Genomic DNA, 56863 nt, shown 5'->3' with positions numbered 1-56863 from the left:
CCACAGGATTTTGATAACTGTTCGTTGTGTGTTGTCGTGCGTCACCGGCATTCGGTCACGCCAGCCTTCTGTGGTAGGCTTTGTCGGTTTGCACAGTGGGCGGTTGGAACCCGAATCTGCGGGTCGGCGTTTCCCGTCTCATTTGTTCGCCTCAGGAGTCCCCATGCGTTTGATCCAGATGTTCACCGCCGCCGCCATTGCGTTGGCCAGTACCTTTGCCATCGCCGACGACGCGGCCGACAAGGCTATCCGCAAAAGCCTGGAAAACCTTCAGCTCGACGTGCCGATCGACACCATTTCGGCCAGTCCCATGGCCGGCCTGTATGAGGTCAAGCTCAAGGGCAGCCGCGTGCTTTATGCCAGCGCCGACGGCCAATACATCGTCCAGGGCAACCTGTTCGAGCTCAAGGACGGCAAGCCGGTCAACCTCACCGAGCTGACCGAGCGCCAAGGCATTTCCAAGTTGATCAACGGCATTCCGGTCGCTGAAACCGTGGTTTATCCGGCCATCGGCGAAACCAAGTCCCACATCACCGTGTTTACCGACACCACCTGCCCGTATTGCCACAAGCTGCACGCAGAAGTGCCGGAACTGAACAAGCGCGGCATCGAAGTGCGTTATGTGGCATTCCCGCGCCAGGGCCTGGGCTCGCCGGGTGATGAGCAGTTGCAGGCGGTCTGGTGCTCCAAGGACAAGAAAGCGGCCATGGACAAGATGGTCGACGGCAAGGAAATCAAGGCCGCCCAGTGCGAGAATCCGGTTTCCAAGCAGTTTGCCCTCGGACAGTCAATAGGCGTGAACGGTACGCCGGCGATTGTTTTGGCCGATGGTCAGGTAATTCCGGGCTACCAGCCAGCGCCACAAGTGGCCAAACTGGCCCTCGGCGCGAAATGATCATGGGCGATCCGCTTTTGAAGATCACGGCTCGGCGAAAACGTTCGTCGGGCCGTTAAACACAGAGTCGCGTTGCTGCGCGGCTGTATTTCACGGCCGACCTTGCGTCGGCCGTTTCATGGGGAGTCAAGAGTGAATCCGGTCAAAGTAGGCATCTGTGGGTTAGGTACCGTCGGTGGCGGCACCTTCAACGTACTTCAGCGCAACGCCGAGGAAATTTCTCGTCGTGCCGGGCGTGGGATCGAAGTGGCACAAATTGCCATGCGCACGCCAAAGCCTCAGTTCCAGACGACCGGTATTGCGATTACCAACGATGTGTTCGAAGTGGCCACGAACCCTGAGATCGACATCGTCATAGAGCTGGTGGGCGGCTACACCGTTGCCCGCGAGTTGGTACTCAAGGCCATCGAGAATGGCAAGCATGTGGTCACCGCGAACAAGGCGCTTATCGCTGTTCACGGTAATGAGATTTTCGCCAAGGCCCGCGAGAAGGGTGTGATCGTGGCGTTCGAAGCCGCCGTGGCCGGTGGCATCCCGGTGATCAAGGCGATCCGCGAAGGCCTGTCGGCCAACCGTATCAACTGGGTCGCGGGGATCATCAACGGCACCGGCAACTTCATCCTCACCGAGATGCGCGAGAAGGGTCGCACCTTCGAAGACGTGCTCGCCGAAGCCCAGGCCCTGGGCTACGCAGAGGCTGATCCGACGTTCGACGTGGAAGGCATCGACGCCGCGCACAAGCTGACGATCCTGGCGTCCATTGCGTTCGGTATTCCGTTGCAGTTCGACAAGGCCTACACCGAGGGCATCACCAAGCTGACCACCGCGGACGTGAACTACGCCGAAGCCCTGGGCTATCGCATCAAACACCTGGGCGTGGCGCGCAGCACCGCCAGCGGCATCGAGCTGCGCGTGCACCCGACGCTGATCCCGGCCGACCGCCTGATCGCCAACGTCAACGGCGTGATGAACGCGGTGATGGTCAACGGCGATGCCTCTGGCTCGACGTTGTTCTACGGCGCTGGCGCGGGCATGGAACCGACGGCTTCTTCGGTCATTGCCGACCTGGTGGACGTGGTTCGCGCCATGACCTCCGACCCGGAAAATCGCGTGCCGCACCTGGCCTTCCAGCCAGACTCGTTGTCGGCTCACCCGATTCTTCCGATCGAGGCGTGCGAAAGCTCCTACTACCTGCGCATCCAGGCCAAGGACCATCCGGGCGTGCTGGCCCAAGTGGCGAGTATCCTCTCGGAACGCGGCATCAACATCGAGTCGATCATGCAGAAGGAAGTCGAGGAACACGACGGCCTGGTGCCGATGATCCTGCTGACCCACCGTGTGGTCGAGCAGAACATCAACGACGCGATCGCGGCGCTGGAAGCGCTCCAGGGTGTCGTTGGGCCGGTGGTCCGTATCCGCGTTGAACATTTGAACTAAGCAGCTACAAGCTGCAAGCTGCAAGCTCCAAGTAAAAGCAGATCCGCTTTTACTTGCAGCTTGTAGCTCACAGCTCGCAGCTCAAACCGAAGGTTTGCCCCTATGCGCTATATCAGCACCCGCGGCCAGGCACCGGCCCTGAATTTCGAAGATGTCCTCCTGGCTGGCCTGGCCACGGACGGCGGTCTCTATGTGCCGGAAAACCTGCCGCGTTTCACCCAGGAAGAAATCGCTTCCTGGGCCGGCCTGCCGTATCACGAGCTGGCGTTCCGGGTCATGCGCCCGTTTGTCACCGGCAGCATCCCGGACGCCGATTTCAAGAAAATCCTGGAAGAGACCTATGGCGTCTTTTCCCACAACGCCATCGCACCGCTGCGTCAGCTCAACGGTAACGAATGGGTCATGGAGCTGTTCCACGGCCCGACCCTGGCGTTCAAGGACTTCGCCCTGCAACTGCTCGGTCGCCTGCTGGACTACGTGCTGCAAAAGCGTGGCGAGCGCGTGGTGATCGTCGGTGCCACCTCTGGCGACACCGGTTCGGCGGCCATCGAAGGCTGCAAGCATTGCGAGAATGTCGACATTTTCATCCTGCACCCGCACAACCGGGTCTCGGAAGTACAGCGTCGGCAGATGACGACCATTTTTGGCGATAACATCCACAACATCGCCATCGAAGGCAACTTCGATGACTGCCAGGAAATGGTCAAGGCCAGCTTCGCCGACCAGAGCTTCCTCAAGGGAACGCGGCTGGTGGCGGTGAACTCGATCAACTGGGCGCGGATCATGGCCCAGATCGTCTATTACTTCCATGCGGCCCTGCAGCTGGGCGGTCCGGCCCGTTCCGTATCGTTCTCGGTGCCGACCGGCAACTTTGGCGATATCTTCGCCGGGTACCTGGCGCGCAACATGGGGCTGCCGATCAACCAGTTGATCGTCGCCACCAACCGCAACGACATCCTGCACCGCTTCATGAGCGGCAACCAGTACGTCAAGGAAACCCTGCACGCCACGCTGTCGCCTTCGATGGACATCATGGTGTCGTCGAACTTCGAACGCCTGCTGTTCGACCTGCACGGTCGCAACGGCGCGGCGATCGCCGGCCTGATGGACAGCTTCCGGCAGGGCGGCGGTTTCAGCGTCGAGCCTGAGCGCTGGACCGAAGCCCGCAAGTTGTTCGACTCCCTGGCCGTGGACGATGAGCAGACCTGCGAAACCATCGCCGAGGTGTTCGAGCAGAGCGGTGAGTTGCTCGATCCGCACACGGCCATCGGTGTCAGGGCCGCTCGTGAGTGCCGTCGCAGCCTGGACACCCCGATGGTGATCCTGGGCACGGCTCACCCGGTCAAGTTCCCGGAAGCGGTGGAGAAAGCTGGCGTAGGAAAAGCGCTCGAACTGCCTGCGCATCTTTCTGATTTGTTTGAGCGAGATGAGCGATGCACCGTGTTGCCCAACGACTTGAAAGCCGTGCAGGCCTTTGTCAGCCTGCATGGCAATCGCGGCAAGCCACTCTGACCGCTTGAATCTGTCACATTTTGAAGCCCGTCTCCTGACGGGCTTTCTTGTTTCTGCATGCCAAACTGGCCGGGTTTTCGCCCTTGGAGGGATGGGCGAGTCATCTCGAAGGAAATGCAGATGTCGTTTTTTATCAAAGGCAAGCCAGCCCTGGGCTGGGTAATGGTCCTGGCCCTGATGTACTGGACGCAGGGAGGCAACTCGGCGGCGTTGGCGGCTTTCGAAGCGCCACCGCTCAACTCTGGCGAACGGCTGGTGCTGGACGCGCAAGAGTTGAAGTGGGTCAAGGAGAACCCCCGGGTCATCGTGGCCACGATGCAGTTTCCGTTGTACTTGTTCAAGAATGAGCAGGGACAGTGGAATGGGTTGAACCACGATATTCTCCAGCGCATTACGCACATGACCGGCCTTGAGTTTGTCCATCGGGAGTCGTTCTCTCCCGGTGAGTTGCTGACGATGCTGGGAAACGGCGAAGCCGACATGACCACCCTTCTGGCGATGAATGAAGAGCGCCGGGATTTCCTCAGTTTCAGCCACGCATTCGGCGGTTTCGGCTGGGTATTCGTCGGCCGTGACGGGGAATCGTCTCTCCATTCGTTGGAGCAACTCGAAGGGAAGGTCCTGGCATTGCCGGCACGGCATGCATTGGAAGCGGAAATCCGGCGCGATTACCCGGCGATCAAATTGCACACGACCAAGACCTATGCCGAGGCACGTGCGCTGGTAGAGAGCCGGGAAGCCTATGCCACCATCGAAAATGAAACCGGGATGCATCTCTATCCGGCCGGGCAGTTGCAGGTCGGCAGCGGCCTGGAGGGCAGGTGGGAACCGGACTACCTGGCGGTGCGCAAGGACTTGACGGTGCTATTGAGTATCTTGAATAAGGCCCTGGAAGCTTTCCCTGCCGAGGACATGCGTGCGCTGCGTTCGAAATGGATGGCCGGCACGACCCCAGCCCAGGCGCCTACGATCTGGGCGCGGATATCCAGTTGGGGTTACTGGTGTGTGACCGTGGTCGTGGTCTTTGGACTCTTGTCCCTGCTGTGGAACCGTCGCCTGCAGATACAGATCGACCAGCGCCTCAAGGCCGAAGCGGTCCTCAAGGATCAGTTGATGCTCCAGCGGGCCTTGATGGATGCCATTCCCGACCCGATTTTCATCCGTGATCTGGAAGGGCGCCTGATCATGTGCAACAAAAGCTATGAAGAGCAGTTCGCGACCCGCTTCGAAAAACTGCGGGGCACGCGGCTCACCGACTCGGCATCATTCCCGCCGGCCACCGCCGAGCTGCTGCATGGGGAAGTGATGGAGCAATTGCGCACCGGCCAGTCTCGGTTCGTCGACCGGCAATTGATGTTCAGCGGCGTATTGCGGGAAATCTATCATTGGTCGGTGCCGTTCTATGGGGCCGATGGGCACTTGCGCGGGATTCTGGGGGGCTGGACCGATGTCGGGCGCCGGTGGCGCCGTTGCGACAGGGGCTTGGCTGTGCCGGCCGTCAGCCCCTGACGGCTCCCGGAGAAGGCTGTTGTTTGACTGTCATATTGGACGCGCATGCTCGGTTGAACAGGTTGAGGCGTATCGGTTCGGTGCGCTGACGAACTTTCTGCTGCGGCCCACGGTCATTGACTGTGTACATGCAGTTGTTTCGGACTATTGAAGGGTGAGCGAATGGAAAGTATCAGCCTATTGCTGAATGAAGCCTTGAGCCCGTATCAGGTCTCGCTGACTCCCTCCGGTGCCAAGGGCGAATGCCGGGTCACGCTGAGGAATGCCAGCGGGAGCATCATGGTCGAGCGAGTGTTCAATCAGGCCCAATTGACCGACAAGCGTCAGTTGACCGACGTGGTCGATGGCCTGCATCGCGATGTGCTGATTGCCGAGGGTCGCCTGGAGCCCTGTGTGATTGCGGCATTGCGCAATCTGGCGCGCGACAAGGTCATGGTCCCAGCGAATTGACCGGGTTTTTGTGGGAACCTTCCTACGTCCTGATGAGTCAGACCTTTTACCAGCAAGAGCAAGCATTGTGCTCCGGTGCTTGTCGCTTGTTGTACTAACCATGATTGGTTACGTTTAACCCCGAGTCGTCTCCCCACTTCTCGGGGTTTCTTTTTGCCTGGCTTTTGTGTTTTTAGCGTGGTTTGTCAGGCATTGGCGCCGTTGTGGGAGCAAAGCTTGCTCGCGAGGCGGCCTTATAGCCGATCTGGCTCTCCCAGTCGTACTCCCATCCAATTGTGGGAGCGAGCTTGCTCGCGATTGCGGTGTGCCAGCCAACATAAAGTCGACTGAACGGACGCCATCGCGAGCAAGCTCGCTCCCACAGTTTGATTGAGTGGTTGCCCTCCTGCGGTGCGTCAAATGGCGCCATCACTCCGCAGCTTGGCGATCTGCTGCGCGTCGTAGCCCAGTTCGCCGAGCACCTGGGCATTGTGTTCACCCAATGCCGGCCCGACCCACTCGGAGGTGCCCGGGGTGTCGGAGAGTTTCGGTACGATCCCTGGCATCTTGAACGCCTTGCCGTCTGGCAGCTTGGCTTGCAGGAACATTTCACGGGCCAGGAATTGCGGGTCGCTGAACATGTCTTCGGCGCTGAAGATCCGGCTGGCCGGTACCCCGGCCTGGTTCAGTTGGTCGATAACGCTGTCGAGCGGCAGCCCGTTGACCCAGCGATCGATGACGCCGTAGAGTTCATCGCGCCGGCTGTCACGGCCATCATTGCTGGCCAGTTGCGGGTCGTTGGCCAGGTCGTCACGGCCGATGATCTGCATGAAGCGCTTGAAGATCGCATCGCCGTTGGCGCCAATCTGCACGTGCTTGCCGTCGGCGCTGGTGTGGATGGACGAGGGGGTGATGCCGGGCATGATGTTGCCGGTTCGCTCGCGGATGAAGCCGAACACGTCGAACTCCGGCACCATGCTTTCCATCATGGCGAAAATCGCCTCGTACAAAGCCACGTCCACCACTTGCCCGGTTCCGCCGTTGATCTCGCGGTGACGCAGGGCCATCAATGCGCCAATCACGCCCCACAGGGCGGCGATGGAGTCGCCGATGGAGATCCCGGTACGCACCGGCGGGCGATCTTCGAAGCCGGTGATGTAGCGCAGGCCGCCCATGGATTCGCCCACCGCGCCAAACCCCGGCTGGTCTTTCATCGGCCCGGTCTGGCCGAAGCCCGAAAGCCGTACCATCACCAGCTTCGGGTTTAGTGCATGCAGCACATCCCAGCCCAGGCCGAGCTTTTCCAACACGCCGGGGCGAAAATTCTCGATCAGGATGTCGGCTTCTCCGATCAGTTTCTTCAGGATCGCCAGGCCTTCGGGGTGCTTGAGGTTCAAGGTCAGGGACTTCTTGTTGCGTGCCTGGACGAACCACCACAAGGATGTGCCTTCGTACAGCTTGCGCCATTTGCGCAGCGGATCACCGCCATCGGGGGATTCGACCTTGATGACGTCGGCACCGAATTCGCCGCAGATTCGCGAGGCGAAGGGCCCGGCGATCAAAGTGCCGAGTTCGATGACTTTGACGCCGGCAAGGGGTTTGGCAGTAAGCGACATGACGGATCCTGTAGGACAAAGCAGAACGGATAGAGCGTTTTATCATAGGCCAGGGCCGGTCGCCGCAGGTTGATGGTCGGCAATTCGTGGATTGCCCGCGTCATCGGTTAGACTTGCCGCCTTTCCTCGTATCAAGAAGCCCGTTCATGGCCCAGCCGTCCACGACCTACAAGTTTGAACTGAACCTCACCGACCTCGACCGCAATGTGTACGAGAATGTGAAGCAGACCATCGCCCGCCACCCTTCGGAAACCGAAGAGCGCATGACCGTGCGCCTGCTGGCCTACGCGTTCTGGTACAACGAGCTGCTGGCATTTGGTCGTGGTCTGTCAGACGTCGATGAGCCTGCGCTGTGGGAAAAAAGCCTGGATGACCGGGTGCTGCACTGGATCGAAGTCGGTCAGCCGGATGCCGATCGCCTGACCTGGTGCTCGCGCCGGACCGAGCGCACCAGCCTGCTGGCCTACGGCAGCCTGCGGGTGTGGGAAGGCAAGGTGATCCCGGCGGTGAAGAACCTGAAGAACGTCAACATTGCCGCCGTGCCCCAGGAAGTGCTCGAAACCCTGGCCAAGGACATGCCCCGGGTGATCAAGTGGGATGTGATGATCAGCGAAGGCACGATTTTCGTGACCGACGACCGTGGCCAGCATGAAGTCCAGCTGCAATGGTTGCTGGGCGAACGTGGTTGAGCCATTGACCCGGCATTGAGCGAGCTCATTGTGGGAGCGAGCTTGCTCGCGATGACGGCAGATCAGTTTGCATTGATGTTGAATGCGCCGCCGTATTCGTGAGCAAGCTCCCACCCAGGCTCTCCTTGCCACAATCTTCATGATTTCCAGAGAAAACTTTGTCCCCCCATGCGCATAGAACCCCGCCAACTGCCCGACACCCTACCGTTCCTCGGTGACCTGCCGCCCCTGTTGACCCGCCTGTACGCAGCACGCGGCGTGCAGTCCGAGGCCGAACTGGACAAGAGCCTGGCGCGCTTGATTCCATTCCAGCAGCTCAAGGGGATCGACGCCGCGGTGGACCTGCTGGTGACGGCGCTGGAGCAACGCCAGCGGATCCTGATCGTCGGGGATTTCGATGCCGATGGCGCGACGGCCAGTACCGTGGGCATGTTGGGCTTGCGCCTGCTGGGTGCGGCCCATGTCGATTACCTGGTGCCCAATCGCTTCGAATATGGCTATGGGCTGACCCCGGAAATCGTCGAGGTCGCCCTGGCCCGCGAACCGCAATTGCTGATCACCGTGGATAACGGCATTTCCAGTGTGGAAGGCGTGGCGGCGGCGAAAGCGGCGGGGCTTCGGGTGCTGGTCACCGATCACCACTTGCCGGGCCTCGAATTGCCGGCGGCCGATGCCATCGTCAATCCGAACCAGCCGGGCTGCGAGTTCCCGAGCAAGGCCCTGGCCGGTGTCGGGGTGATTTTTTATGTGCTGATGGCGCTGCGGGCGCGTCTGCGCAGCCTGGGCTGGTACACCAGCACCCCTCAGCCGAACATTGGCGAATTGCTCGACCTGGTGGCCCTGGGCAGCGTGGCCGACGTGGTACCGCTGGACGCGAATAACCGGATCCTCGTGCACCAGGGCCTGGAACGGATTCGCGCCGGACGCGCCCGGCCCGGCATCAAGGCGATCCTGGAAGTGGCCAAGCGCGACGCAGCGCGGATTACTTCCACTGACCTCGGATTTATCCTCGGGCCGCGTCTGAATGCGGCCGGGCGCCTGGACGACATGAGCCTGGGCATCGAATGCCTGCTCACCGACGACCCGGCCCTGGCGCGGGAAATGGCGGCGCAACTGGACGGCATGAACCAGGACCGCAAATCCATCGAGCAAGGCATGCAGCGTGAAGCCCTGGCCCAGCTCAAGGACCTGCCGGTGGAGTCGATGCCATTCGGCTTGTGCCTGTTCGATCCGCAGTGGCACCAAGGGGTGATCGGCATCCTCGCTTCGCGGATGAAAGAACGTTATTTCCGGCCGACCATCGCCTTTGCCGACGCCGGGGACGGCTTGCTCAAGGGCTCAGGTCGCTCGGTGCCGGGCTTTCACATTCGCGATGCGCTGAGCGTGGTGGCGGCGCAGCATCCGACCCTGATCAGCAAGTATGGCGGTCACGCCATGGCGGCGGGGCTGACGCTGCCGGAAGCGAATTTTCCATTGTTCGCCGAAGCGTTCGACGCGGAAGTGCGCCGGCAATTGCGCGAAGAAGACCTGACCGGCCGGCTGTTGTCGGATGGCGCCCTGGCGGTGGAGGAGTTCCATCTGGAACTGGCCCGGGCGCTGCGCCATGCCGGTCCCTGGGGCCAGCATTTCCCGGAGCCGATGTTCCATGGCGTGTTCCAGTTGGTCGAGCAACGCGTGGTGGGCGAACGGCACCTGAAGGTCATCCTCAAGAGCGAGTGCGGCTCGGTGAAGCTCGACGGCATTGCCTTCGGCATCGACCGCGAGATCTGGCCCAACCCTACCGTGCGCTGGGTGGAGCTGGCCTACAAGCTCGACCTCAACGAGTTCCGCGGCCAGGAAACGGTGCAGTTGATGATTGCCCATATCGAGCCGCGGTAGGCGATACGCCGATCGGCCTTTGTGGCGAGGGAGCTTGCTCCCGCTGGACGCGACAGCGTCCCCTTGCAATGTGATGGCTGAAATTCAGGGGGGCCGCTTCGCAGCCCAGCGGGAGCAAGCTCCCTCGCCACGAGATGCAAGCAGCCTTGAGCGAACGGCGTTGCGTCACACCGTCGGTTTTTAAGTTCTGAACCCTCCGTCCTCGCGGGTTGTCGACTAGGCTCTAAGCACTGCTTGATAGCCCTTGTGACGTCTTGTCGAATTTTTTGCCCGCGGGGGCGGGTGTTGTACCTTTTGTCACTCGTCGACTGTTCAAACAGAACCCTGGAGCCTGCCCACTGATTCGAGAGGTGCCCCATGAGTCTGCTGCTGGAACCCTATACCCTTCGCCAATTGACCCTGCCCAATCGCATCGCGGTATCGCCGATGTGCCAGTATTCGAGCACCGATGGCCTGGCCAACGATTGGCACCTGGTGCACTTGGGCAGCCGCGCCGTGGGCGGTGCCGGCCTGGTGTTCACCGAAGCCACCGCCGTGACCGCCGACGGTCGCATCACCGCCCAGGACCTGGGGCTGTGGAACGATGAACAGATCGAACCCCTGCAACGCATCACCCGGTTCATCACCGCCCAAGGCGCCGTGCCGGGCATCCAACTGGCCCATGCCGGACGCAAGGCCAGCACCTGGCGACCCTGGCTGGGCAAGCACGGCAGCGTCAAACCGGCGGACGGCGGCTGGGTGCCGGTCGGCCCGTCGCCGATTGCCTTCGATCCGCAACACACCCAGCCGGTGCAGTTGGACGAAGGGCAGATCGCCGATCTGATCCAGGCCTTCGTGGAGGCGGCCAAGCGCGCCCTCACGGCCGGCTTCAAGGTGGTCGAGGTCCACGCGGCCCATGGTTATCTGCTGCATCAATTCCTGTCGCCGTTGAGCAATCAGCGGCGCGATCAATACGGCGGCTCGTTCGAAAACCGTATCCGGCTGGTGCTGCAAGTCACCGAAGCGATCCGGGCGGTATGGCCTGAAGAGCTGCCGGTCTTCGTCCGCGTCTCCGCCACCGATTGGGTCGAGGACGGTTGGAACCCGGATGAGACCGTGGAGCTGGCGCGGCGCTTCAGGGCGCTGGGGGTGGACCTGATCGATGTGTCATCGGGCGGCACGGCCGCCAATGCGGAAATTCCCACCGGCCCGGGTTACCAGACACGCTTTGCCGAGCGGGTGCGCAAGGAGTCGGAAATCGCCACCGGCACCGTCGGTATGATCACCGAACCGGCCCAGGCCGAGCACATCCTGCGCACTTGCCAGGCCGACATCATTTTCCTGGCCCGGGAATTGTTGCGCGATCCTTACTGGGCCCTCCATGCCGATGATGACCTGGGCGGCCGCAAGGCCACGTGGCCGGCGCAATACCAGCGGGCCACCCATCGGGACCAGCCGATTCATGAGTCGGATTTGCGGGACTGAGGGCCTGATAAAACAGAAAGCCCCGGTCGATTGGCCGGGGCTTTTGTTTGTCTAGCTGGATTATTTGATGGCGGTACCGGCCTCATCGCGAGCAAGCTCGCTCCCACAGGGTTGGGTGTGGATTACAGGTTATGTGAACAACACCAATCCACTGTGGGAGCGAGCTTGCTCGCGATAGGGCCAGCCCAGACAACCGATTCCTATCAGGGGTACTTGCGCTTATCCGGCGCCGGCGGGAAGTACTGGTACAACCAGGTCTCGCTCAAGGTCCGGTCCTTGGTGCGAATGAACAGGCGCATCTGTACCGGGTCCACGCGGTCGTCGGTCGGGTACCAATCGAAGGTGATGCGATAGCCCTTGATCGCATCCAGCACCAACACGTTGAAGTCCTTCACTTCGCCGTGGGAGCAGGTCACCACCGGTTCGATGCCGGTGCCCGGCGGCAGTTGGTCGAGGCCACCGCCGCTGAAGTCCACGGCGAAACGGCGTGCCCAGACGGTCGGGTAATGCTCGCCCGGTGCCCAACCTTCGATGAAGCCGCCCATGCCTGAACGGGTGGCGTCGACATGGGCCAGGTCGGTGCTGACCGGCGGCAGGGCGCTCCAGTAGAGCTTGTAGCCATAGTTCAGCGAGTCACCGGCGGCTACCGGTTTTTTCGGCGTCCAGAACGCGACGATGTTGTCCAGGGTTTCGCCGGTAGTCGGAATCTCCAGCAGGTCTACCGAGCCTTCGCCCCAGGCCGTCGTCGGTTCGACCCACAGGCTCGGACGCTTGCTGTACCAGTCCACGGTGTCCTGGTAGCTGGCAAAGTCGTGATCGGTCTGCACCAGGCCGAAGCCTTTTGGGTCCTTGTCGGCGAACGCATTGAATTGCAGGGTGGCGGGGTTGTTCAACGGACGGCAGACCCACTCGCCGTTGCCGCGCCACATGGCCAGACGGTCGGAGTCGTGGATTTGCGGGTGAATGGTGTCGCACATGCGCCGCTCGACGGTGCCGCAGCTGAACATGCTGGTCATGGGGGCGATACCCAGTTGCTCGATGGCGGTACGGGCGTTGACGTGGGCGTCGATCTCCATCACCACCCGGGTCGGCTGGCAATCGATGTCGAATCGATAGGCACCGGTGGCACTGGGGGAGTCGAGCAGGGCGTAGACCACGAAGCGGGTGCTGTTCTTGTCCGGGGTTTCGAACCAGAACTTGGTGAAGTCCGGGAATTCCTCGCGCTTCTTGGCGTAGGTGTCGATGGCCAGGCCGCGGGCGGACAGCCCGTACTGGCCACTGGCATCCACCGCGCGGAAATAGCTGGCCCCCAGGAACGAAACGATGTCGTGCCGATCCAGCTCCGGCGCCTTGAAGACGCGAAAGCCGGCGAAGCCCAGGTCACCTGTCAGTTGCGAGGTGTTGACCGTGGTTTTCTCATAGTTGAACAGCTCCGGACGGAAGTGCACCTCACGGGCCATACGTGTCTTCGGGTCGACACTGTACATGCGCACCGGCTGCTTGAAGCCCATGCCCACGTGGAAGAACTGTGCATCCAGTTGCCGCCCGTCCAGATCATTCCATAACGAATGGTTGGCGTCGTACTGGATGGCGTTGAACTGCAGTGGCGACATCTGGGCCAGGGTCGGTGGCAGGACTTGCTTGGTGTCGACGTAGCGGCTCTCGGCCAGCCGCTTGGCCTGTTCCTTCAAACCGTTGAAATCGAAGGGACGGGCTTCGCCGTCGGCAGTCTGTTCGGCGGCCCAGGCGCGTGCGGCCATGAGCCCGGAGGCCGATAGCCCGGTGTAGGCGGCGAAGGCCATGGAGGCCTTGAGCAGATTCCTGCGGTGCATAAATACAACCTTTCTCGAAACAGCCCCGAGCCGATCCTGGCCACAGCGACTGATAAAGGAGTTCGGACATGCCTTTGGCCAAACGCGACGAACGTTAGAACAGATGCCTGAGAGCTGGATCGGTTCACCGAGGCGCAAAATCATAGGGGAAATACAGGCTTGGAGAGACAGGAAAGCGTGGCCTGGTTAAATTTTCTTACAGTTATTTCTTTTTTTATGCCGATTCCCTGATTTTTTGACTAATTACTCTAAAACTCCCTTTTCACGCTTTGAATCCTCCCTATTCTTTAGCGTGACAGACGATCCAACCCGGGTTTCAGACGGCGCTATCAGGTCAACCTCGACGTTAAGAAGGACAACTCATGACAAAAATACAGGGCATCACCGAAATGCTGGGGATCTTTCCATGCCTGACCCACCGGCGCAGGACACGCCGGCTCAGCCTGGAAGAATTGAGACTGGTCGAGCGCTATCGGGAGTTGTCGGAAAACGACCGCATCGCCATGCGCTACCTGGTGGATGCGATGCGCAGTGTTTCGCGGTTTTGACCAGAGACCCTGCAGCCTTTAAACGGCCTCGCAATTTTCCTACCAACGAGTGGGAATTTTCAAACGAGGCCAAGCACATCGGCCTACCGTCAGCGGCGGTTGCAGGTCTGAGCGTGAAGTATTACTTTTCTATGCGAAGTAATACTTTGAGGAGAATACAGTGCCGACGACTATGACCAGCAAAGGACAAGTCACCATTCCCAAACCCATTCGCGACGCGCTGCACTTGATTCCTGGCTGTGCGGTAGAGTTCAGCATCAATGCACAGGGCGAGGTAGTGCTGCATGCAGGTAAGCCCGGAACAACCGAGGCAGCTATCGGTGATCGCTTTGAAGCTGTCCGTGGCAGGGCGGATATCAAATGGCGCACAGACGATCTAATGGCCCTGTTGCGTGGTGAAGACTGATGATATTGGTCGATACCAACGTCTTGATCGATGTGCTGGAAGATGATCCGGTTTGGGCTGATTGGTCCATCGAGCAGATGCGTGCCCAATCCAAAATTCACAATTTGGTAATCAATCCAGTTATTTATGCTGAACTGTCCCAGACATTTTCTACCTTCGAAGCGTTGGATGAGGTTGTCGAAGAGATGGGGCTGCTAATGCAGGAGGTACCTCGCCCAGCGTTGTTTTTGTCAGGGAAGGCTTTTGTGCGTTATCGAAAGATGGGCGGTGGCAAAAATAATGTGCTCGCCGACTTTTTCATCGGTGCCCATGCAGCTGTCAAGCGTCTTCCTTTGCTTACACGTGATGCGAAGCGTTACCGAAGTTATTTTCCTTCGGTGCAGTTGGTGGTGCCATCGTGAGGTGCGCTTCACCACGACCAATATCGTCCCCTTGGTCGTGGTGTAATCGCAATTAGCATTGGCTCAATGCTTGAACATCACATGCCGCACCACCGTGTAGTCCTCCAGCCCATACATGGACATGTCCTTGCCATAGCCGGAACGTTTCTGACCGCCATGGGGCATTTCGCTGACGAGCATGAAGTGGGTGTTCACCCAGGTGCAGCCGTATTGCAGGCGTGCCGACAGGCGATGGGCACGGCCGATGTCGGCGGTCCATACCGATGAGGCCAGGCCGTAGTCCGAATCGTTGGCCCAGGCCAGCACTTGCGCTTCGTCGAGGAACGGCGTGACGGACACCACCGGCCCGAAGACTTCCCGGCGGACAATTTCGTCATCCTGCTGGGCGTCGGCCAGCACCGTCGGTTCGAAGAAGAACCCGTTGCCGTCCACGGCCTTGCCACCGGTGATCAGGCGGATATGCGGTTGGGCGATGGCCCGTTCGACAAAAGCGGCCACGCGGTCGCGGTGCTGGGCGGTGATCAGTGGGCCCATCTCGGTGTCTGGTGCGGTTTGCAGGCCGTATTTGATGCTCTTCACCGCGGCGCCGAGTTTCTCGACGAACCGGTCGTAGATACCTTGCTGGGCATAGATGCGGCAGGCGGCGGTGCAGTCCTGGCCGGCGTTGTAGAAACCGAAGGTGCGGATGCCTTCCACGGCCGCGTCAATGTCGGCGTCGTCGAAGATGATCACCGGGGCTTTACCGCCCAGTTCCATGTGCATGCGCTTGACGCTGTCGGAGGTGCTGGAAATGATGTTCGAGCCGGTGGCGATGGAGCCGGTGAGCGACACCATGCGCACTTTCGGGTGAGTGACCAGCGGGTTGCCGACGGTTTGCCCGCGGCCGAAGATCACGTTAAGCACGCCGGCCGGGAAAATCTCCGACGCCAGTTCCGCCAGGCGCAACGCCGTCAATGGGGTCTGTTCCGACGGCTTGAGCACCACGGTATTGCCGGCGGCCAGGGCCGGGGCGATTTTCCAGGCGACCATCATCAGCGGGTAGTTCCACGGCGCGATGGAGGCGATGACCCCCACCGGGTCGCGACGGATCATCGAGGTGTGCCCGGGCAGGTATTCGCCGCCCGCCGAACCGCTCATGCAGCGACTGGCGCCGGCAAAGAAACGGAACACGTCGGCAATCGCCGGGATCTCGTCGTTCAGGGCGGCGCTGAAGGGTTTGCCGCAGTTATCCGACTCCAGCTTCGCCAGTTCCTCGCCGTGGGCTTCGATGGCATCGGCCAGCTTGAGCAGCAACAAGGAGCGGTCCTTTGGCGGCACTTGCGACCAGGCTTCGAAGGCGCTGTCGGCGGCACGCACGGCGGCATCGACCTGGGCTTCGCTGGCTTCATTGATTTCCACCAGCACCCGGCCCAGCGCCGGGTTGAACACCGCCTGGCCAGGGCCTTCGCCGTTCACCAGATGGCCGTTGATCAGCAGTTTGGTTTGCATGTCCATGTCCTCTTGAAGGTTTCCAAAATCCCCTGTGGGAGCGAGCTCGCTCGCGATGAGGCCGACACATTCAACATCACCGTTTCAGACACACCGCCATCGCGAGCAAGCTCGCTCCCACAGGATTGCGGTTCCTGCAGTGAGCGATCACCGTTGATTATTTCCCGCCACTCCCCGCCACGCTCTCACCCCCACGGGTCAGGTAATACGCGCCCAGTATCGGCAGCATCGTGACCATCATCACCAGCATCGCCACCACGTTGGTCACCGGCACGTCGCGTGGGCGACTGAGCTGGTTGAGCAGCCACAGCGGTAGGGTGCGTTCGTGGCCGGCGGTGAAGGTGGTGACGATGATCTCGTCGAACGACAGCGCAAACGCCAGCATCCCACCGGCCAGCAGGGCCGATCCCAGATTAGGCAAGATGATGTAGCGAAAGGTCTGCCAGCCGTCGGCGCCCAGGTCCATCGAGGCCTCGATCAGGCTGTGGGAAGTACGGCGCAGGCGGGCGATGACGTTGTTGTAGACGATCACCACGCAGAAGGTTGCATGGCCGACGACGATGGTGAACATCCCCGGTTCGATGCCCAGGGTCTTGAAGGTCGCCAGCAGTGCTATGCCGGTGATGATCCCCGGCAAGGCAATTGGCAGGATCAGCATCAGCGAAATGCCCTGTTTGCCGAAGAAATCGCGGCGGTACAGCGCCGCCGAGGCCAGGGTGCCCAGCACCATGGCGATCAGCGTGGCGATGGCCGCGATCTGCAACGACAGCTTGATCGCCTCCAGCACGTCCGGGCGTGAGAAGGCGACGCTGAACCACTTCAGGGTCAGGCCCTTGGGCGGAAAGCTGAACGCCGCATCCTCAGTGTTGAAGGCGTAGAGGAAGATGATCAGGATCGGAAAGTGCAGGAACACCAATCCGCCCCACGCCGCGATGCGCAAGCCCCACGAGGCTCGGTCTTGAGAGTCAGAGTGCATCGAAAGCCCCCAGTCGCTTGACGACGGATAGATAGATCGCGATCAGCACGATGGGTACCAGGGTGAACGCCGCGGCCATGGGCATGTTGCCGATGGCGCCTTGCTGGGCGTAGACCATGCTGCCGACGAAGTAGCCCGGTGGGCCTACCAGTTGCGGCACGATGAAGTCCCCCAGGGTCAGCGAGAAAGTGAAGATCGAGCCGGCGGCAATGCCGGGGATCGACAGTGGCAGGATCACTTGCATGAACGTCTGGCGCGGCCTGGCGCCCAAGTCCGCCGAGGCTTGCAGCAGCGACGGCGGCAGACGCTCCAGGGACGCCTGGATCGGCAGGATCATGAACGGCAGCCAGATGTAGACGAACACCAGGAAACGCCCCAGGTGGGAGGTGGACAAGGTGCTGCCGCCCACGCCCGGGATCCCCAGCACGAACTGCAACACCGGCCCCAGGCCCAGGTGCTGGACGAACCACTGCGCCACGCCGCCCTTGGCCAGCAGCAGCGTCCAGGCATAGGCCTTGACGATGTAGCTGGCCCACATGGGCAGCATCACCGCGATGTAGAAAAACGCCTTGGTCTTGCCGCGGGTGTAGCGCGCCATGTAGTAAGCGATCGGGAACGCGACGATGGCGCTGGCGATGGACACCGCAATGGCCATGCTCAGGGTGCGCCAGATGATGTCGAAATTCGACGGCTGGAACAGCGCCGTGAAGTTCGCCAGGGTCAGGTCCGGCGTCACCGCCATGGTGAAGTCATCGAAGGTGTAGAAACCCTGCCACAGCAAGGTCAGCAGCGAGCCAAGGTAGATCGCGCCGAACCACAGCAGCGGCGGCACCAGCAACAGCGACAGGTACAGGTTGGGCCGTCGGTACAGCAGGTTGGAAAAACGCCGCAGCGGCGAACCGGGCGCAGGCGTTGGGGTGATGGCCAGCGTGTTCATCTCACACCTCGCCACTGACGGCGTCGTGCAGCGTGACCATCGCCTCACGGGCCCAGCGAACGCTCAGCTGTTGGCCGGCCTGGTGCGGGGCGGCGTTGTCCTGCCACTGGGTGTTGGCCTGGCTGAGGTTCAGGGTCTGGCCGTTGGCAAGTTTCAGCTCATAGCGTGTGGCGCTGCCCTGGTACTGGATGTCGTGCAGCAGGCCGTGGACTTCGACCTCACCGCTGGCCAACGGGCCCTCGGCGAAACGCAGGTGTTCCGGACGGATCGAGAACGGCTGTGGATAACCGCTCAGTTCCCGCGCCAATTCGCCACGAATCACGTTGGAGGTGCCGACGAATTCGGCGACGAAGGTGGTCGCCGGTTTCATGTACAGGTTGCGCGGCGTATCGACTTGTTCGATGCGGCCTTTGTTGAACACTGCCACGCGGTCGGACATCGACAGCGCTTCGGTCTGGTCGTGGGTAACGAAAATGAAGGTGATGCCCAACTGGCGTTGCAGCTTCTTCAACTCTCCCTGCATCTGTTCACGCAGCTTCAGGTCCAGGGCGCCCAAGGGCTCATCGAGCAACAACACCCGCGGGCGATTGACTAGCGCACGGGCCAGGGCCACCCGTTGGCGCTGGCCGCCGGAGAGCTGCACCGGCTTGCGTTCGCCGTAGCCGCCCAGGGCGACCATCTCCAGGGCCTCGTTGGCGCGCCGGATGCGCTCGGCCTTGGCGACGCCTTTGACCTTTAAGCCGTAGGCAACGTTGTCGCGCACGTTCATGTGGGGGAAGAGGGCGTAATCCTGGAACACCGTGTTGACGTCCCGCTGATACGGCGCAAGCCCCGTGGCTTCCTCGCCATGGATACGGATCGAGCCGGCAGTGGGTTGTTCGAACCCGGCGATCAGTCGCAGGCAGGTGGTCTTGCCCGAGCCGGACGGGCCCAGCATGGAAAAGAACTCGCCGTCCTGGATGTCGATGGAGACCCGGTCAACGGCCTTTACATCGCCGAACTGCCGGGATACCTGGGTGAATTGGACTGCAAGCGTCATGGTGCGGGGCTCCAGAAAGCGGGGCGGGTATGAAATCTCAACGATTGGCAGGCGATCCCGTGGCGAGGGAGCTTGCTCCCGCTGGGTGGCGCAGCCGCCCCAAAACCAGGCGATGCGGTGTGTCAGCTAATACCGCGTCGGTCCGTTTTGGGCGTGCTTCGCACACCAGCGGGAGCAAGCTCCCTCGCCACAGGGGCCGCTCCCATTTATGTGCTGGGGGTTAACGCCCACCCATGATCGCAATGTAATCCTGGGTCCAGCGGCTGTACGGCACGAACTTGCCGCCCTCGGCCTGTGGGGTTTTCCAGAAGGCGATCTTGTCGAATTGATCGAAGCCGTTGGTCTTGCAGCCTTCGGCGCCCAGCAGCTCGCTGCCCTTGCACGCCGCCGGCACCGCTGGCAAGGAGCCGAACCACGCGGCCACGTCACCCTGGACTTTCGGTTGCAGTGACCAGTCCATCCACTTGTACGCGCAGTTGGGGTGCTTGGCCTCGGCGTGGAGCATCGTCGTGTCGGCCCAGCCAGTGGCGCCTTCTTTCGGAATGGTCGAGGCGATGGGTTGCTTCTCGTTCATCAGGCCGTTGACCTGATAGGGCCAGGCGCCGGACGCCACCACGCCTTCGTTCTTGAAATCGCTCATCTGCACCGTGGTGTCGTGCCAGTAGCGGTGGATCAACGGCTGCTGGGCCCGAAGCAGTTCCAGCACGGCCTTGTACTGGGCTTCGTCGAGTTGGTACGGGTCCTTGATGCCCAGTTCAGGCTTGGCGGTCTTGAGGTACAACGCCGCGTCGGCGATGTAGATCGGGCCATCGTAGGCTTGCACGCGCCCTTTGTTCGGCTTGCCGTCGGGCAACTCCTGGGCATTGAACAGTACGCTCCAACTGGTGGGCGCTTGCTTGAACACGTCGGTGTTGTACATCAGCACATTGGGACCCCATTGGTACGGGGTGCCGTAGGTCTGCTGGTTGACCACGTACCACGGCGCATCTTTCAGGCGCGGGTCGAGGTTTTTCCAGTTGGCGATCAGCGCGGTGTTGATCGGCTGCACGCGCTTGCCGGCAATCAGCCGCAACGAGGCGTCGCCCGAGGCGGTGACCAGGTCGTAGCCGCCCTTGGTCATCAGGCTGACCATTTCATCGGACGTGGCGGCGGTTTTCACATTGACCTTGCAGCCGGTTTCCTTCTCGAACCCCGTGACCCAGTCGTAGGCCTTGTCGCTTTCGCCGCGTTCGATGTAACCCGGCCAGGCGACGATATCCAGTTGGCCCTCGCCGGCACCGACGGCCTTGAGCGGCTCGGCGGCCTGGAGACTGACGCTGGTCAGCAGCGCCGTGGTGAGTGCACTGAGCAATGCGGTCTTGTGCGCGTACATGGAAATCCCTCTTGCTTTAATTATGGTCGGGGCAGTGTTCGAACAGGTGAAACGCCATGGCTGGCCTGTTATTAGAGTAGTGCTGTTATCTATAGATGCTGGCCGTGGCGGGCCATGATGTGGCGCACCACGCTGTAGTCCTGGAGCGAATCGCTGGACAGGTCCTTACCGTAGCCGGAACGTTTCAGGCCGCCGTGGGGCATTTCGCTGACCAGCATGAAATGGCTGTTGATCCAGGTGCAGCCGTATTGCAAGCGCGCCGCCACCTGCATGGCCTTGTCCAGGTTCTGGGTCCATACCGAGGACGCCAGGCCGTATTCCGAATCATTGGCCCATTCCACCGCCTGGCTGAGTTCGTCGAAGCGGGTCACGGTGACGACCGGGCCGAACACCTCGCGCTGGACGATTTCATCGCTTTGCTTGCAGCCGGCCAGCAGGGTGGGTTGATAATAGAAGCCAGCACCGGAATGCACCGCCGCACCGGTGATGCGCTCGATGTGCGGCTGGCCGAGGGCGCGCTCGACAAAACTGGCCACGCGGTCGCGCTGGCGGGTACTGATCAGCGGGCCAATCTCATTGTCGGCGTCGCGCTTGCCGGCAAAGCGCAAGCTGCTGACCGCCGCGCCGAGCTCGGCCACCAGCCGGTCGTGAATTCCGCCCTGGGCGTAGATCCGGCACGCTGCCGTGCAATCCTGCCCGGCGTTGTAATAGCCGTAGGTGCGCACGCCTTCGACCACCGCCTGGATGTCGGCGTCGTCGCACACGATCACTGGCGCCTTGCCGCCCAGTTCCAGGTGTGTGCGCTTGAGGGTTTTTGCCGCCGCCTGGAGGATTTTCTGCCCGGTGACGATATCGCCCGTCAGCGAAACCATGCGCACTTTCGGATGGCTGACCAGATGGCTGCCCACCCCTTCGCCACCGCCGCAGAGGATATTGATCACGCCCCGCGGCAGGAGCCGGGCCAGCATCGGCGCCAAGGCCAGGATCGACAACGGCGTGTGCTCCGATGGCTTGAACACCAACGTGTTGCCGGCGGCCAGGGCCGGGGCGATTTTCCAGGCGGCCATCATGATCGGGTAGTTCCACGGCGCGATGGACGCCACGACGCCGATCGGGTCGCGGCGCACCATGCTGGTATAGCCGGGCAGGTATTCGCCACTGAGCTGGCCGGTCTGGCAGCGCACGGCGCCGGCGAAGAAACGAAAGACATCCACCGTGGCGCTCAGGTCATCCTGGCGCGCCAGGTGCAGCGGCTTGCCGCAGTTCAGGGCTTCGAGGCGGGCCAGCTCATCGGCGTTCTGTTCGATGGCGCTGGCGATGTCCAGCAGCAGGTTCGAGCGTTGTTGCGGCGTGGTGCGGGACCAGCCGTCGAAGGCGCAGTGGGCAGCGAGGATCGCGGCTTCCACCTGCTCGGTACTGGCCTCGGCGATGTGAGCCACGACTTCGCCGGTGGCCGGGTTGAGGATCGGCTCGACAACGCCTTCACCGGGAACGAGTTCCCCGTCGATCAGCAACGCGGTGCACAACGGGGTTTGCGTGCCAGCCATTTTTATAGGTCTCAGTTGAAACAAAGAACCTGTGGGAGCGAGCTTGCTCGCGAGGGCGGTGTATCAGTCGAATCGATGTCGCCTGTCACGCCGCTATCGCGAGCAAGCTTGCTCCCACAATGGATTGTTCTCCCACAATGGATTGTGGCGATGCAGCAAGACTAGTGCCCGGCCTCATGCCCGACAAATTCGAAATACTCAAGGCTGCATTCGATTAAATAGATGGCTTGCGTCCGCCATGAGGCTGTTCCCGGGCCACCGCCAGGAACGGGTCGACCGACGCCGGTCGCGCCGTGCCCCGGCGCCAGGCCAGGCCGACGTCGAGGGTCTGGTTGAGGTCGGCAATCGGTCGCGCTTCGATGATGTCGCCTTCCAGCGACCAGGGGCGGTAGGTCATGTCCGGCTGGATCGATACGCCCAGCCCCGCGGCCACCAGGCTGCGCACTGCTTCGGTCGAGGCGGTGCGCAGGGTGACCCGGGGTTGCAGGCCGGCGCCGCGCCACAGGCGCTGGGCGTTGCGGTCCATTTCGTCGACGTTCAGTTGGATCAGCGGCTCGCGGGCCACATCGGCCAGGTGGATGCTGTCGTGCTCCAGCAAGGGATGCTGCGCCGGTAGCCACAAACGGTGCGGCGAATGCGTCAGGACTTCGGTCTGCAGGGCGTGGCGATCCTCCAGGTTGGACAGGATCAGCACCCCGACGTCGATTTCGCCGCTGACCAGCAAATGTTCGATGTACGGCCGCTCGTCCTCCATCACGCGGATCTCCACGTTGGGGTAGGCGCGCTGGAAGCGGGTCAGCAAGTCCGCCAGGTAATAACCGGCGACCAGGCTGGTGACGCCAATGGTGACTTGGCCAGCCACCTGGTCGGTGCTTTGTTGCAGGCTGCGCTTGGCGTTGTCGACCGTGGCCAGGATCAGGTGGGCCTGGCGCAGGAATTGATGGCCCTGGTGGGTCAGGGTCATGCCCTTGGCGTGGCGGTTGAACAGGCTGACGCCGATGTCTTGCTCCAGTTGCTGGATGGCCAGGGTCAAGGTGGACTGGGAAATGAACGCCGTTTGCGCCGCGGCGGAGATGGAGCCGGTTTCGGCCACGGCGATGAAATGGCGGATCTGACGCAGAGTCATCATGGGCGCGTACCGGTGGGCGGATTTATCGATGTACTGAAGTGTATATCGTTTTTTTAGAAGGGAAGGAACGTGCACCGCTGGCGGCGCTAGGCAACATCTGGAAGCAATCTCGCCAACGGCGTCGGGCACTTTCGATCTAGGCTGGGGGCCTTACGTTGACCCGAACATCTGGAGGCAACAAATGAACACCCGTGGATTGCTCGATCAGCTTCTCAAGTCCGGCCAGGAAATGTTGCAGAACAAGGCTGGCGGTTCACAGGGCAAGTCGTCCGGTGGCCTGGGCGGTTTGCTCGGCGGCTCCGGCAACCTGGGCGGGATGCTTTCCGGCGCGGGCGGCGGGGCACTGGCCGCCGGGGCCATGGGCCTGTTGCTGGGCAACAAGAAAGCCCGCAACTTTGGCGGCAAGGCCCTGGCCTATGGCGGCCTGGCGGCCTTGGGCGTGATCGCCTACAAGGCCTATGGCAACTGGCAGGCCCAGCAGGGCAACGCGCCGAAGACCGAACCGCAGACCCTCGATCGCGTGCCTCCGGCGCAGGTCGAGCAGCACAGCCAGGCGATCCTCAAGGCGCTGGTGGCGGCGGCCAAGGCCGACGGCCATGTGGACGAGCGCGAGCGGCAATTGATCGAAGGCGAGTTCACCAAGCTCGACAACGACCAGGAGTTGCAACACTGGCTGCATGCTGAACTCAACAAACCCTTGGACCCCACCGACGTCGCCCGTGCCGCCAGCACCCCGGAAATGGCCGCGGAAATGTACATCGCCAGCGTGATGCTGGTGGACGAGGAAAACTTCATGGAGAAGTCCTACCTCGATGAACTGGCGCGCCAACTCAAGCTGGAGCCAGGGTTGAAGGCGGAACTGGAAAAACAGGTGCGCCAGGCGACTGTATAAAGCAGCATCAACGCTATTCCTTGTGGGAGCGAGCCTGCTCGCGATGGCGTCCGGTCAGTGACAGTATTCTTGACTGATACACCGCTATCGCGAGCAAGCCCGCTCCCACAGTGGTTTTGTGGTGTCTGGCAATCTTGTATCCAACGCTATTCCCTGTGGGAGCGAGCCTGCTCGCGAAGGCGCTCGGTCAGTCTCAGCATGGTTGACTGATACACCGCTATCGCGAGCAAGCCCGCTCCCACAGTGGTTTTGTGGTGTTTGGCAATAACATGTATCCAACGCTATTCCTTGTGGGAGCGAGCTTGCTCGCGATGGCGCCCGGTCAGTCGCAGCATGGTTGACTGACACACCGCTATCGCGAGCAAGCTCGCTCCCACAGTGGTTTTGTGGTGTTTGGCAATAACATGTATCCAACGCTATTTCCTGTGGGAGCGAGCTTGCTCGCGAAGGCGTCCGGTCAGTCGCAGCATGGTTGACTGACACTGCGCTTTCGCGAGCAGGCTCGCTCCCACAGTGGTTTTGTGGTGTTTGGCAATAACATGTATCCAACGCTATTCCTTGTGGGAGCGAGCTTGCTCGCGATGGCGCCCGGTCAGTGACAGTATTTTTAACTGATACACCGCTTTCGCGAGCAGGCTCGCTCCCACAGGGGCGGGTTCCATTCTTCAAGTACCGGTGAGCCTCGGCTCAATCAAAATCCTCCCACGCCGCCATACAGACGCCGCGCCGCCCTCGGCTATACTCCCCAGCATTTTCAAGTGCCTGAGGTTTTACTGTGAAGAATTGGACATTGCGCCAACGCATCCTGGCGAGTTTTGCGGTGATCATCGCCATTATGCTGCTGATGGTGGTTGTCTCGTATTCACGGTTGCTGAAAATCCAGGACAGCGGAGAAAAGGTCCGGGCCGATGCGGTTCCGGGGGTGTATTTCAGCTCGATGATCCGCGGCGGCTGGGTCGACAGCTACGTCCTGACCCAGCAAATCGTCGGCCTTTCCGGGGATCGGGAAATCACCGCCGAGGACAAGGCTCGCTACCAGGGTTTCGAGCGGCACTTGCGCGAAGAAATACAGAACTATCAAAAACTGATCCAGGACCCGGCCGACCAAGTCTCTTTCGACGAGTTCGAGGTCAACCACCAGGACTTCAACAAGGCCCTGGCGAAAGTCCTGGACCTGTACCAGCGCAAGGATTACGAAGGGGCGCGGCTGGCGCTGAACGCAGAACTGACGACGGCGTGGCTCGACGGTCGCGGGCACTTGAACCAGATCATCGAGCGCAATCGCGAGCTGGCACAAAGCGCCACCCTGACCATTGGCGATGCGGTAACGGCGGCCAAGGTCGCCATGGGCTTGTCGTTCCTGGTCGCGCTGATCGTCGCGGTACTCTGTGGCCTGCTGCTGATGCGGGCGATCATGGGGCCAATGAACCGCATCGTCGAGATCCTCGAGATCATGCGCAGCGGCGACCTGAGCGGACGCCTGAACCTGGCGCGCAAGGACGAATTCGGTGCCGTGGAAACCGGCTTCAACGACATGATGGCCGAACTGACCTCGCTGGTATCCCAGGCCCAGCGCTCATCCGTGCAGGTCACCACCTCGGTCACCGAAATTGCCGCCACCTCGCGCCAGCAGCAGGCCACGGCCACGGAAACCGCCGCCACCACCACCGAGATCGGCGCGACGTCCCGGGAAATCGCCGCCACCTCCCGGGACCTGGTGCGCACCATGACCGAAGTCTCCACCGCCGCCGACCAGGCTTCGGTGGCCGCCGGCTCTGGCCAGCAAGGCTTGGCGCGCATGGAGGAAACCATGCATTCGGTGATGGGCGCCGCCGACCTGGTGAACGCCAAACTGGCGATCCTCAACGAGAAGGCGGGCAACATCAACCAGGTGGTAGTGACCATCGTCAAAGTGGCCGACCAGACCAACCTGTTGTCCCTCAACGCCGCCATCGAGGCCGAGAAGGCCGGTGAGTACGGGCGCGGTTTCGCCGTGGTGGCCACGGAAGTACGGCGCTTGGCCGACCAGACCGCCGTGGCGACCTATGACATCGAACAAATGGTGCGCGAGATCCAATCCGCGGTATCGGCCGGTGTGATGGGCATGGACAAGTTTTCCGAGGAAGTGCGCCGTGGCATGGCCGAAGTGCAGCAGATCGGCGAGCAACTGTCGCAGATCATCCATCAGGTCCAGGCTCTGGCGCCGCGGGTATTGATGGTCAACGAAGGCATGCAGGCCCAGGCCACCGGCGCCGAACAGATCAACCACGCCCTGGTGCAACTGGGCGATGCCAGCAGCCAGACCGTGGAGTCCCTGCGCCAGGCCAGCTCCGCCATTGACGAGCTGAGCCAGGTCGCCGTGGGGCTGCGCAGCGGCGTCTCGCGTTTCAAAGTCTGATGGGCGAACTCGAGACCCGGCGTGGCGTCGCAGCGACGGCCCGCCAGACGTTGTTCCTGGTGTTCTGCATCGGCAACGAACGTTACGCCCTGCAGGCCACCGATGTAGTGGAAGTGCTGCCGCGCCTGCCCCTCAAGCCGATCGCCCGGGCGCCGTCCTGGGTGGCGGGGGTGTTTGCCTGGCGCGGCACCGTGGTGCCGGTGATCGACCTGTGCGCCCTGACGTTCGGCCGGAGCGCCGAACCCCGGACCAGCACGCGGCTGGTGCTGGTGCGTTATCAAGGCGATACACAACAAACCGGGCAAGTGCTGGGATTGATCCTGGAACAGGCGACCGACACCCTGCGCTGTGATCCGGTCGATTTCAAACCCTATGGCCTGGACAATCGGCAGGCGCCGTACCTTGGGCCGGTCCGCGAAGATGCCCTTGGGTTGCTGCAATGGGTGCGGGTCAATGACCTGCTCGACGAATCCGTTCGGGCGCTGCTGTTTCCTGCTACGCCGCTGAGCCTCGACGACCTCGAGGTAGCGCCATGAACAACGACCAACGGTTTTTCGATTTTCTCAAGGAGCGCATCGGCCTCGATGTGACCTCCGTCGGCACCGCGATCATTGAGCGCGCCGTGCGCCAACGAATCAGTGCCGTGCCTGGGCGAACCGCCGATGAGTATTGGCAGGCCCTGCAGCATTCGGCCCCGGAACAGCAGGCGTTGATCGAAGCGGTGATCGTCCCGGAGACCTGGTTCTTCCGCTACCCCGAGTCCTTTGCGACCCTCGCCAGGCTGGCCGTCAAGCGCCTGGCCGAGATCAAGCACCTGCGTGCGCTGCGCATCCTCAGTTTGCCGTGCTCCACCGGCGAAGAACCGTATTCCATCGCCATGGCTTTGCTCGACGCCGGCTTGGGCGCCCATCAGTTCAAGGTGGACGGCATGGACGTCAGCCCGCTGTCGGTGGCGCGGGCCAAGGAGGCGCGTTACGGCAGGAATTCCTTCCGTGGCGCCGACCTGGGTTTTCGCGAGCGGCACTTCGACGCCGAAGACGAAGGCTACCGCCTCAGCGAACGGGTGCGCGAACAGGTGCGCTTGCAAGTAGGCAACCTGCTGGATCCGGCCTTGCTGGCGAACGAGGCCCCCTACGACTTTGTGTTCTGTCGCAACCTGCTGATCTATTTCGACCAGCCGACCCAGCAGCAGGTGTTCGAGGTGCTCAAGCGCTTGACCCATCAGGACGGCGTGCTGTTTATCGGCCCTGCCGAAGGCAGCCTGCTGGGGCGCCTGGGCATGCGCTCGATCGGGATTGCCCAATCGTTCGCCTTCAGTCGACAGGGGGCGTCGGAGCCCCAACCGTTGCCGGCCTTGATACCACCGCCGCTACCGATTCGTCAGCCACCGCCTCGCGTCATCCCGCCGGCGGTTCGGCCGCGGCCGTTTGCCGCGAGCGTGACACCGATTGCCCCACCCAAGAGCAGCGACGCCGCGAGCTTGCTGGCCAATATCGCGGCCTTGGCCAACGGCGGCAAAAGCGCCGAAGCCCGCGCGGCATGTGAAGAATACCTGCGCAGCCACGCGCCGAACGCCCAGGTGTTCTATTGGTTGGGCCTGCTCAGCGACATGGCCGGTAGCGCGCTGCAAGCCCAGGGTTTTTATCGCAAGGCGCTTTATCTTGAACCGCAACACGCCGAGGCCCTGGTGCATCTGGCGGCGCTGCTGGCTTCCCAGGGAGACGCGGCCGGAGCCCGTCGGTTGCAGGAACGCGCCGCCCGCAGCGGGCGCACGGCAGACAGTGAGCACAAACGATGAGCGGTTCGGCTTCCTACACCATCACCCATGACGATGCCCAGGCCATCGACGATTGCTGGAACCGCATCGGCGTGCATGGCGATAAATCCTGTCCGCTGTTGGTCGAGCATATCCATTGCCGCAATTGCTCGGTGTATTCGGCGGCCGCGACTCGGCTGCTCGACCGTTATGCCTTGCCACAGGATCAGCGGGATTTGTCCCAGGCCCCGGTGGACAACGATGTGGTCACGCGCTCGTTGCTGATGTTCCGCCTCGGCGAGGAATGGCTGGGCCTGACCACGCGCAGCCTGGTGGAAGTGGCGCCGTTGCAGCCGATTCACTCGTTGCCCCACCAACGCTCACGGGCCCTGCTGGGCGTGGCGAATGTGCGCGGGGCGCTGGTGGCCTGCCTGTCGCTGGTGGAGCTGCTGGACCTGGAGCCCGGCGCGGCGGCGGTGGCCGGTACACGGGTCATGCCGCGCATGTTGATCGTCGCGGCCAAGGGCGGGCCGGTGGTGGTGCCGGTGGATGAGGTGGACGGCATCCACGCCATCGATGAACGTATTTTGGCGAACGCTTCGCCGTCGGCGGGCAAGTACACCCGTGGCGTGCTGCCGTATAAGGGGCGCAGCTTGCGCTGGTTGGATGAAGAACAGTTGCTGGCCGCCGTGGCCCGGAGCCTGTCATGACCCCCGACCAAATGCGCGACGCCTCGCTGCTGGAACTGTTCAGCCTGGAAGCCGAAGCCCAGGTCCAGGTGCTGAGCACCGGCCTGCTGGCCCTGGAGCGCGATCCGACCCAGGCCGAGTACCTTGAGTCATGCATGCGCGCGGCGCATTCCCTCAAGGGCGCGGCGCGCATTGTCGGGGTGGATGCCGGGGTTAGCGTGGCCCACGTGATGGAAGATTGCCTGGTCAGCGCCCAGGAGCGGCGCCTGGTACTGGGCGCCGAGCACATCGACGCCTTGCTGCAAGGCACCGACTTGCTGACGCGCATCGCCACGCCGGGCAACAACGTCGGCGCGCCGGACATCGACGCCTATGTGGCGTTGATGGGACGCCTGCTCGATCCCAACGCTGCACAACAACCCGCGCAGGTACCGACAAAACTCCAGACGCCTGTCGAACCCGTCAGCGTCGAGCCGTCCGTGCCGGAACCGCTCGCCGCAACGGAGCCGGGCCCCAAGCGCAAACGGGTCACCGAAGGCGGCGAGCGGGTCTTGCGGGTCACGGCCGAACGCCTCAACAGCTTGCTCGACCTGTCGAGCAAGTCCCTGGTGGAGACTCAGCGCCTCAAGCCTTGGCTGGCGGCGATGCAACGGCTCAAGCGCCAGCAAGGCACCGGCTTGCGCGCCCTTGAAGAGCTGAACGTGCACCTCAAGGACCACGCCCTGAGCCTGCAAGCCCAGGAAGCCCTGGGCGATGCTCGCCGCTTGCTCGCCGAAACCCAGCAGTTGCTGGCGCAGAAAACCGCCGAGCTGGATGAGTTCGCCTGGCAGGCCAGCCAGCGGGCGCAGGTGCTGTACGACACAGCGCTGGCCTGTCGCATGCGGCCGTTCGCCGATGTGCTGTCGGGCCAGGCACGCATGGTCCGTGACCTGGGCCGCAGCCTGGGCAAACACGTGCGCCTGGAAATCGAAGGCGAGAAAACCCAGGTCGACCGCGACGTGCTGGAACAGCTCGAAGCGCCTCTGACCCATTTGCTGCGCAACGCCGTCGACCACGGCATCGAAACCCCGGAACAACGGGTACTGGCCGGCAAGCCCGCCGAAGGCCTGATCCGCTTGCGCGCTTCTCATCAGGCCGGCCTGCTGGTCTTGGAGCTGGCGGACGATGGCGCCGGGGTGGACCTGGAACGGGTGCGCCGCAGCATCGTCGAGCGCGGCCTTTCTCCTGAGCCAACCGCCGCCAGCCTGAGCGAAGAGGAACTGCTGACCTTCCTGTTCCTGCCCGGTTTCAGCCTGCGCGACAAAGTCACCGAAGTGTCCGGGCGCGGCGTTGGCCTGGACGCCGTCCAGCACATGGTCCGGCAGTTGCGCGGGGCGGTGGTGCTGGAGCAGACGGCGGGCGAGGGCAGTCGTTTCCATCTCGAGGTGCCGCTGACGCTGTCGGTGGTGCGCAGCCTGGTGGTGGAGGTCGGCGGTGAAGCGTACGCCTTCCCCCTGGCCCACATCGAACGCATGTGCGACCTGGCGCCGGAGGACATCGTCCAGGTCGAGGGGCGCCAGCATTTCTGGCACGAAGGCCGGCATATCGGCTTGGTCGCCGCCAGCCAGTTGCTCAATCGCCCATCGACGCAGAACGGCAGCCAGACCCTCAAGGTCGTGGTGATCCGCGAGCGCGAGACGATCTACGGCGTGGCGGTGGAGCGGTTCGTCGGCGAGCGCACCCTGGTGGTCCTGCCCTTGGACGAGCGCCTGGGCAAGGTCCAGGACATTTCCGCCGGGGCCTTGCTCGACGATGGCTCGGTGGTGTTGATTGTCGATGTCGAAGACCTGTTGCGGTCGGTGGACAAGCTGCTCGATACCGGGCGCCTGGAGCGCATCGCCCGGCAAAACCAGGCCCAGGCACCCCGCAAGCGGATCCTGGTGGTGGACGATTCCCTGACCGTGCGTGAGCTGCAGCGCAAGTTGTTGCTCAATCGCGGCTATGACGTAGCAGTGGCGGTGGATGGCATGGATGGCTGGAATGCATTGCGCTCGGAGGATTTCGATTTGTTGATCACGGACATCGACATGCCACGCATGGACGGCATCGAACTGGTGTCGCTGTTGCGGCGCGACAACCGCTTGCAATCGCTGCCAGTGATGGTGGTGTCCTACAAGGACCGCGAAGAAGATCGCCGCCGTGGCCTCGACGCCGGCGCCGACTATTATCTGGCCAAGGCGAGTTTCCACGACGACGCCTTGCTCGATGCCGTGGTCGAATTGATCGGAGGGGCGCGCGCTTGAAGATCGCCATCGTCAATGACATGCCCCTGGCAGTCGAGGCCCTGCGCCGCGCCCTGGCGTTCGAGCCGGCGCACCAACTGGTCTGGGTCGCCGCCAACGGTGCCGAGGCGGTGCAGCGTTGCGCCGAATACACCCCGGACCTGATCCTGATGGACCTGTTCATGCCGATCATGGATGGTGTGGAGGCTACCCGGCGGATCATGGCCGACAGCCCATGCGCTATCGTGATTGTGACCGGAGACAGCCAGCAGAATGTCCACCGGGTGTTCGAGGCCATGGGCCATGGCGCGCTGGATGTGGTCGATACCCCGGCCCTGGGGGTCGGTAACCCGGCGGACGCGGCGGCGCCGCTGCTGCGCAAGATCACCAACATCGGTTGGCTGATCGGTGAGCGCAACAAGCGCGAGCGCCCTGCGCCGGCGGCCCAGCGCGCGGCGGTGTCGCGCAAGAGCCTGGTGGCCATCGGGTCGTCGGCGGGCGGGCCCGCGGCGCTGGAGGTGTTGCTCAAGGCCCTGCCGCGGGACTTTGCCCCGGCGATCGTGCTGGTCCAGCATGTGGACGAGGTGTTCGCCGCGGGCATGGCCGAATGGCTGGGCAGTGTGTCGGGCCACACGGTGCGCCTGGCCCGGCAAGGTGAGACGCCGCAAAGCGGCACGGTATTGCTGGCGGGAACCAACCATCACCTGCGTTTGTTGAAGGACGGCACCCTGGCCTATACCGCCGAGCCGGTGAACGAAATCTACCGGCCCTCCATCGACGTGTTTTTTGAAAGTGTCGCCCAGTACTGGAGCGGCGACGCGGTGGGCGTATTGCTCACCGGCATGGGCCGCGACGGTGCGCAAGGGCTTAGACTCATGCGCCAGCAGGGCTATGTGACCATCGCCCAGGACCAGCGCAGCAGCGCCGTGTACGGCATGCCCAAAGCGGCGGCCGCCATCGACGCCGCCGTCCATATTCTTGCCCTGGACGCCATTGCGCCACGGCTGTTGGAGATTGTGACCCCATGAAGAACCCCGCGAGCCTTGCCCCAGGCCGTACCCAGGTAAGCCATCATGACTGATTTGCAGCTCGACGAATTCAAGCGCGATGAGAACGCCGCCATGGTCTTGCTCGTCGACGACCAGGCGATGATCGGCGAGGCGGTGCGGCGCGGGCTGTCGGAGGAAGACAACATCGACTTCCACTTCTGCTCCGACCCCCACCAGGCCATCGCCCACGCGGTGCGCATCAAGCCGACGGTGATTCTCCAGGACCTGGTGATGCCCGGCCTCGACGGCCTGAGCCTGGTGCGCGAGTACCGTAACCATCCGGCCACCCGCGACATCCCGATCATTGTCCTGTCCACCAAGGAGGACCCGCTGATCAAGAGCGCGGCGTTCGCCGCCGGGGCCAACGATTACCTGGTCAAGCTGCCGGACAACATCGAACTGGTGGCGCGCATCCGCTATCACTCGCGTTCCTACATGATGCTGTTGCAGCGCGACGCGGCCTATCGCGCATTGCGGGTCAGCCAGCAGCAATTGCTCGACACCAACCTGGTGCTGCAACGCTTGATGAACTCCGATGGCCTGACCGGGCTGTCCAACCGTCGGCATTTCGACGAGTACCTGGAACTGGAATGGCGCAGGGCGATGCGCGACCAGAGCCAACTGTCGCTGCTGATGATCGACGTGGACTACTTCAAGTCCTACAACGACAACTTTGGCCATTTGGAAGGCGACGAAGCCCTGCGCAAGGTCGCCACGGCCATCCGCGAGGCGTGCAGTCGGCCGTCCGACCTGCCGGCCCGCTACGGCGGCGAGGAGTTCGCCCTGGTGCTGCCCGGCACTTCGCCAGGCGGCGCCCGGCTGATGGCCGAGAAACTGCGCCAGAGCGTCGTCGCCCTGAAAATCCCCCACGCCACGCCCGACGGCGGCGAAAACCTGACCATCAGCATCGGCGTCTCGACCTTCACCCCCCAGCAGGGTGGCGACAGCCGTCAGCTGATCTCGGCGGCGGACAAGGGGTTGTACCTGGCCAAGCACAATGGGCGTAATCGGGTGGGGGTCGAATAAACCTTTTGCCTGGCTAGATTGCTTTTGTGGCGAGGGAGCTTGCTCCCGCTGGGGCGCGCAGCGGCCCTGAAACCCGTTGGCTCGGTGTGTCAGCTTGATTGAGGGAGCCGTTTTGGGGCTGCTGCGCAGCCCAGCGGGAGCAAGCTCCCTCGCCACGGGGGTGGTGTTGAATGTTCATTGCCCCTAAAGCCGCCAGGCGGGCTGCCGCTGGCGCTTGATTACGTTATACTCGCCGGCTTTCAAAAGTTCGCCAACGAGTGCTGCCCGCCATGGAAATCAACCCGATCCTTAACACCATCAAGGACCTGTCCGAGCGCTCCGAAACTATTCGGGGGTATCTTTGACTACGATCAAAAGCATGAGCGCCTGACCGAAGTCAATCGCGAGCTTGAAGATCCGAATGTCTGGAACAACCCTTCGTACGCCCAGGAACTGGGCCGCGAGCGTTCTGCGCTGGCGCAGATCGTCGAGACCCTGGACGAGCTGTCCAGCGGCCTGGCCGATTGCCGCGACCTGCTGGACATGGCTGTCGAAGAGGACGACGAAGGCGCAGTCGGCGATGTCGTCGCCGAGCTGACCCGCCTGGACGAGAACCTCGCCAAGCTGGAATTCCGTCGCATGTTCAGCGGCGAGATGGACATGAACAACGCTTACCTGGACATCCAGGCCGGTTCCGGCGGCACCGAAGCCCAGGACTGGGCCAACATCCTGCTGCGCATGTACCTGCGCTGGGCCGATAAACGCGGTTTCGACGCCACCATTATGGAACTGTCGGCCGGTGAAGTCGCCGGGATCAAGGGCGCCACCGTGCACATCAAGGGCGAATACGCCTTTGGCTGGCTGCGGACCGAGATCGGCGTGCACCGCCTGGTGCGCAAGAGCCCGTTCGACTCCGGCAACCGTCGCCACACCTCGTTCTCGGCCGTGTTCGTTTCGCCGGAAATCGATGACAACATCGAAATCGAGATCAACCCGGCGGACCTGCGCATCGACACCTACCGTTCCTCCGGGGCCGGTGGCCAGCACGTCAACACCACCGACTCGGCCGTACGGATCACCCACGTACCGACCAACACCGTGGTCAGTTGCCAGAACGAACGTTCCCAGCACGCCAACAAAGACACCGCGATGAAGATGCTGCGGGCCCGCCTGTACGAGCAGGAAGTGCAGAAGCGCAACGCGGCGTCCCAGGCCCTGGAAGACACCAAGTCGGACATCGGCTGGGGTCACCAGATCCGTTCGTACGTGCTCGACGCCTCGCGGATCAAGGACCTGCGGACCAGCATCGAACGCAGCGATTGCGACAAGGTGCTCGACGGCGATATCGATGAATACCTGATCGCCAGCCTCAAACAAGGGCTGTAACGCGACACCCATGCGGCGGACGGGCCACGCTTGCACAGAAAGCGCGGCTCGCCCGCAAACTCCGGCCCGGGCCGGGGGCAACGAACCTGTGATGGAATCCTTAAAGACATGAGCGACCTAGAACTCGACCCGCAAGCCCTGCAACAGGAAGAAAACTCCCTGATCGCCCTGCGCAAGGAAAAGCTTGCTGCCGAGCGCGCCAAGGGCCAGGCCTTCCCCAACGACTTCCGCCGCGACGCGTATTGCGACGTCCTGCAGAAGAAGTACGCGGACAAGACCAAGGAAGAGCTGGCCGAGGCGGCGATTCCAGTCAAGGTGGCCGGTCGTATCATGCTCGACCGTGGTTCGTTCATGGTGATCCAGGACATGACCGGGCGTATCCAGGTCTACGTCAACCGCAAGACCCTGCCGGAAGAAACCCTGGCCGCCGTCAAGACCTGGGACCTGGGCGACATCATCTCCGCCGAAGGCACCCTGGCCCGTTCCGGCAAGGGCGACCTGTACGTCGAGATGACCAACGTGCGCCTGCTGACCAAGTCCCTGCGCCCGCTGCCGGACAAGCACCACGGCCTGACCGACACCGAGCAACGCTATCGCCAGCGCTACGTCGACCTGATCGTCAACGAAGACGTGCGCCAGACCTTCCGCGTCCGCTCGCAAGTCATCGCCCACATCCGCAGCTTCCTGATGAAGCGTGACTTCCTGGAAGTCGAGACGCCGATGCTGCAGACCATCCCTGGCGGCGCGGCGGCCAAGCCGTTCGAAACCCACCACAACGCCCTGGACATGGAAATGTTCCTGCGCATCGCGCCGGAGCTGTACCTCAAGCGCTTGGTCGTGGGTGGCTTCGAGAAGGTTTTCGAGATCAACCGCAACTTCCGTAACGAAGGCGTTTCGACCCGGCACAACCCCGAGTTCACCATGCTCGAGTTCTACCAGGCCTACGCCGATTACGAAGACAACATGGACCTGACCGAGGAACTGTTCCGCGAGCTGGCGCAGCTTGTTCTCGGGACGACCGACGTGCCGTACGGCGACAAGGTGTTCCACTTCGGCGAGCCGTTCGTGCGCCTGTCGGTGTTCGACTCGATCCTCAAGTACAACCCCGAGATCACCGCCGCCGACCTGCAGGACATCGAGAAGGCCCGCGCCATCGCCAAGAAGGCCGGCGCCAAGGTGCTCGGCTTCGAAGGCCTGGGCAAGCTGCAAGTGATGATTTTCGAAGAACTGGTCGAGCACAAGCTGGAGCAGCCGCACTTCATCACCCAGTACCCGTTCGAAGTGTCGCCGCTGGCCCGTCGCAACGACGAGAACCCAAGCGTGACCGACCGTTTCGAGCTGTTCATCGGTGGTCGTGAAATCGCCAACGCCTACTCCGAGCTCAACGATGCCGAAGACCAGGCCGAGCGTTTCATGGCCCAGGTGGCCGACAAGGATGCCGGCGACGACGAAGCCATGCACTACGATGCCGACTTCGTGCGCGCCCTGGAGTACGGCATGCCGCCGACTGCTGGCGAAGGCATCGGCATCGATCGCCTGGTGATGTTGTTGACCAACTCACCGTCGATCCGGGATGTGATCCTCTTCCCGCACATGCGGCCCCAAGCGTAATTGTTTCAAATAAAAAGCCGCCTCGATGGGCGGCTTTTTATTGCCTGTCTGGTACAAACGTATCAATTGCTTACTTTTTCAAAGAGCGAGGAAGACCTGTCGTGAATCGTGCAATGGCTTCAGAAGGTGCAGCGGGCGTCGCCACGGCTGTCGCTGAAAGTGTTCAGTACCAGGGCCGCAAGGCCAGCCGACAGGGCAGTGAGCAGCGTCGCCAGGAGATTCTCGACGCGGCCATGCGCATCGTGGTGCGCGATGGCGTGCGTGCGGTGCGTCACCGTGCGGTGGCCGCCGAAGCGGGCGTGCCGCTGTCGGCCACTACGTACTATTTCAAGGACATCGACGATTTGCTCACCGATACCTTCGCCCAGTATGTGGAACGCAGCGCGGCGTTCATGGGCAAGCTGTGGGCCAACAACGAAGGCCTTCTGCGGGAGATGGTCGCCTATGGTGACGGCAGCGCCCAGTCGCGCTCGCAACTGGCGGACGACATCGCGCGGATGACCGCCGACTATGTGCGGCATCAACTGGACAGCCGTCGCGAGTACCTGATGGCCGAGCAGGCCTTTCGCCAGGAAGCCCTGCTCAACCCACGCCTGGCGGAGTTGGTGCGTTCCCACCAGCAGATATTGCTGCATGGCACGTGTCAGTTTTTCCAGGTTTTAGGCTCCCGCGAACCGCAACAGGATGCCAAAGTGTTGACGGCGATTATCGGACGGATGGAATATCAGGGCTTGCTCAATGGCGCCGAGCCGGTAGCCGATGAAGACATGCTCGGCATCCTGACCCGCTACATGCACCTGGTACTGGCGTCGGTGTGATCCAGATGGGTTCACCACAGCCCTTGTGGCGAGGGAGCTTGCTCCCGCTGGGCTGCGCAGCAGCCCCTTTTTTGTGAGCGCTGCGCACTCAAGCGGGAGCAAGCTCCGTCGCCACAGGGGATAAAGCGACCTGTGCCATAGGGAGTTCAAATGAAAGCCTGGCCTGCCGTTGTACTGGCCGTGTCGTTGCTGCTGCTCAGTGGTTGCCTGGTGTCCTTCAAGGCGCCGTTACCCGACAGCGAAGCCGCGCCCGCCGGCCTGCTCGGCCAATGGACCAGCACCAACGCCTGGGGCGAACCGTTGAACCTGGAGTTGACGCAAGTCGGCAAGCACCGCTACCAGGCCATCAGCTACTTCAGGGCCCGGCCCCATGAGCGCGAAGCCATCCCCCTGACCGTCTCCCGTCATGGCAGTCGCTGGTACCTGTCGGCCAAGGTGCCGGCCCGCTACGGTGGACATTTCCTGATCGCCGGTTTCGAATTGACCGATAAACAGGAACTGGTGGTCTACAACCTGGACCTGGAACAGATCAACCAGGCCATCGGCCAGAAGATCCTCAGCGGCCAGCCGAACCAGAGCGAAGAAGGTGACGGTGTGTTGGTGGACAGCGACATGAACAAGGTTTTCAGCTACCTCGACGACCCGGCCAATTCCGATGTGTTCTCGGAAGCCGTGCGTTACCAGCGACTGGCCAAATCCCAATAATTGCAACAAGCGGACGTTTTTTCACAGGAGTTTTCGGTGGACGATTACCAGCAGACGATACGCACCTTGTCCGATCGCATTGTGCTGGCGCAAACGCCGATTCGCATCCTCGACGCGGTGAAGTGGGACGAGAACATCCGCAAGGGGTTTCTCAAGGCCAAGGGCAAGGAAATGCCTGCGGTGGATCGCGACTATTACCTCAACCGGCCGTTGTCTTTTGACTCCAGCAAAGTGAAGCTGGAGTTCCAGAACATCGAGCGCGACATCACCCGCCAACTGGGGCAGTTCAACCCGGTGGGCCAGATCATGCGCCGCATGTGCAAGGAATACCGCATGGTGGTGCGCATGCTCGAAGCGCGTGGCACCGAGGATTTCGGGCTGATTTCCCAGGAGCTCTATGGCGCCGCCTCCGATGCTTTTCACGCCGGCGACCCGACCCTCGCCGACCTGGGCCTGATGCTCTCCGATTACCTGAACAACATCGATGGCCGTGGCGACCTCAAGGACGAGCCGAAAGTCCTCAGTGCCAAGGAAGCCGTCAGCCTGTTGCAGCATCGCCTCAACCGGGTGTTCGGCGAAGCCGAGGAAACCATCCGCGTGTTCGAGTCCGACGGCATCGTCGCCGACGCGGCGGCGGGCGCCGACTACATCAAGATCCGCACCGATGCGATGTTCAACGAGCGCGACGTACGAGCGCTGGAGGTCCACGAAGGGCTGGTGCACGTCGGCACCACCCTCAACGGCTTGAACCAGCCGATCTGCACCTTCCTGTCCAAGGGCCCGCCCTCGTCCACGGTGACCCAGGAAGGCCTGGCGATCCTGATGGAAATCATCACCTTCGCCTCCTACCCGAGTCGCCTGCGCAAACTCACCAACCGCACCCGGGCCATTCATATGGTGGAGGAGGGCGCCGATTTCCTGCAGGTCTTCGAGTTCTTCCGCGAGCAGGGTTTTGAGATGGCCGAAAGCTACGGCAACGCCAGTCGGGTGTTCCGTGGCTCGGTGCCCACCGGGCTGCCATTCACCAAAGACTTGTCCTACCTCAAGGGCTTCATCATGGTTTACAACTACATTCAGTTGGCCGTGCGCAAAGGCAAGCTGGAGCAGGTGCCGCTGCTGTTCTGCGGCAAGACCACCCTGGAGGACATGCGCACGTTGCGCCAGTTGGTGGACGAAGGCCTGGTGGTGCCGCCTAAATACTTGCCTGAGCAATTCCGCGACATGAATGCCCTGTCGGCCTGGATGTGTTTCTCCAACTTCCTGAACCACCTGAGCCTGGACCGGATCGAAGCGGATTATTCGAATATCCTTTGAATAACACCCCATCCTTTGTGGGAGCGAGCCTGCTCGCGAAAGCGGTTGAACATTCAACATCAATGTTGACTGCAACACCGCTTTCGCGAGCAGGCTCGCTCCCACAGGGGACTGCGTTTACTTCTAACTTGCGAGGCTTCACCGGATGCGAACCCTCGGCATCATCTGCCTGCTGCTGGCCCTGGGCGGTTGCAGCTCCCTGTTGTTCTATCCCGAACGCGGCCTGCCGTTTACCCCGGAGCGGGCCAAGCTCGAGTACCGCGACGTCACCCTGACCACCGCTGACAATCTCAAGCTCCGTGGCTGGTGGCTGCCCGTCAAACCAGGCGTGGAGGTCAAGGGCACGGTCCTGCATTTGCACGGCAACGGCGGCAACCTGGCGTGGCACCTGGGCGGGAGCTGGTGGTTGCCCGAGCAGGGCTACCAAGTGTTGATGGTCGATTATCGGGGTTATGGCGTGTCCGAAGGCGAGCCGAGCCTGCCGGCGATCTACCAGGACATCGACGCCGCGTTCCAATGGCTCGACCAGTCGCCCGAGGTCCAGGGCAAGCCGCTGGTGCTGCTCGGCCAGAGCCTGGGCGGCGCGCTGGCGGTGCATTACCTGGTCGAACATCCCCAGCGTCAACGGCAGCTCAAGGCCCTGGTGCTCGACGGCGTGCCCGCCAGCTATCGCGACGTCGGGCGTTTTGCCCTGAGTACCTCGTGGCTGACCTGGCCGTTCCAGGTGCCGTTGTCCTGGCTGGTGCCGGACGGTGACAGCGCGATCAGCTCCGTGGCGCAGTTGAACGGCGTGCCGAAGTTGATCTACCACAGCCTCGACGACCCCATCGTGCCCCTTTCCAATGGCATCCGCTTGTATCAAGCTGCGCCGCCGCCGCGGGTCCTGCAGCTGACACGGGGCGGCCATGTGCAGACCTTCGCCGACCCGACGTGGCGCACCGTGATGCTGCGCTACCTCGACGATCCCCGGCATTTTGACGGCCTGCGCCGCCTGGGGGAGGTCCCGAACTACCCGAAATCACCCGTTGAACCACCAGAGAACCCGCAATGAGCGAAGAACGTAACGCCATCCCCCTGATCATCACCGGTATCTGCAGCATCCTGGGTACCGTCGCCGTGCTGTGGTACTACGGCTACCTGCATTTCGCCAAGCCCGAGGATGCGTTGCTGCTCGACCAGTTCACCATGCTCAAGACCGTGCCGGGGGAGGACTACAAGGTGTCCCTGGAACCCGCGCCCCAGGTCGCCCAGTGCATCGATGGTGTGCTGGTGTTGTTCGACACCGAGCAGAAAGGCCTGACCGGCGTGTTGATCAACGAGAAGAAACGTGCGGTGCGGTGCATGGGGCAGGAAACACCACAAAAACTGCAGCCTTAAGCGATTCGATTTACCTGTGGGAGCGAGCCTGCTCGCGAAAGCGATAGCCCAGCCGACACCTGTATTGACTGAATGACCGCCTTCGCGAGCAGGCTCGCTCCCACAGGGATTGTGTACAGCCAAATATCTTCAGCCATGAAAAAGCCCCGCCTGACGAAACCAGGCGGGGCTTTTCAGTTGCACTCAGCCGATCAGTTGGCGCTCATGGTCGAGCGCGGGGCCACTGGCTGGTTGTCGTTGGAGATGGTCACTTCCACGCGACGGTTCATGGCGCGGCCCGAGACGCTGGTGTTGTCCGCCACCGGGAATTCCTTGCCATAGCCCTGGGTCACGATGCGAGCCGGGTCGACGCCCATTTTCACCAGGGCGGTACGCACCGAGCTGGCGCGGCGTTCGGACAGCGATTGGTTGTAGGAATCCGAGCCGGTGCTGTCGGTGTAGCCTTCGATGATCACCTTGCGGTCCGGGTTTTCCTGGAGGAACTGCGCCAGTTTGCTCACATTCGTCATGCCGCTGGTGCGCAGGTCGGACTTGTTGGTGGCGAACAGCACGTCGCCGAAAGTCACCAGCGTCCCGCGTTCGGTTTGCTTGGCGTTGAGGCTGTCTTGCAGTTGCTTGATCTGCGCGTTGCGCGCGTCGAGCAGGGCACGGGCGCGTTCGTCGCCGGCGTTTTTCAGTTCGGCTTCGGCATTGCGCAGGGCGATGGTCTGCTTGGCCACTTCGACGCGCTGGTTGGTCAGGTAGGCCAGTTGGTCGACCTTGGCTTCGTCTTCCCGATCCAGGTAGGCCTTGTCGGCCTTGGCCAGGAAGTCCGCCGCGTCCTTGGTTTCCAGGGCGGCCACTTTGGTCGCCGCCGGGTCGGCTTGCAGGCCGTTGTAATTGGTCCGCGCCTGTTCGAGATTGGCGTTCGGGTCGTGGGAGCAAGCGGCCAGGGCTACGCAGGCAGCGAGCAGGGCGGGCATCATCAAGTGTTTGTGCATCATAGTCTGTCGTCCTTTTATCAATGAGAAGTACGTCGTGGCGTGATCGGTTTACTGAACCTTGTTCATGCCTTCCTGACGCAGTTCCTGAACCCCTTTCTGAGAGTCCTTGAGGGCTTGTTCGGCCTTGGCGGCCTGAGCCTTGCGCTCGGCGACGCGGGCATCCCACTCGGCTTGTTCGGCCAGTCGCTTGGCTTCTTCGTAGTTCTCGTCATGCATGGCGATTTCGGCTTGCTTGAGCTTGTCCTGGGCCGATTTCATTTCCACGGCGGCAAATTCGGTACCACCGGCGCTGACGGCGCTGTTGACCGCCGACTGGGTCACCGCGTACTGCTCCGAAGGTGGGTTACCGGCGCAACCGGCGAGAATGAAGCTGCTACCGATCGCCAGGGCAGCCAACTTCAAGCCGCGCAGGCCACTGGATGAGGGTTTGGCAGTGCAGGTATTCATAGGCTTCAACTCCATTGGAAAACTCCTGAAAAAAACGACAAATCCATGCTGGGACCGAAGCCATGACGTCTGGTTTGGTGTTGGCGCCAAGGCGCGTTTATTTAAACGACCGTTCCAGTATGGTTACTCGGTGTGACCCGAGGCGTTTTTCAAAAGTTCAGCGAGGATGGCCATTCGCCAAAAGAATTACTGACTGATCGGTCAGCGACAGAAAAGCTGAACTTTCAAGGCGCGCAGCGGTATTCCCGGCGTAGGTGGGAAAGGCCCCGCGCCGGAAAACCGCAACCTGGAATGAAGGGAATCAGTGTTTGGATTTGTCGTTCTGCGAGGAAAGTTCGTGCAGATGCCGGCGCGACAGGGCGAGGAATCGTGGGGTCGGTCCTACGTCTTCATACAGCGGGTCACCTTCCTCATCGGTGGCGACAACTTGCGAACCCTTGATGTAGGGGAAGCTCGCTTCCAGCTCTTCCAATGCGGCCCCGATCAGCTCGCCCAGCAGCTCCTCGGGCTGGCGCTTGGGGTACATGTCGCAGATCGCAGCCAGGCGTGCGGCGGCTTCGACGTCCAGATGGATCGTGTAGCCCGTCTGGGTCAGGCGGCCCTTGGCGTTTTCTTCCCAATGCTGGGCAAGTTCACGAATTTTCATGATGACCTCAATCAGCCTGCTCGTGGCAGGCGCGGTGAGTGACAAGCCGTTGTGTGGCTTACCCATGAGACTAGCTTTGTTGTGCAAGGTTTAAAGTCCCTTCGTCGCTTGTCATAAGCGACGGGCATCGGCACTCTCTGATCCAAGAGCTGTCCGGACTTTTTTGCTGGAGAAATGCTGATGACCGATATCGATGCCCGCTTGCGCGAGGATGTCCACCTGCTTGGCGAACTGCTGGGCAATACCATCCGCGAACAGTACGGGGACACGTTTCTCGACAAGATCGAGCAGATCCGCAAGGGCGCCAAGGCTGACCGACGCGGTTCCGTGGATGCCGAACTCAGTGCCAGCCTCAATCAACTGAGCGAGGACGAACTGCTGCCGGTGGCGCGCGCGTTCAACCAATTCCTCAACCTCGCCAACATCGCCGAACAGTACCAACTGATCCATCGCCGCGAAGAATCGCAACCGGCGCCCTTCGAAGCACGGGTCCTGCCTGAGTTGCTTGCCCGGCTGCGGGCCGAAGGCCATGGCGCCGAGGCCCTGGCCCGGCAGTTGGGACGCCTGGAAATCGAACTGGTCCTCACCGCCCATCCCACGGAAGTGGCCCGCCGCACCCTGATCCAGAAATACGACGCCATCGCCGCGCAACTGGCGGCCCAGGATCATCGCGACCTGACCAGCGCCGAGCGCGCGCAAATCCACGAGCGCCTGCAACGCTTGATCGCCGAAGCCTGGCACACCGAAGAAATCCGCCGCACCCGGCCGACCCCGGTGGACGAGGCCAAGTGGGGCTTCGCGGTGATCGAGCATTCGCTGTGGCACGCCATTCCCAATTACCTGCGCAAGGCCGACCAGGCCTTGCATGCCGCCACCGGGCTGCGCCTGCCGCTGGAGGCCGCGCCGATCCGCTTTGCCTCGTGGATGGGCGGCGACCGTGACGGCAACCCGAATGTCACCGCCGCCGTGACCCGCGAGGTGCTGTTATTGGCGCGGTGGATGGCGGCGGACCTGTACCTGCGTGACGTCGACCAACTGGCGGCCGAACTGTCCATGCAAAACGCCAGCGAGGCCTTGCGGGCCCAGGCCGGCGACAGCGCCGAACCGTATCGTGCCGTGCTCAAGCAACTGCGCGAACGCCTGCGCGCCACCCGCAACTGGGCCCACGCCTCCTTGAGTGCCGCCACGCCGCCGGGCGCCGAGGTGTTGCAGCACAACCGCGAACTGCTGGACCCCCTTGAGCTGTGCTACCACTCCCTGCATGAATGCGGCATGGGTGTGATTGCCGATGGGCCGCTGCTCGATTGCCTGCGGCGGGCGGTGACCTTCGGCTTGTTCCTGGTGCGCCTCGATGTGCGCCAGGACTCGACGCGCCATGCCGCCGCCATGACGGAAATCACCGACTACCTGGGCCTGGGTCGCTATGAGGATTGGAACGAGGAGCAGCGCGTCAGCTTTTTGCTGGAGGAGCTGAACAACCGGCGTCCACTGCTGCCGGCCCATTTCAAGCCCTCGGCCGACACGGCGGAAGTGTTGGCGACGTGCCGGGAAGTGGCCGCGGCGCCGGCGGCGTCCCTGGGTTCCTACGTGATCTCCATGGCCGGCGCGGCGTCCGATGTCCTCGCTGTGCAACTGTTGTTGAAGGACGCCGGGGTGTTGCGGCCGATGCGAGTGGTGCCGCTGTTCGAGACCCTGGCCGACCTGGACAACGCCGGGCCGGTGATCGAGCGGCTGTTGCTGCTGCCGGGCTATCGTTCACGGCTGCAGGGCCCTCAGGAAGTGATGATCGGCTATTCCGATTCGGCCAAGGACGCCGGGACCACGGCGGCGGCCTGGGCGCAATATCGGGCCCAGGAACGGCTGGTGGACATCTGCCGCGAGCAGCAAGTCGAATTGCTGTTGTTCCACGGTCGTGGCGGCACCGTGGGCCGTGGTGGCGGTCCGGCGCACGCGGCGATCCTGTCCCAGCCACCGGGCTCGGTGGCCGGGCGTTTCCGCACCACCGAGCAGGGTGAAATGATTCGTTTCAAATTCGGTCTACCGGACATCGCCGAACAGAACCTCAATCTGTACCTCGCCGCAGTGCTTGAAGCGACGTTGCTGCCACCGCCGCCACCCACGCCCGAATGGCGACACCTGATGGACGAATTGGCTGCCGATGGCGTCAGTGCCTACCGCGCGGTGGTGCGGGAGAACCCGCAGTTCGTCGAGTACTTCCGCCAGTCCACCCCCGAGCAAGAACTTGGCCGCCTGCCCCTGGGCAGCCGGCCGGCCAAGCGTCGCGCCGGCGGCATCGAAAGCTTGCGGGCGATTCCGTGGATCTTCGGCTGGACCCAGACCCGCCTGATGTTGCCGGCCTGGCTCGGCTGGGAAACCGCACTGAGCAAGGCCCTGGAGCGTGGCGAAGGGGCGTTGCTGGGGCAGATGCGCGAGCAATGGCCGTTCTTCCGGACCCGCATCGACATGCTGGAGATGGTGCTGGCCAAGGCCGACGCCGACATCGCCCGCTCTTACGACGAGCGTTTGGTGGAATCTGGGCTGCTGCCTTTGGGTGCGCATTTACGCGACCTATTGTCGCAGGCCTGCACGGTGGTGCTTGGCTTGACCGGTCAGTCGCAGCTACTGGCACATAGCCCAGCCACGCTGGAATTCATCCGCCTGCGCAACACCTACCTCGACCCGTTGCACCTGTTGCAGGCCGAACTGTTGGCGCGCTCACGCCAGCAGGAAGTTGCCCAAGGCAGCCCCGTGGAGCAGGCATTACTGGTGTCTGTGGCGGGGATTGCCGCCGGGTTGCGCAATACCGGCTAAGATCAGGCAGCGCACCGAAACGGCTCGCCCGGCGTTCCCGGGCGTTGTTCGGCGGGGGCGGGGACAGGTCGACCAGGCGACAGTTTGTTGCCCGGTTGCGACGCTCGCCACCCCCTCCGAAGGTCGTATCGGGCGCGGGTTCCTCCGACTTTCGGCGGCTTGTGTGGGTCGGGCCTGCTGTGTATCTTGATCAGCCTTTGGCCGTTTGGGCGGTCACGATCCAGTTTTTCGAAGATTGGCCCCGCGAGGCGAATCCGAGCGTTTTACATAAAAAAATTTGAGGAGCACATCGATGCGCGTCATTCTGCTGGGAGCTCCCGGGGCCGGTAAAGGTACTCAGGCAAAGTTCATCACCGAAAAATTCGGTATCCCGCAAATCTCCACCGGCGACATGCTGCGTGCCGCGGTCAAGGCGGGCACGCCACTGGGCGTTCAAGCCAAGAGCATCATGGATGCCGGCGGCCTGGTGTCGGATGACCTGATCATCGCCCTGGTCAAGGATCGCATCGCTCAACCCGACTGCGCCAATGGCTTCCTGTTCGATGGCTTCCCGCGCACCATTCCCCAGGCTGAAGCCCTGGTGACTGCCGGTGTCGAACTGGATGCAGTGGTCGAGATTGCCGTTGAGGACGAGGAAATCGTCCAGCGCATTGCTGGTCGCCGCGTTCACGAGCCTTCCGGCCGCGTCTACCACACCGTCTACAATCCGCCGAAAACCGAAGGCAAGGACGACGTGACCGGTGAAGAGCTGGTGCAACGCAAGGACGACACCGAAGAAACCGTGCGTCATCGCCTGTCGGTCTACCATTCCCAGACCAAGCCGCTGGTGGACTTCTACCAGAAACTGTCGGCTGCCAATGGCAAGCCGAAATACAGCCATATCGAAGGCGTCGGTTCGGTTGAAGCGATCACCGCCAAGGTGCTTGCAGCCTTGAGCTGAAAAGCCTGATCAGTTGCATCAACTACGGCCCGCTTGCGGGCCGTAGTTGTTTATACTGGCGCACTTTTTTCCCACCTGATTTACGGACACATCGATGAGCACCTTGCTGGCCCTGGACACCGCGACTGAAGCTTGCTCCGTTGCCTTGCTGCACGACGGCAAGGTCACGAGCCATTACGAGGTGATCCCGCGCCTGCACGCGCAGAAGCTGCTGCCGATGATCCAGCAACTATTGAGCGACGCCGGCACGACCTTGCAGGCGGTGGATGCGATTGCCTTTGGCCGTGGGCCGGGGGCGTTTACCGGTGTGCGCATCGCCATCGGTGTGGTGCAAGGGCTGGCATTTGCCCTGGAGCGTCCGGTGCTGCCGGTATCGAACCTCGCGGTGCTGGCCCAGCGTGCCTTGCGCGAACAGGGCGCTCGCCAAGTTGCCGCGGCCATCGATGCGCGCATGGATGAGGTGTATTGGGGCTGCTATCGCGAAACCGACGGCGAGATGCGCCTGGTCGGTGCTGAAGCGGTGTTGCCGCCCGAAGCGGCGGCGTTGCCGGGCGATGCCAGCGGTGATTGGTTCGGCGCCGGCACCGGTTGGGGCTATGGCGAGCGGATCGGTGTCAGTCTCATCGGCCAGGACGCCTCGATGCTGCCCCATGCCGAGGACCTGCTGGCCCTGGCACGCTTCGCCTGGGAACGTGGCGAGGCCATTCCAGCGGATGATGCACAGCCCGTTTACTTGCGGGACAAAGTCGCAACACCCAAGTCCGAGCGGTAAAAAGCATCACTCCGCTCTCGAGCGGGCAGCGTTGTGGCGAGGGAGCTTGCTCCCGCTGGGCTGCGAAGCGGCCCCCAGAAAATTGATTTCAGGCCGGCAAGATAAGGCGCGAATCATATTTCGGGGCCGCTTCGCGCCCCAGCGGGAGCAAGCTCCCTCGCCACAAAAGCATGGGGTCACCCCAAAAAGCGGTGTTGTCGCAAAGTCATTTACGCCCCCAAAAGTCACACCCGACCTTGCCAGTCGTCACTTTTTCCGCCCGTTTTTAAACCTTTTCGACTTTATGTGTTCTAGTTATCACTTGCGCATTTGCGCGGCTGCGAAAGTGCCGCTAAATTGCCATCATTGATACCGAGCATTCTGTTATGCGTATAGACGGCGTTTCATCCCAGTCCTACCCCATCAAGCGTCGGCCTCGTGCGGGTAAAGCCAGCGAGCCGGAAAACTTCGATGACATCGATGGCGAGGTGGAGTTTCCGTCTGAAGAGCAACTGGCCGCCCGTGCCGCCAAAGCCTCTGCGCAACGCCTGAGCAATCTCCCCGCCCGTCAGCAAGACATGCTTTATCACCGTGCGATGAGCCGCAGTGTCTCCACGGCCCTGGCGAGTTACCTGAGCACCGCCGGTTTTGTCGATTGGGATATGGAAGTGCTGGGACTCGATCTCTACATCTGATGGTCTTGCCTTACTACCTGGGCTGTCCGTCCTGGAGCGAAAACGCCTGGCGCGATTACCTTTATCCCCAGGATGCGAAAAGCACCGATTTCCTCGATCTCTATTCCCAAGTGTTCAATGCCGTGGAAGGCAATACGACCTTCTATGCCAGCCCGTCTGCGACGACCGTGCAGCGCTGGGCCGAGATCATGCCCAAGCACTTTCGCTTCACTGCCAAGTTCCCTGGCGACATCAGCCACAATGGCGACTTGCGCGAGCGCCTGACGGCCACTGAAACCTTCCTGCAACTACTCAGCCCCTTGGGCGAACGCGTTGCGCCGTATTGGCTACAACTGTCCAAGGCCTTTACCCCGAATCGGTTGCCGGAACTGGCGGGGTTCATCGACGCCTTGCAGCGCCCCTTGGCCGTCGAAGTCCGTCACGACGAGTTCTTTGCCAAGGGCGACGCCGAACGACAGCTCAATCGCTTGTTGCTCGATCGCGGCGTCGAACGCATCTGCCTCGATCCCCGGGCCCTGTTCAGTTGCACCTCCCTTGATCCCGCCGTGCTTCACGCACAATCGAAAAAGCCCCGGGTGCCGCCCCGGCCCGCGGCGTTCACCCAATGTCCGCAAGTGCGTTTCATTGGTCATCCGGTGCTGGAAGCCAACGAGCCGTTCCTGACGCCGTGGGTGGAGAAAATCGCCGGCTGGATCGAAGAAGGGCGCACGCCCTATATCTTCCTGCACACCGCCGACAACCGGCTGGCCGCCAGGCTCGCGCAACGTTTTCACGAGCGATTGATGCATCGATTGCCTGGCTTGCCGGCCCTGCCTGCGCTATATAGAGAGCCCGCCGCCGAGCAACTGGGTTTGCTCTGAGGCCCACTCCCTCTCTGCTCAGGAGCGAACTACATGGAAGCGCACATTCGTCGAGCCCAGGCGTTCAAGGCCCTGCACGAACGCGAAGGGGCTTTTGTCATTCCCAACCCGTGGGATGCCGGTTCGGCCAAGATGCTGGCCAGCCTCGGCTTTGAAGCCTTGGCGACCACCAGTGCCGGTCACGCCTTTTCCCTGGGCCGACCCGATGGCGCGCTGGGCCTGGAAGACACCCTGGCCAACGTGCGGGCGATTGTCGCGGCCACTGATCTGCCGGTGGCCGTGGACCTGGAGAACGGTTTTGCCGATGCTCCCGAGGATTGCGCCCGCAGCCTGCTCCGAGCCGCGGAGGCCGGCGCGGTGGGTGGTTCGATCGAGGACGCCACGGGGCGCGAAGACAGCCCGATCTATTGCTTCGACCACGCGGTAGCTCGGGTCAAGGCCGCCGCCGAGGCCGTGCGCAGCTTGCCGTTTCCCTTCCTGCTGACGGCCCGGGCGGAAAATTTCCTGCATGGCAATCCGGACCTGGACGACACCATTCGCCGCCTCAAGGCCTTCGCGGACGCGGGGGCCGACGTGTTGTACGCACCGGGGCTGAGCAGCGCGGAGCAAGTGCTCGCGGTGGTGCAGGCCGTGGCGCCAAAACCGGTGAACGTGCTGATGTCCGGGGCGCTGGACTTGACGGTGGCGCAGTTGAGCGAATTGGGCGTCAAGCGCATCAGCGTCGGCTCGGCGCTGGCCCTGGCCGCGTATGGCGAGTTTTTCCGCGCCGCCGAGGAGATCCAGGAGCAGGGCACATTCACCTTCACGCGCCGCTCGATGCCGTTCAAGCAGGCCAACCAATTATTCAAGGGTTGATGCCCGAGGCAATATCGTGCGGTTTTTGAAAGCGCTTGCGGTCGTGGCCCTGCTCATTGGCCTTGCCGTGCTGGGGGTATGGCGCGGCTGGGTGGCGCTGCCGCCCCAATGGAATCCCTGGGCGCCTTTGGACGTCAACCTGGCGCCCAACCTGCTCACCCGTTTCAAACTCATGGCCCTGCGCAACGACCCGCAGCTGTGCGACCAGGCCCTCGCCACCTCCGGGCTGCGCACCGCGCGCCAGGCCGACAGCGGCGCCAATACCACATGCCCATTGACCAATGTCTTGAGGGTGCAGGGCGGTGAGGTGGCCTTGAGCAGCAGCTTCCTCGCCAGTTGCCCGCTGGCGGTGGCGTTTGCGTTGTTCGAGCGTCACGGGTTGCAGCCGGCGGCCATGGCGGTCTACGGGCAGAAAGTGACGCGGGTCGATCACCTGGGCAGTTTCGCCTGTCGCAACATGTACGGGCGTGAGAGCGGGGCGCGCAGCCAGCACGCCACCGCCAGCGCGCTGGACATCGCCGGGTTTCGCCTGGCCGATGGGCGCACGATCAGCGTGCTCAGGGACTGGCCCAAGGACACGGCCGATGCGCGCTTTTTGCGTCAGGCTCGGGATGGCGCCTGCGATATGTTCAGTGTGGTCTTGAGCCCGGATTACAACGCGGCGCACCGCAACCATTTTCATCTGGATGTGGGGCCATGGTGGATCTGTCGTTGATTTAAGCGGCGATGCGCAGGTTCTGCAGCACGATCGGACGTGCCCAGCGGGTGTCGAAGTCCAGTTGTTTCTGCTGCGCCACCAATTCCTCTTCCGGGAACGGCGGGAACGGCTTGTCCAGCAGCTCGAGTTCGAATTCGGCGATCGGCAGGTGCAAGGGGCGCGGTTGTGGCGCCGGGCCCGGTTCCGGCAGCGGTTGGCCGGCGGTGAGGACGAGTGGACGGACCCAGTTGCTTTCGAAGGTCTGCTGGTGTTGCTGGGCAACGATTTCTTCTGGCGGGAACGGCGGGAAGGGTTTGTCCAGCAGGTCGAGTTCGAATTCGGCGATGGGCAGGAACAGCGGTTCTGGCGGCTTGACCTGTGTTTCGGTCACTTCGCAGGTGCGCTGGCTGACGATGTGCGCCAGCAGTTCGGCACCGAGGGTCGGTTCAACGGCCTCATCGAGGGGCTCTGGCTGGTAGCTGCCGGGTGCCGGTGCGTTATCACCCAGTTGATCGGCCAGGGCCCGGGCAAAAAAATCCTGCCACAGGTGACTGACGCCGCTCAGCGCTTGGGTGTTACGCAGGCTGTAATCGCCGTAAGGGGAGATAACGCCTATCGATGTGGATTGAATGTCTGACATTTTTCTCGGTCGACGCTCAGCTCTGGCAAAATGCCGTTCACCGTTGTTATCGGCCGTTTTTGCCGATCCTTAATTTTTTGAGCATGTTTTCCATAAGTGAACAACTTCCATGAGTGAGCAACCCGCGGCCTGCCGCATCCATGTCGAGGCCCTGGCCCCGGCCTTCCAACCGCAGGCCGAACACTGGGCCGAGCGGCTTGGCCTGCCTTTGCAAGGGGACGAAGGCGAGTTCGCCTTGCAGGTCGGTGAGCAAGGGGTGCAGTTGCAGCAGTTGGGTCCGGATGCGCCAGGGCCGGTGCGCGTGGACTTCGTCGAGGGTGGGGCGGCCCATCGGCGGTTGTACGGCGGCGGCAGTGGCCAGATGATCGCCAAGGCAGTCGGGATCGCCCAGGGTGTGCGCCCGCGGGTGCTGGATGCCACCGCCGGGTTGGGCAAGGATGCGTTCGTGCTGGCCAGCCTGGGCTGTGAAATGAGCCTGATCGAGCGTCAGCCGCTGATTGCGGCCTTGTTGGAGGATGGCCTGGCTCGTGGCGCAGAGGACTTCGACGTGGCGCCGATCGTGGCGCGCATGCGCCTGCTCAAGGGCAACGCCATCGAGGTGATGCGCAACTGGGAAGGCGAACCGCCCCAGGTGATCTATCTGGACCCGATGTTCCCTCATCGTGAAAAAACCGCTCTGGTGAAGAAGGAAATGCGCCTGTTCCGGCCCCTGGTGGGCGATGACCCGGACGCCCCGGCGCTGCTCGCCGCGGCCCTGGCCTTGGCGACTCATCGAGTGGTGGTCAAGCGCCCACGCAAGGCCCCGTGCATCGAAGGGCCGAAGCCGAGCCATGGGCTCGATGGCAAGTCCAGTCGCTACGACATCTATCCGAAGAAAGCGCTCAAGCCTTGAGACCGAGTGGCCTGCATCGCGAGCAAGCTCGCTCCCACAGGGGCCGGTGGCGGGCGCTGATTCTGTGAACCCCGTCGATCAAACTGTGGGAGCGGGCTTGCTCGCGAAAGCGGTGGGTCAGTTGGTGAAGGTGTTGAATAGGCCGCCGTCTTCGCGAGCAAGCCCGCTCCCACATTGGATCTGTGGTGTTCATCAAACCCTGTGGGAGCGAGCTTGCTCGCGATGAGGCCCAGACAGCCAGCAAAAATTCCGCTGACTGGCCTAAGGCCGATAAGCCCGCACGAACAACCCCACCACTTCCTGCACATGGGCCTCGGCGGCTTCGGGTTCCGGGGCCGGGCCGCAGCCTGACAACAAGCGGAAGTTCGCCGCGCCCTTGATCAAGCAGAAGAAGTGTTCGGCGGCATTGCGCGGTTTATCGATGCTCAGGGCGCCGCTCTGGTTGACCTTGGCCAGCAGCCGCTCCATGCCTGAGAGCATCCGTTGCGGACCGGCTTCGTAGAAAATCGTCGACAGCTTCGGGTCTTGGCTGCCCAGGGCCATGATCAGGCGATGCAGGTTCAACGATTCATCGCTGTTGATCAGTTGATTGAACCCGCGGGCAATGTTCAGCAACACGTGTTCGATCGGAACGCCGTCAGGCCATTCGTAAAACAGCGATGGCACCTGCTCTTCACATTTGGCCATCACGGCAGCGGAAAACAGCGTCTCCTTGTCGTTGAAATGGCTGTAGACCGTCAGCTTCGAAACGCCCGCCTCGGTGGCGACGGCGTCCATGCTGGTATTGGCATACCCCATGCTCAGGAACAGGCGTTTCGCCGCGTCGAGAATGGCCTGGCGCTTGGCCAGGTCCTTGGGGCGGCCAGGGCCGCTAGGGGATGAAGGATTGTTCGACATTCTTCGCTTTAATACTGGACTGGTGAGTTTGCTATTAATAACATACTCGCCAGTATAATTATTCCAAGCACCATTAGCGAAAGGTCACTCGCCATGTTCCGCTATGCCCTGCCCCTCGCCATGCCAGTCGCCCTGGCTTTTTTATTGTCTGCGTGCGGTCATGACGAGCCGGTGCCCGTCGCCGTGCGTCCCGCCATGGTGGTCAAGCCTGAGCCGTCGGCCCAGGCGATGGACAGTTACCCTGGCGAAGTGCGAGCACGTTTCGAGCCTGAACTGGCCTTTCGCATTGGCGGCAAGGTGAGCCGGCGACTGGTGGAAGAGGGGCAGCGGGTCAAGGCCAATCAACCGCTGGCCGAGCTCGACCCCGAGGACGTGCGCCTGCAACTGGAAGCGACCCGTGCCCAGGTCGCTGCCGCCGAGGCCAACCTGAACCTGGTCCGCGCCGAACGTGACCGCTACAAGACCTTGATGGAGCGGCAGATGGTCAGCCGCTCCCAATACGACAACGCCGAAAACCTCTACCGCTCCGGCACCGCACGGCTCAAGCAGATCAAGGCCGAGTTCGATGTCGCCAACAACCAGGCCAGCTATTCGGTGCTGCGTGCGCCCCAGGATGGCGTGGTGGCCCGGCGTTCGGTGGAAGTCGGGCAGGTGGTTTCGGCGGGACAAACCGTTTTCACCCTGGCCACCGATGGCGAGCGTGAAGTGCTGATCAGCCTGCCGGAACAGGGCTTTGGCCGGTTCAAGATCGGCCAGCCGGTGTCGGTCGAGTTGTGGAGCCAGCCTGACCAGCGCTTCAGCGGGCGGATTCGTGAGCTGTCGCCGGCCGCCGACCCCAAGTCCCGCACCTTCGCCGCCCGCGTGGCCTTCACCGCCGGCAGTGTTCCGGCGGAGCTGGGCCAAAGTGCCCGGGTGTTTATCCAGACGGCTGAAAAGGCGCCGCTGTCAGTGCCGCTATCAGCCCTCACTGCCGAGAATGGCGCCACCTACGTCTGGGTCGTCAACCCGGACAACACGGTCAGGAAAGCCCCGGTGCGCGTGGGTGCCTTCGGCGAAAAAACCGTGCCGGTGCTCGAAGGCTTGAGCGCCAATGACTGGGTGGTGGCGGCTGGCATACATGTGCTCCTCGACGGCCAGCAGGTGCGGCCGGTGGATCGCTCCAACCGCGTGGTCAACCTGGCGGCCAAGGAGTAATCCCAATGGGTTTCAATCTTTCCGAATGGGCGTTGCGTAACCGCCAGATCGTACTGTTCCTGATGCTGTTGCTGGCCATTGTCGGGGCGCTTTCCTACACCAAGCTCGGCCAGAGCGAAGACCCGCCGTTCACCTTCAAGGCCATGGTCATTCGCACCGTGTGGCCGGGGGCGACGGCCGAGGAAGTGTCGCGCCAAGTCACCGAGCGTATCGAAAAAAAGCTGATGGAAACCGGCGATTACGAAAAGATCGTCTCGTTCTCCCGCCCGGGGGAATCCCAAGTGACTTTCGCGGCGCGTGATTCCATGCATTCGGCGCAGATTCCCGAGCTGTGGTATCAGTTGCGCAAGAAGATCGGCGACATCCGCCACACCTTGCCGCCGGATGTCCAGGGGCCGTTCTTCAACGATGAATTCGGCACCACCTTCGGCAATATCTACGCGCTGACCGGCGAAGGCTTCGACTATGCCGTGCTCAAGGACTACGCCGATCGCATCCAGCTCCAGCTGCAGCGAGTCAAGGATGTGGGCAAGGTCGAACTGATCGGTTTGCAGGACGAGAAGATCTGGATCGAGTTGTCAAACGTTAAGCTGGCGACCCTCGGCCTGCCCTTGGCGGCGGTCCAGCAGGCCCTTGAAGAGCAGAACACGGTTTCCACCGCCGGCTTCTTCGAAACCGGCAGCGAGCGTTTGCAGCTGCGGGTCTCGGGAAATTTCCAGACCGTGGAAGAGATCCGCAACTTCCCGATCCGGGTCGGCGATCGTACGTTCCGTATCAGCGACCTGGCGGACGTGCGTCGCGGTTTCAACGACCCGCCGGCGCCCCGCATGCGCTTCATGGGCGAAGACGCCATTGGCCTGGCCGTGGCGATGAAGCAAGGCGGGGATATCCTGATTCTGGGCAAGGCCCTTGAGGTCGACTTTGCTCGCCTCCAGAACTCACTGCCGGCCGGCATGCAATTGCACAAGGTGTCGGACCAGCCGGCGGCGGTGAAAACCGGGGTCGGTGAGTTCGTCCAGGTGCTGGTGGAAGCACTGACGATCGTGTTGCTGGTGAGCTTCTTCTCCCTCGGGCTGCGCACCGGGATGGTGGTGGCCCTGGCGATTCCTCTGGTGTTGGCGATGACCTTCGCCGCCATGTATTACCTGGGGATCGGCCTGCACAAGATTTCCCTCGGTGCGCTGGTGTTGGCCCTGGGGCTGCTGGTGGACGACGCGATCATTGCCGTGGAGATGATGGCGATCAAGATGGAGCAGGGCTTCGACCGGATCAAGGCGGCCAGCTTCGCCTGGACCAGCACCGCATTCCCGATGCTCACCGGTACCTTGATCACGGCGGCGGGCTTCCTGCCGATCGCCACCGCGCAATCGGGCACCGGCGAATACACCCGTTCGATTTTCCAGGTGGTGACACTGGCATTGCTGGCCTCTTGGGTGGCTGCCGTGGTGTTCGTACCGTACCTGGGGGAAAAGCTCCTGCCGGACCTGGCGAAAATTCACGCGGCTAAACATGGCACGACTGACGGCCAGACCGACCCTTACGGCACGCCGTTCTATCAGCGTGTCCGGCGGATGGTGGAGTGGTGTGTGCGTCGGCGCAAAACCGTCATCCTGCTGACCGTGCTGTTGTTTGTCGGCTCGGTGGCGTTGTTCCGTTTCGTGCCGCAGCAGTTCTTCCCGGCATCGGGGCGGCTGGAGCTGATGGTCGACTTGAAGCTGCAGGAAGGCGCCTCCCTGAGCAATACCGCCGAGCAGGTCAAGCGCCTGGAAGCGCTGCTCAAGGACCATGCCGGCATCGACAACTATGTGGCCTACGTCGGCACCGGTTCACCGCGCTTCTACTTGCCCCTGGATCAACAGCTGCCGGCCTCCAGCTTCGCCCAGTTCGTGGTGCTGGCCAAGACCATCGAAGATCGCGAGCCGTTGCGCAGTTGGTTGATTTCGACCCTGAACGAGCAATTCCCGACCCTGCGCTCGCGGGTCACGCGCCTGGAAAACGGCCCGCCGGTCGGCTATCCGGTGCAGTTCCGCGTCACGGGTGAGCACATCGAAGAAGTCCGGGCCCTGGCGCGGAAAGTGGCGACAAAAGTTCGCGAAAACCCCTACGTGGTCAATGTGCACCTGGACTGGGAGGAGCCGAGCAAGGTGGTGTACCTCAACGTTGACCAGGACCGCGCCCGGGCCCTGGGCGTCAGCACCACCCACCTGGCGAGTTTCCTGCGCAGCTCCCTCACCGGCTCCAGCGTCAGCCAGTACCGGGAAGACAACGAACTGATCGAGATCCTGCTGCGCGGTACGGTGCATGAGCGCACCGAGCTGTCGTTGCTGCCGAGCCTGGCGGTGCCGACCGACAACGGCAAGAGCGTGGCCTTGTCGCAGATCGCGACGTTGGAATACGGTTTCGAGGAGGGCGTGATCTGGCACCGCAATCGGCTGCCGAGCGTGACCGTGCGGGCCGATATCTACGGCAAGGAACAACCGGCGACCCTGGTGCAACAGATCTTCCCGACCCTGGACCCGATTCGCGCCGAGCTGCCGGACGGTTACCTGCTGGAAGTGGGCGGTACGGTGGAGGATTCGGCCCGTGGCCAGAAATCGGTGAATGCCGGTGTGCCGTTGTTCATCGTGGTGGTGCTGACGCTGCTGATGCTGCAACTGCGCAGCTTCTCACGCACGGCCATGGTGTTCCTTACGGCGCCCCTGGGGTTGATCGGCGTCACGCTGTTCCTGCTGGTGTTCCGCCAGCCGTTCGGCTTCGTCGCCATGCTGGGCACCATTGCGCTGTCGGGGATGATCATGCGCAACTCGGTGATCCTGGTGGACCAGATCGAGCAGGACATCAAGGCAGGGCTGGCGCCTTGGCAGGCGATCATCGAAGCCACGGTGCGGCGCTTCCGCCCCATCGTGCTCACCGCTCTGGCAGCGGTGCTGGCGATGATCCCGCTGTCGCGCAGCTTGTTCTTCGGCCCGATGGCGGTGGCGATCATGGGCGGCCTGATCGTGGCCACGGCGTTGACGCTGTTGTTCCTGCCGGCGTTGTATGCGGCGTGGTTCAGGGTCAAGAAAACCTGATCAACAGGTGTACACCTAACCTGTGGCGAGGGAGCTTGCTCCCGCTCGGTTGCGCAGCAACCGCAAAAGCTTGGGGCCGCTGCGCAGCCCAGCGGGAGCAAGCTCCCTCGCCACAGGAT

50 protein-coding genes are annotated in these 56863 nt (G+C 62.4%); 36 read left to right on the top strand and 14 right to left on the bottom strand.

Features of this window, described 5'->3' with window-relative positions; all coding sequences use genetic code 11:
* Positions 1-163 precede the first annotated feature (163 nt).
* From ACIPQ1_RS10075 to ACIPQ1_RS10055, 5 genes are all read left to right on the top strand, one after another.
* The gene (locus ACIPQ1_RS10075; protein ID WP_186705439.1) at positions 164-895 is read left to right on the top strand and encodes a DsbC family protein; all 732 of its coding nucleotides are present in this window, start codon (positions 164-166) and stop codon (positions 893-895) included.
* Positions 896-1027: 132 nt separating this feature from the next.
* Positions 1028-2332 carry a homoserine dehydrogenase gene (locus tag ACIPQ1_RS10070; protein WP_207966395.1) on the top strand — a complete coding sequence of 435 codons (1305 nt, stop codon included), beginning with the start codon at positions 1028-1030 and terminating at the stop codon, positions 2330-2332.
* Between the two features lie 102 nt (positions 2333-2434).
* The gene (thrC, locus tag ACIPQ1_RS10065; RefSeq protein ID WP_250963639.1) at positions 2435-3844 is read left to right on the top strand and encodes a threonine synthase; all 1410 of its coding nucleotides are present in this window, start codon (positions 2435-2437) and stop codon (positions 3842-3844) included.
* A gap of 120 nt (positions 3845-3964) precedes the next feature.
* Complete coding sequence (locus ACIPQ1_RS10060) at positions 3965-5353, top strand: transporter substrate-binding domain-containing protein (protein ID WP_250963638.1); 1389 nt, start codon at positions 3965-3967, stop codon at positions 5351-5353.
* 162 nt (positions 5354-5515) lie between these two features.
* A complete protein-coding gene (locus ACIPQ1_RS10055) occupies positions 5516-5803 on the top strand; it encodes a DUF3509 domain-containing protein (RefSeq protein WP_446534031.1) in 288 nt (95 codons plus the stop codon).
* Positions 5804-6198: 395 nt separating this feature from the next.
* Here the strand turns inward: ACIPQ1_RS10055 and ACIPQ1_RS10050 are convergent, their stop codons facing one another.
* On the bottom strand, positions 6199-7398 hold the full coding sequence (locus ACIPQ1_RS10050) for a CaiB/BaiF CoA transferase family protein (protein WP_411386571.1): 1200 nt from the start codon (positions 7396-7398) through the stop codon (positions 6199-6201).
* 146 nt (positions 7399-7544) lie between these two features.
* Here ACIPQ1_RS10050 and ACIPQ1_RS10045 point away from each other — a divergent pair, with 146 nt between their 5' ends.
* The 3 genes from ACIPQ1_RS10045 to ACIPQ1_RS10035 all read left to right on the top strand — a co-directional run bounded on the left by ACIPQ1_RS10045 (position 7545) and on the right by ACIPQ1_RS10035 (position 11429).
* Complete coding sequence (locus ACIPQ1_RS10045) at positions 7545-8087, top strand: YaeQ family protein (protein ID WP_122568769.1); 543 nt, start codon at positions 7545-7547, stop codon at positions 8085-8087.
* A 168-nt stretch (positions 8088-8255) separates the two neighbouring features.
* Positions 8256-9965, top strand: a complete 1710-nt coding sequence (gene recJ / locus ACIPQ1_RS10040) for a single-stranded-DNA-specific exonuclease RecJ (protein ID WP_446534030.1) — start codon at positions 8256-8258, stop codon at positions 9963-9965.
* 357 nt (positions 9966-10322) lie between these two features.
* Complete coding sequence (locus tag ACIPQ1_RS10035) at positions 10323-11429, top strand: NADH:flavin oxidoreductase/NADH oxidase (RefSeq protein WP_434705093.1); 1107 nt, start codon at positions 10323-10325, stop codon at positions 11427-11429.
* A gap of 203 nt (positions 11430-11632) precedes the next feature.
* On the opposite strand, the gene ACIPQ1_RS10030 is transcribed toward ACIPQ1_RS10035, so the two are convergent.
* Positions 11633-13261, bottom strand: coding sequence for a glucan biosynthesis protein D (locus tag ACIPQ1_RS10030; RefSeq protein WP_411386574.1), 1629 nt, complete (start codon positions 13259-13261; stop codon positions 11633-11635).
* A 362-nt stretch (positions 13262-13623) separates the two neighbouring features.
* Between ACIPQ1_RS10030 and ACIPQ1_RS10025 the strand changes: the two genes are divergently transcribed.
* The 3 genes from ACIPQ1_RS10025 to ACIPQ1_RS10015 all read left to right on the top strand — a co-directional run bounded on the left by ACIPQ1_RS10025 (position 13624) and on the right by ACIPQ1_RS10015 (position 14616).
* Positions 13624-13809 carry a hypothetical protein gene (locus ACIPQ1_RS10025; protein ID WP_411386575.1) on the top strand — a complete coding sequence of 62 codons (186 nt, stop codon included), beginning with the start codon at positions 13624-13626 and terminating at the stop codon, positions 13807-13809.
* Positions 13810-13969: 160 nt separating this feature from the next.
* Complete coding sequence (locus tag ACIPQ1_RS10020; protein WP_411386576.1) at positions 13970-14215, top strand: AbrB/MazE/SpoVT family DNA-binding domain-containing protein; 246 nt, start codon at positions 13970-13972, stop codon at positions 14213-14215.
* Positions 14215-14616, top strand: coding sequence for a type II toxin-antitoxin system VapC family toxin (locus ACIPQ1_RS10015; RefSeq protein ID WP_446534029.1), 402 nt, complete (start codon positions 14215-14217; stop codon positions 14614-14616). The genes ACIPQ1_RS10020 and ACIPQ1_RS10015 overlap by 1 nt, the downstream gene beginning before the upstream one ends.
* Positions 14617-14679: 63 nt before the next feature.
* Here ACIPQ1_RS10015 and ACIPQ1_RS10010 read toward each other — a convergent pair whose 3' ends face one another.
* The 7 genes from ACIPQ1_RS10010 to ACIPQ1_RS09980 all read right to left on the bottom strand — a co-directional run bounded on the left by ACIPQ1_RS10010 (position 14680) and on the right by ACIPQ1_RS09980 (position 23104).
* Complete coding sequence (locus ACIPQ1_RS10010; protein ID WP_434705097.1) at positions 14680-16104, bottom strand: gamma-aminobutyraldehyde dehydrogenase; 1425 nt, start codon at positions 16102-16104, stop codon at positions 14680-14682.
* Positions 16105-16261: 157 nt separating this feature from the next.
* The gene (locus ACIPQ1_RS10005) at positions 16262-17080 is read right to left on the bottom strand and encodes an ABC transporter permease (protein ID WP_053118722.1); all 819 of its coding nucleotides are present in this window, start codon (positions 17078-17080) and stop codon (positions 16262-16264) included.
* A complete protein-coding gene (locus ACIPQ1_RS10000) occupies positions 17070-18017 on the bottom strand; it encodes an ABC transporter permease (RefSeq protein WP_250963627.1) in 948 nt (315 codons plus the stop codon). The genes ACIPQ1_RS10005 and ACIPQ1_RS10000 overlap by 11 nt, the downstream gene beginning before the upstream one ends.
* A 1-nt stretch (position 18018) precedes the next feature.
* A complete protein-coding gene (locus ACIPQ1_RS09995; protein WP_411386579.1) occupies positions 18019-19056 on the bottom strand; it encodes an ABC transporter ATP-binding protein in 1038 nt (345 codons plus the stop codon).
* A 220-nt stretch (positions 19057-19276) separates the two neighbouring features.
* Positions 19277-20428 (bottom strand): putative ABC transporter substrate-binding protein YdcS, encoded by a 1152-nt coding sequence (gene ydcS / locus ACIPQ1_RS09990; protein WP_250963625.1) that lies wholly within the window; start codon positions 20426-20428, stop codon positions 19277-19279.
* Between the two features lie 89 nt (positions 20429-20517).
* Positions 20518-21975 (bottom strand): gamma-aminobutyraldehyde dehydrogenase, encoded by a 1458-nt coding sequence (locus tag ACIPQ1_RS09985; RefSeq protein WP_411386580.1) that lies wholly within the window; start codon positions 21973-21975, stop codon positions 20518-20520.
* A gap of 214 nt (positions 21976-22189) precedes the next feature.
* Positions 22190-23104, bottom strand: coding sequence for a LysR family transcriptional regulator (locus tag ACIPQ1_RS09980; RefSeq protein ID WP_186705457.1), 915 nt, complete (start codon positions 23102-23104; stop codon positions 22190-22192).
* 181 nt (positions 23105-23285) lie between these two features.
* Here ACIPQ1_RS09980 and ACIPQ1_RS09975 point away from each other — a divergent pair, with 181 nt between their 5' ends.
* From ACIPQ1_RS09975 to ACIPQ1_RS09905, 15 genes are all read left to right on the top strand, one after another.
* Positions 23286-23996, top strand: coding sequence for a tellurite resistance TerB family protein (locus tag ACIPQ1_RS09975; protein ID WP_207966541.1), 711 nt, complete (start codon positions 23286-23288; stop codon positions 23994-23996).
* Positions 23997-24771: 775 nt separating this feature from the next.
* Positions 24772-26394, top strand: a complete 1623-nt coding sequence (locus ACIPQ1_RS09970) for a methyl-accepting chemotaxis protein (RefSeq protein WP_446534028.1) — start codon at positions 24772-24774, stop codon at positions 26392-26394.
* Entirely contained in the window at positions 26394-26930 is a 537-nt protein-coding gene (locus tag ACIPQ1_RS09965; RefSeq protein ID WP_411386582.1) for a chemotaxis protein CheW, read from the top strand. Before ACIPQ1_RS09970 ends, ACIPQ1_RS09965 begins: the two co-directional genes overlap by 1 nt.
* Entirely contained in the window at positions 26927-28192 is a 1266-nt protein-coding gene (locus ACIPQ1_RS09960; RefSeq protein WP_446534027.1) for a CheR family methyltransferase, read from the top strand. The genes ACIPQ1_RS09965 and ACIPQ1_RS09960 overlap by 4 nt, the downstream gene beginning before the upstream one ends.
* On the top strand, positions 28189-28860 hold the full coding sequence (locus ACIPQ1_RS09955) for a chemotaxis protein CheW (RefSeq protein WP_446534026.1): 672 nt from the start codon (positions 28189-28191) through the stop codon (positions 28858-28860). The genes ACIPQ1_RS09960 and ACIPQ1_RS09955 overlap by 4 nt, the downstream gene beginning before the upstream one ends.
* Positions 28857-31121 (top strand): hybrid sensor histidine kinase/response regulator, encoded by a 2265-nt coding sequence (locus tag ACIPQ1_RS09950; RefSeq protein WP_411386584.1) that lies wholly within the window; start codon positions 28857-28859, stop codon positions 31119-31121. The genes ACIPQ1_RS09955 and ACIPQ1_RS09950 overlap by 4 nt, the downstream gene beginning before the upstream one ends.
* The gene (gene cheB / locus ACIPQ1_RS09945) at positions 31118-32128 is read left to right on the top strand and encodes a chemotaxis-specific protein-glutamate methyltransferase CheB (protein WP_446534025.1); all 1011 of its coding nucleotides are present in this window, start codon (positions 31118-31120) and stop codon (positions 32126-32128) included. Before ACIPQ1_RS09950 ends, cheB begins: the two co-directional genes overlap by 4 nt.
* A 45-nt stretch (positions 32129-32173) precedes the next feature.
* The gene (locus ACIPQ1_RS09940) at positions 32174-33175 is read left to right on the top strand and encodes a diguanylate cyclase domain-containing protein (RefSeq protein ID WP_411386586.1); all 1002 of its coding nucleotides are present in this window, start codon (positions 32174-32176) and stop codon (positions 33173-33175) included.
* A 269-nt stretch (positions 33176-33444) separates the two neighbouring features.
* A protein-coding gene (gene prfB, locus ACIPQ1_RS09935; protein WP_411386587.1) for a peptide chain release factor 2 occupies positions 33445-34540 on the top strand; the annotation gives its coding sequence in 2 pieces (ribosomal slippage) (positions 33445-33516 and positions 33518-34540; 1095 coding nt in all).
* Between the two features lie 108 nt (positions 34541-34648).
* Positions 34649-36151, top strand: a complete 1503-nt coding sequence (gene lysS, locus ACIPQ1_RS09930; protein WP_434705108.1) for a lysine--tRNA ligase — start codon at positions 34649-34651, stop codon at positions 36149-36151.
* Between the two features lie 101 nt (positions 36152-36252).
* On the top strand, positions 36253-36969 hold the full coding sequence (locus ACIPQ1_RS09925) for a TetR/AcrR family transcriptional regulator (protein ID WP_053118752.1): 717 nt from the start codon (positions 36253-36255) through the stop codon (positions 36967-36969).
* A gap of 150 nt (positions 36970-37119) precedes the next feature.
* A complete protein-coding gene (locus ACIPQ1_RS09920; RefSeq protein ID WP_250963613.1) occupies positions 37120-37674 on the top strand; it encodes a hypothetical protein in 555 nt (184 codons plus the stop codon).
* A gap of 36 nt (positions 37675-37710) precedes the next feature.
* Complete coding sequence (locus ACIPQ1_RS09915; RefSeq protein ID WP_003185001.1) at positions 37711-38988, top strand: flavohemoglobin expression-modulating QEGLA motif protein; 1278 nt, start codon at positions 37711-37713, stop codon at positions 38986-38988.
* Positions 38989-39133: 145 nt separating this feature from the next.
* On the top strand, positions 39134-40039 hold the full coding sequence (locus ACIPQ1_RS09910; protein ID WP_446534024.1) for an alpha/beta hydrolase: 906 nt from the start codon (positions 39134-39136) through the stop codon (positions 40037-40039).
* The gene (locus tag ACIPQ1_RS09905) at positions 40036-40365 is read left to right on the top strand and encodes a hypothetical protein (RefSeq protein ID WP_250963611.1); all 330 of its coding nucleotides are present in this window, start codon (positions 40036-40038) and stop codon (positions 40363-40365) included. Before ACIPQ1_RS09910 ends, ACIPQ1_RS09905 begins: the two co-directional genes overlap by 4 nt.
* Positions 40366-40556: 191 nt before the next feature.
* Here ACIPQ1_RS09905 and ACIPQ1_RS09900 read toward each other — a convergent pair whose 3' ends face one another.
* The 3 genes from ACIPQ1_RS09900 to ACIPQ1_RS09890 all read right to left on the bottom strand — a co-directional run bounded on the left by ACIPQ1_RS09900 (position 40557) and on the right by ACIPQ1_RS09890 (position 42441).
* A complete protein-coding gene (locus ACIPQ1_RS09900; RefSeq protein ID WP_186728987.1) occupies positions 40557-41345 on the bottom strand; it encodes an OmpA family protein in 789 nt (262 codons plus the stop codon).
* A gap of 51 nt (positions 41346-41396) precedes the next feature.
* Positions 41397-41810 carry a DUF4398 domain-containing protein gene (locus tag ACIPQ1_RS09895; protein WP_186705469.1) on the bottom strand — a complete coding sequence of 138 codons (414 nt, stop codon included), beginning with the start codon at positions 41808-41810 and terminating at the stop codon, positions 41397-41399.
* 286 nt (positions 41811-42096) lie between these two features.
* Positions 42097-42441 (bottom strand): hypothetical protein, encoded by a 345-nt coding sequence (locus ACIPQ1_RS09890; RefSeq protein WP_003198166.1) that lies wholly within the window; start codon positions 42439-42441, stop codon positions 42097-42099.
* 180 nt (positions 42442-42621) lie between these two features.
* Here ACIPQ1_RS09890 and ppc point away from each other — a divergent pair, with 180 nt between their 5' ends.
* From ppc to ACIPQ1_RS09855, 7 genes are all read left to right on the top strand, one after another.
* Complete coding sequence (ppc, locus tag ACIPQ1_RS09885; protein WP_446534023.1) at positions 42622-45252, top strand: phosphoenolpyruvate carboxylase; 2631 nt, start codon at positions 42622-42624, stop codon at positions 45250-45252.
* Positions 45253-45544: 292 nt separating this feature from the next.
* The gene (gene adk / locus ACIPQ1_RS09880) at positions 45545-46192 is read left to right on the top strand and encodes an adenylate kinase (protein ID WP_072408226.1); all 648 of its coding nucleotides are present in this window, start codon (positions 45545-45547) and stop codon (positions 46190-46192) included.
* A 94-nt stretch (positions 46193-46286) separates the two neighbouring features.
* On the top strand, positions 46287-46964 hold the full coding sequence (gene tsaB, locus ACIPQ1_RS09875) for a tRNA (adenosine(37)-N6)-threonylcarbamoyltransferase complex dimerization subunit type 1 TsaB (RefSeq protein WP_411386591.1): 678 nt from the start codon (positions 46287-46289) through the stop codon (positions 46962-46964).
* A 365-nt stretch (positions 46965-47329) separates the two neighbouring features.
* Entirely contained in the window at positions 47330-47638 is a 309-nt protein-coding gene (locus tag ACIPQ1_RS09870; RefSeq protein ID WP_186705474.1) for a hypothetical protein, read from the top strand.
* Positions 47638-48498 carry a DUF72 domain-containing protein gene (locus ACIPQ1_RS09865; protein WP_446534022.1) on the top strand — a complete coding sequence of 287 codons (861 nt, stop codon included), beginning with the start codon at positions 47638-47640 and terminating at the stop codon, positions 48496-48498. Before ACIPQ1_RS09870 ends, ACIPQ1_RS09865 begins: the two co-directional genes overlap by 1 nt.
* Positions 48499-48531: 33 nt before the next feature.
* Positions 48532-49353, top strand: coding sequence for an isocitrate lyase/PEP mutase family protein (locus ACIPQ1_RS09860; RefSeq protein ID WP_446534021.1), 822 nt, complete (start codon positions 48532-48534; stop codon positions 49351-49353).
* Positions 49354-49369: 16 nt separating this feature from the next.
* Positions 49370-50068 (top strand): extensin-like domain-containing protein, encoded by a 699-nt coding sequence (locus tag ACIPQ1_RS09855; RefSeq protein WP_411386593.1) that lies wholly within the window; start codon positions 49370-49372, stop codon positions 50066-50068.
* Between the two features lies 1 nt (position 50069).
* Here the strand turns inward: ACIPQ1_RS09855 and ACIPQ1_RS09850 are convergent, their stop codons facing one another.
* Positions 50070-50690: an energy transducer TonB gene (locus tag ACIPQ1_RS09850; RefSeq protein ID WP_434705117.1), complete on the bottom strand. Its 621-nt coding sequence runs from the start codon at positions 50688-50690 to the stop codon at positions 50070-50072.
* A gap of 109 nt (positions 50691-50799) precedes the next feature.
* On the opposite strand from ACIPQ1_RS09850, the gene ACIPQ1_RS09845 reads away from it, so the two are divergent.
* Positions 50800-51582 (top strand): class I SAM-dependent methyltransferase, encoded by a 783-nt coding sequence (locus tag ACIPQ1_RS09845; RefSeq protein ID WP_250963603.1) that lies wholly within the window; start codon positions 50800-50802, stop codon positions 51580-51582.
* Between the two features lie 261 nt (positions 51583-51843).
* Here the strand turns inward: ACIPQ1_RS09845 and ACIPQ1_RS09840 are convergent, their stop codons facing one another.
* Entirely contained in the window at positions 51844-52479 is a 636-nt protein-coding gene (locus ACIPQ1_RS09840) for a TetR/AcrR family transcriptional regulator (RefSeq protein WP_411386595.1), read from the bottom strand.
* Between the two features lie 93 nt (positions 52480-52572).
* On the opposite strand from ACIPQ1_RS09840, the gene ACIPQ1_RS09835 reads away from it, so the two are divergent.
* Together ACIPQ1_RS09835 and ACIPQ1_RS09830 are read left to right on the top strand one after the other, a co-directional pair.
* On the top strand, positions 52573-53673 hold the full coding sequence (locus ACIPQ1_RS09835) for an efflux RND transporter periplasmic adaptor subunit (RefSeq protein WP_186705481.1): 1101 nt from the start codon (positions 52573-52575) through the stop codon (positions 53671-53673).
* 5 nt (positions 53674-53678) lie between these two features.
* The gene (locus ACIPQ1_RS09830; protein ID WP_434572114.1) at positions 53679-56744 is read left to right on the top strand and encodes an efflux RND transporter permease subunit; all 3066 of its coding nucleotides are present in this window, start codon (positions 53679-53681) and stop codon (positions 56742-56744) included.
* Positions 56745-56863 lie beyond the last annotated feature (119 nt).

It is taken from the genome of Pseudomonas sp. LARHCG127 (genome assembly GCF_052871455.1).
The sequence above is the reverse complement of the archived record's forward strand: the minus strand, read 5'-3'. Positions and strand labels throughout refer to the sequence as shown.

What these genes read in the sequence shown, in the direction of transcription:
- ACIPQ1_RS09850 (WP_434705117.1), bottom strand. Translation starts at nt 50,690, where the DNA reads ATGTCAGACATTCAATCCACATCGATAGGCGTTATCTCCCCTTACGGC.
- ACIPQ1_RS10055 (WP_446534031.1), top strand. Translation starts at nt 5,516, where the DNA reads ATGGAAAGTATCAGCCTATTGCTGAATGAAGCCTTGAGCCCGTATCAG.
- ACIPQ1_RS10010 (WP_434705097.1), bottom strand. Translation starts at nt 16,104, where the DNA reads ATGCAAACCAAACTGCTGATCAACGGCCATCTGGTGAACGGCGAAGGC.
- ACIPQ1_RS10025 (WP_411386575.1), top strand. Translation starts at nt 13,624, where the DNA reads ATGACAAAAATACAGGGCATCACCGAAATGCTGGGGATCTTTCCATGC.
- ACIPQ1_RS09985 (WP_411386580.1), bottom strand. Translation starts at nt 21,975, where the DNA reads ATGGCTGGCACGCAAACCCCGTTGTGCACCGCGTTGCTGATCGACGGG.
- ACIPQ1_RS09845 (WP_250963603.1), top strand. Translation starts at nt 50,800, where the DNA reads ATGAGTGAGCAACCCGCGGCCTGCCGCATCCATGTCGAGGCCCTGGCC.
- adk (WP_072408226.1), top strand. Translation starts at nt 45,545, where the DNA reads ATGCGCGTCATTCTGCTGGGAGCTCCCGGGGCCGGTAAAGGTACTCAG.
- ACIPQ1_RS09890 (WP_003198166.1), bottom strand. Translation starts at nt 42,441, where the DNA reads ATGAAAATTCGTGAACTTGCCCAGCATTGGGAAGAAAACGCCAAGGGC.
- ACIPQ1_RS09960 (WP_446534027.1), top strand. Translation starts at nt 26,927, where the DNA reads ATGAACAACGACCAACGGTTTTTCGATTTTCTCAAGGAGCGCATCGGC.
- ppc (WP_446534023.1), top strand. Translation starts at nt 42,622, where the DNA reads ATGACCGATATCGATGCCCGCTTGCGCGAGGATGTCCACCTGCTTGGC.
- ACIPQ1_RS09860 (WP_446534021.1), top strand. Translation starts at nt 48,532, where the DNA reads ATGGAAGCGCACATTCGTCGAGCCCAGGCGTTCAAGGCCCTGCACGAA.
- ACIPQ1_RS09830 (WP_434572114.1), top strand. Translation starts at nt 53,679, where the DNA reads ATGGGTTTCAATCTTTCCGAATGGGCGTTGCGTAACCGCCAGATCGTA.
- ACIPQ1_RS10015 (WP_446534029.1), top strand. Translation starts at nt 14,215, where the DNA reads ATGATATTGGTCGATACCAACGTCTTGATCGATGTGCTGGAAGATGAT.
- ACIPQ1_RS09950 (WP_411386584.1), top strand. Translation starts at nt 28,857, where the DNA reads ATGACCCCCGACCAAATGCGCGACGCCTCGCTGCTGGAACTGTTCAGC.
- ACIPQ1_RS10060 (WP_250963638.1), top strand. Translation starts at nt 3,965, where the DNA reads ATGTCGTTTTTTATCAAAGGCAAGCCAGCCCTGGGCTGGGTAATGGTC.
- ACIPQ1_RS10030 (WP_411386574.1), bottom strand. Translation starts at nt 13,261, where the DNA reads ATGCACCGCAGGAATCTGCTCAAGGCCTCCATGGCCTTCGCCGCCTAC.
- ACIPQ1_RS09895 (WP_186705469.1), bottom strand. Translation starts at nt 41,810, where the DNA reads ATGGAGTTGAAGCCTATGAATACCTGCACTGCCAAACCCTCATCCAGT.
- ydcS (WP_250963625.1), bottom strand. Translation starts at nt 20,428, where the DNA reads ATGTACGCGCACAAGACCGCATTGCTCAGTGCACTCACCACGGCGCTG.
- lysS (WP_434705108.1), top strand. Translation starts at nt 34,649, where the DNA reads ATGAGCGACCTAGAACTCGACCCGCAAGCCCTGCAACAGGAAGAAAAC.
- ACIPQ1_RS09940 (WP_411386586.1), top strand. Translation starts at nt 32,174, where the DNA reads ATGACTGATTTGCAGCTCGACGAATTCAAGCGCGATGAGAACGCCGCC.
- ACIPQ1_RS09980 (WP_186705457.1), bottom strand. Translation starts at nt 23,104, where the DNA reads ATGATGACTCTGCGTCAGATCCGCCATTTCATCGCCGTGGCCGAAACC.
- ACIPQ1_RS10000 (WP_250963627.1), bottom strand. Translation starts at nt 18,017, where the DNA reads ATGAACACGCTGGCCATCACCCCAACGCCTGCGCCCGGTTCGCCGCTG.
- recJ (WP_446534030.1), top strand. Translation starts at nt 8,256, where the DNA reads ATGCGCATAGAACCCCGCCAACTGCCCGACACCCTACCGTTCCTCGGT.
- ACIPQ1_RS09900 (WP_186728987.1), bottom strand. Translation starts at nt 41,345, where the DNA reads ATGCACAAACACTTGATGATGCCCGCCCTGCTCGCTGCCTGCGTAGCC.
- ACIPQ1_RS09835 (WP_186705481.1), top strand. Translation starts at nt 52,573, where the DNA reads ATGTTCCGCTATGCCCTGCCCCTCGCCATGCCAGTCGCCCTGGCTTTT.
- ACIPQ1_RS09910 (WP_446534024.1), top strand. Translation starts at nt 39,134, where the DNA reads ATGCGAACCCTCGGCATCATCTGCCTGCTGCTGGCCCTGGGCGGTTGC.
- ACIPQ1_RS10050 (WP_411386571.1), bottom strand. Translation starts at nt 7,398, where the DNA reads ATGTCGCTTACTGCCAAACCCCTTGCCGGCGTCAAAGTCATCGAACTC.
- ACIPQ1_RS10075 (WP_186705439.1), top strand. Translation starts at nt 164, where the DNA reads ATGCGTTTGATCCAGATGTTCACCGCCGCCGCCATTGCGTTGGCCAGT.
- ACIPQ1_RS09955 (WP_446534026.1), top strand. Translation starts at nt 28,189, where the DNA reads ATGAGCGGTTCGGCTTCCTACACCATCACCCATGACGATGCCCAGGCC.
- ACIPQ1_RS09965 (WP_411386582.1), top strand. Translation starts at nt 26,394, where the DNA reads ATGGGCGAACTCGAGACCCGGCGTGGCGTCGCAGCGACGGCCCGCCAG.
- ACIPQ1_RS09920 (WP_250963613.1), top strand. Translation starts at nt 37,120, where the DNA reads ATGAAAGCCTGGCCTGCCGTTGTACTGGCCGTGTCGTTGCTGCTGCTC.
- ACIPQ1_RS09995 (WP_411386579.1), bottom strand. Translation starts at nt 19,056, where the DNA reads ATGACGCTTGCAGTCCAATTCACCCAGGTATCCCGGCAGTTCGGCGAT.
- ACIPQ1_RS10045 (WP_122568769.1), top strand. Translation starts at nt 7,545, where the DNA reads ATGGCCCAGCCGTCCACGACCTACAAGTTTGAACTGAACCTCACCGAC.
- ACIPQ1_RS09975 (WP_207966541.1), top strand. Translation starts at nt 23,286, where the DNA reads ATGAACACCCGTGGATTGCTCGATCAGCTTCTCAAGTCCGGCCAGGAA.
- ACIPQ1_RS10005 (WP_053118722.1), bottom strand. Translation starts at nt 17,080, where the DNA reads ATGCACTCTGACTCTCAAGACCGAGCCTCGTGGGGCTTGCGCATCGCG.
- ACIPQ1_RS09865 (WP_446534022.1), top strand. Translation starts at nt 47,638, where the DNA reads ATGGTCTTGCCTTACTACCTGGGCTGTCCGTCCTGGAGCGAAAACGCC.
- ACIPQ1_RS09870 (WP_186705474.1), top strand. Translation starts at nt 47,330, where the DNA reads ATGCGTATAGACGGCGTTTCATCCCAGTCCTACCCCATCAAGCGTCGG.
- ACIPQ1_RS09840 (WP_411386595.1), bottom strand. Translation starts at nt 52,479, where the DNA reads ATGTCGAACAATCCTTCATCCCCTAGCGGCCCTGGCCGCCCCAAGGAC.
- ACIPQ1_RS10035 (WP_434705093.1), top strand. Translation starts at nt 10,323, where the DNA reads ATGAGTCTGCTGCTGGAACCCTATACCCTTCGCCAATTGACCCTGCCC.
- tsaB (WP_411386591.1), top strand. Translation starts at nt 46,287, where the DNA reads ATGAGCACCTTGCTGGCCCTGGACACCGCGACTGAAGCTTGCTCCGTT.
- ACIPQ1_RS09905 (WP_250963611.1), top strand. Translation starts at nt 40,036, where the DNA reads ATGAGCGAAGAACGTAACGCCATCCCCCTGATCATCACCGGTATCTGC.
- thrC (WP_250963639.1), top strand. Translation starts at nt 2,435, where the DNA reads ATGCGCTATATCAGCACCCGCGGCCAGGCACCGGCCCTGAATTTCGAA.